General features: G+C 60.1%; 42 protein-coding genes, 1 tRNA gene and 1 pseudogene (1 of these 44 only partly in view). 18 read left to right on the forward strand and 26 right to left on the reverse strand.

Annotated elements, in window-relative coordinates:
* Nucleotides 1-542 carry the 3' end of a formate C-acetyltransferase gene (gene pflB / locus G5315_RS10605; RefSeq protein ID WP_227341071.1) on the forward strand. It extends 1,753 nt beyond the left edge of the window, so 542 of the gene's 2,295 nt are visible here — the last part of the coding sequence; its start codon lies off the left edge, out of view; the stop codon is at nucleotides 540-542.
* Nucleotides 543-611: 69 nt separating this feature from the next.
* Nucleotides 612-1,001, forward strand: coding sequence for a RidA family protein (locus tag G5315_RS10610; RefSeq protein WP_227341070.1), 390 nt, complete (start codon nucleotides 612-614; stop codon nucleotides 999-1,001).
* A gap of 106 nt (nucleotides 1,002-1,107) precedes the next feature.
* On the opposite strand, the gene G5315_RS10615 is transcribed toward G5315_RS10610, so the two are convergent.
* A complete protein-coding gene (locus tag G5315_RS10615) occupies nucleotides 1,108-2,319 on the reverse strand; it encodes an RsmB/NOP family class I SAM-dependent RNA methyltransferase (RefSeq protein WP_064340937.1) in 1,212 nt (403 codons plus the stop codon).
* A 222-nt stretch (nucleotides 2,320-2,541) separates the two neighbouring features.
* Between G5315_RS10615 and G5315_RS10620 the strand changes: the two genes are divergently transcribed.
* The 8 genes from G5315_RS10620 (at nucleotide 2,542) to G5315_RS10655 (ending at nucleotide 11,021) form a co-directional block, all read left to right on the forward strand.
* Entirely contained in the window at nucleotides 2,542-4,548 is a 2,007-nt protein-coding gene (locus tag G5315_RS10620) for a reprolysin-like metallopeptidase (RefSeq protein ID WP_421333001.1), read from the forward strand.
* Complete coding sequence (locus tag G5315_RS10625; RefSeq protein WP_421333002.1) at nucleotides 4,545-4,874, forward strand: hypothetical protein; 330 nt, start codon at nucleotides 4,545-4,547, stop codon at nucleotides 4,872-4,874. The genes G5315_RS10620 and G5315_RS10625 overlap by 4 nt, the downstream gene beginning before the upstream one ends.
* A 252-nt stretch (nucleotides 4,875-5,126) precedes the next feature.
* Nucleotides 5,127-7,091, forward strand: a complete 1,965-nt coding sequence (locus tag G5315_RS10630; protein WP_421333003.1) for a reprolysin-like metallopeptidase — start codon at nucleotides 5,127-5,129, stop codon at nucleotides 7,089-7,091.
* Nucleotides 7,070-7,405 (forward strand): hypothetical protein, encoded by a 336-nt coding sequence (locus G5315_RS10635; protein ID WP_323912681.1) that lies wholly within the window; start codon nucleotides 7,070-7,072, stop codon nucleotides 7,403-7,405. The genes G5315_RS10630 and G5315_RS10635 overlap by 22 nt, the downstream gene beginning before the upstream one ends.
* A gap of 140 nt (nucleotides 7,406-7,545) precedes the next feature.
* Nucleotides 7,546-8,184, forward strand: a complete 639-nt coding sequence (pdxH, locus tag G5315_RS10640) for a pyridoxamine 5'-phosphate oxidase (RefSeq protein WP_421333004.1) — start codon at nucleotides 7,546-7,548, stop codon at nucleotides 8,182-8,184.
* A gap of 36 nt (nucleotides 8,185-8,220) precedes the next feature.
* Entirely contained in the window at nucleotides 8,221-8,835 is a 615-nt protein-coding gene (locus G5315_RS10645; protein WP_323912678.1) for a glutathione S-transferase family protein, read from the forward strand.
* Nucleotides 8,835-10,475 carry a GNAT family N-acetyltransferase gene (locus G5315_RS10650; protein WP_323912677.1) on the forward strand — a complete coding sequence of 547 codons (1,641 nt, stop codon included), beginning with the start codon at nucleotides 8,835-8,837 and terminating at the stop codon, nucleotides 10,473-10,475. Before G5315_RS10645 ends, G5315_RS10650 begins: the two co-directional genes overlap by 1 nt.
* Nucleotides 10,476-10,481: 6 nt before the next feature.
* On the forward strand, nucleotides 10,482-11,021 hold the full coding sequence (locus tag G5315_RS10655) for a GNAT family N-acetyltransferase (protein WP_421252429.1): 540 nt from the start codon (nucleotides 10,482-10,484) through the stop codon (nucleotides 11,019-11,021).
* 96 nt (nucleotides 11,022-11,117) lie between these two features.
* Here the strand turns inward: G5315_RS10655 and G5315_RS10660 are convergent, their stop codons facing one another.
* The 16 genes and pseudogenes from G5315_RS10660 to G5315_RS10735 form a co-directional block, all read right to left on the reverse strand.
* Nucleotides 11,118-11,531, reverse strand: a complete 414-nt coding sequence (locus G5315_RS10660; protein ID WP_421252428.1) for a hypothetical protein — start codon at nucleotides 11,529-11,531, stop codon at nucleotides 11,118-11,120.
* A gap of 183 nt (nucleotides 11,532-11,714) precedes the next feature.
* Complete coding sequence (locus G5315_RS10665) at nucleotides 11,715-12,845, reverse strand: cupin domain-containing protein (RefSeq protein ID WP_042031527.1); 1,131 nt, start codon at nucleotides 12,843-12,845, stop codon at nucleotides 11,715-11,717.
* Between the two features lie 165 nt (nucleotides 12,846-13,010).
* Nucleotides 13,011-14,381, reverse strand: coding sequence for an adenylosuccinate lyase (gene purB / locus G5315_RS10670; protein WP_421333005.1), 1,371 nt, complete (start codon nucleotides 14,379-14,381; stop codon nucleotides 13,011-13,013).
* 122 nt (nucleotides 14,382-14,503) lie between these two features.
* A complete protein-coding gene (gene hflD / locus G5315_RS10675) occupies nucleotides 14,504-15,118 on the reverse strand; it encodes a high frequency lysogenization protein HflD (RefSeq protein WP_041208876.1) in 615 nt (204 codons plus the stop codon).
* A 23-nt stretch (nucleotides 15,119-15,141) separates the two neighbouring features.
* Nucleotides 15,142-16,248 carry a tRNA 2-thiouridine(34) synthase MnmA gene (gene mnmA, locus G5315_RS10680; protein ID WP_421333006.1) on the reverse strand — a complete coding sequence of 369 codons (1,107 nt, stop codon included), beginning with the start codon at nucleotides 16,246-16,248 and terminating at the stop codon, nucleotides 15,142-15,144.
* A 157-nt stretch (nucleotides 16,249-16,405) separates the two neighbouring features.
* Nucleotides 16,406-16,897: an NUDIX hydrolase gene (locus tag G5315_RS10685; RefSeq protein ID WP_421289179.1), complete on the reverse strand. Its 492-nt coding sequence runs from the start codon at nucleotides 16,895-16,897 to the stop codon at nucleotides 16,406-16,408.
* Nucleotides 16,897-17,820: a 23S rRNA pseudouridine(2457) synthase RluE gene (gene rluE, locus G5315_RS10690; protein WP_421333007.1), complete on the reverse strand. Its 924-nt coding sequence runs from the start codon at nucleotides 17,818-17,820 to the stop codon at nucleotides 16,897-16,899. Before rluE ends, G5315_RS10685 begins: the two co-directional genes overlap by 1 nt.
* A 104-nt stretch (nucleotides 17,821-17,924) precedes the next feature.
* Complete coding sequence (locus G5315_RS10695; protein ID WP_421333008.1) at nucleotides 17,925-18,692, reverse strand: PTS sugar transporter subunit IIA; 768 nt, start codon at nucleotides 18,690-18,692, stop codon at nucleotides 17,925-17,927.
* A complete protein-coding gene (locus tag G5315_RS10700) occupies nucleotides 18,692-18,997 on the reverse strand; it encodes a PTS fructose transporter subunit IIB (RefSeq protein WP_005334611.1) in 306 nt (101 codons plus the stop codon). Before G5315_RS10700 ends, G5315_RS10695 begins: the two co-directional genes overlap by 1 nt.
* 219 nt (nucleotides 18,998-19,216) lie before the next feature.
* Nucleotides 19,217-20,623 carry a hexose-6-phosphate:phosphate antiporter gene (gene uhpT, locus G5315_RS10705; protein WP_005353611.1) on the reverse strand — a complete coding sequence of 469 codons (1,407 nt, stop codon included), beginning with the start codon at nucleotides 20,621-20,623 and terminating at the stop codon, nucleotides 19,217-19,219.
* A gap of 567 nt (nucleotides 20,624-21,190) precedes the next feature.
* Complete coding sequence (locus G5315_RS10710; protein ID WP_421333009.1) at nucleotides 21,191-23,101, reverse strand: PTS fructose transporter subunit IIABC; 1,911 nt, start codon at nucleotides 23,099-23,101, stop codon at nucleotides 21,191-21,193.
* Between the two features lie 535 nt (nucleotides 23,102-23,636).
* Nucleotides 23,637-24,413: a phosphotransferase family protein gene (locus tag G5315_RS10715; protein WP_266134038.1), complete on the reverse strand. Its 777-nt coding sequence runs from the start codon at nucleotides 24,411-24,413 to the stop codon at nucleotides 23,637-23,639.
* Between the two features lie 11 nt (nucleotides 24,414-24,424).
* Entirely contained in the window at nucleotides 24,425-24,940 is a 516-nt protein-coding gene (locus G5315_RS10720; RefSeq protein WP_421333010.1) for an AAA family ATPase, read from the reverse strand.
* Between the two features lie 31 nt (nucleotides 24,941-24,971).
* Nucleotides 24,972-25,070 (reverse strand): annotated as a pseudogene (locus G5315_RS10725) (GNAT family N-acetyltransferase); the annotation flags it as partial.
* Nucleotides 25,071-25,135: 65 nt separating this feature from the next.
* Nucleotides 25,136-25,399 carry a hypothetical protein gene (locus G5315_RS10730; protein WP_227341052.1) on the reverse strand — a complete coding sequence of 88 codons (264 nt, stop codon included), beginning with the start codon at nucleotides 25,397-25,399 and terminating at the stop codon, nucleotides 25,136-25,138.
* Between the two features lie 212 nt (nucleotides 25,400-25,611).
* Nucleotides 25,612-26,649 carry a Mal regulon transcriptional regulator MalI gene (locus tag G5315_RS10735; RefSeq protein WP_421333011.1) on the reverse strand — a complete coding sequence of 346 codons (1,038 nt, stop codon included), beginning with the start codon at nucleotides 26,647-26,649 and terminating at the stop codon, nucleotides 25,612-25,614.
* A 281-nt stretch (nucleotides 26,650-26,930) separates the two neighbouring features.
* Here G5315_RS10735 and malX point away from each other — a divergent pair, with 281 nt between their 5' ends.
* Both malX and G5315_RS10745 read left to right on the forward strand, forming a co-directional pair.
* Nucleotides 26,931-28,502 (forward strand): maltose/glucose-specific PTS transporter subunit IIBC, encoded by a 1,572-nt coding sequence (malX, locus tag G5315_RS10740; RefSeq protein ID WP_005353570.1) that lies wholly within the window; start codon nucleotides 26,931-26,933, stop codon nucleotides 28,500-28,502.
* Between the two features lie 87 nt (nucleotides 28,503-28,589).
* On the forward strand, nucleotides 28,590-29,780 hold the full coding sequence (locus G5315_RS10745; protein ID WP_421333012.1) for a MalY/PatB family protein: 1,191 nt from the start codon (nucleotides 28,590-28,592) through the stop codon (nucleotides 29,778-29,780).
* A gap of 82 nt (nucleotides 29,781-29,862) precedes the next feature.
* Here the strand turns inward: G5315_RS10745 and G5315_RS10750 are convergent, their stop codons facing one another.
* Nucleotides 29,863-30,795 (reverse strand): LysR family transcriptional regulator, encoded by a 933-nt coding sequence (locus G5315_RS10750; RefSeq protein WP_227343088.1) that lies wholly within the window; start codon nucleotides 30,793-30,795, stop codon nucleotides 29,863-29,865.
* 520 nt (nucleotides 30,796-31,315) lie between these two features.
* Between G5315_RS10750 and G5315_RS10755 the strand changes: the two genes are divergently transcribed.
* Complete coding sequence (locus G5315_RS10755; protein WP_421333019.1) at nucleotides 31,316-34,417, forward strand: hypothetical protein; 3,102 nt, start codon at nucleotides 31,316-31,318, stop codon at nucleotides 34,415-34,417.
* 96 nt (nucleotides 34,418-34,513) lie between these two features.
* Here the strand turns inward: G5315_RS10755 and ruvC are convergent, their stop codons facing one another.
* From ruvC to G5315_RS10780, 5 genes are all read right to left on the reverse strand, one after another.
* Nucleotides 34,514-35,035 (reverse strand): crossover junction endodeoxyribonuclease RuvC, encoded by a 522-nt coding sequence (gene ruvC, locus G5315_RS10760; protein ID WP_005334512.1) that lies wholly within the window; start codon nucleotides 35,033-35,035, stop codon nucleotides 34,514-34,516.
* A gap of 115 nt (nucleotides 35,036-35,150) precedes the next feature.
* Entirely contained in the window at nucleotides 35,151-36,200 is a 1,050-nt protein-coding gene (locus tag G5315_RS10765; RefSeq protein ID WP_421333013.1) for an efflux RND transporter periplasmic adaptor subunit, read from the reverse strand.
* 15 nt (nucleotides 36,201-36,215) lie between these two features.
* Nucleotides 36,216-39,278 carry an efflux RND transporter permease subunit gene (locus tag G5315_RS10770; RefSeq protein ID WP_421333014.1) on the reverse strand — a complete coding sequence of 1,021 codons (3,063 nt, stop codon included), beginning with the start codon at nucleotides 39,276-39,278 and terminating at the stop codon, nucleotides 36,216-36,218.
* Nucleotides 39,279-39,444: 166 nt separating this feature from the next.
* Nucleotides 39,445-41,784: an acyl-CoA dehydrogenase gene (locus G5315_RS10775; protein WP_421333015.1), complete on the reverse strand. Its 2,340-nt coding sequence runs from the start codon at nucleotides 41,782-41,784 to the stop codon at nucleotides 39,445-39,447.
* A 48-nt stretch (nucleotides 41,785-41,832) separates the two neighbouring features.
* The gene (locus tag G5315_RS10780; protein ID WP_042020647.1) at nucleotides 41,833-42,486 is read right to left on the reverse strand and encodes a TetR/AcrR family transcriptional regulator; all 654 of its coding nucleotides are present in this window, start codon (nucleotides 42,484-42,486) and stop codon (nucleotides 41,833-41,835) included.
* 469 nt (nucleotides 42,487-42,955) lie between these two features.
* Here G5315_RS10780 and G5315_RS10785 point away from each other — a divergent pair, with 469 nt between their 5' ends.
* Both G5315_RS10785 and G5315_RS10790 read left to right on the forward strand, forming a co-directional pair.
* Entirely contained in the window at nucleotides 42,956-43,696 is a 741-nt protein-coding gene (locus tag G5315_RS10785) for a phosphatase (protein WP_421333020.1), read from the forward strand.
* 89 nt (nucleotides 43,697-43,785) lie between these two features.
* Nucleotides 43,786-43,861 (forward strand) — tRNA-Thr (locus G5315_RS10790).
* A 40-nt stretch (nucleotides 43,862-43,901) separates the two neighbouring features.
* Here the strand turns inward: G5315_RS10790 and G5315_RS10795 are convergent.
* Nucleotides 43,902-45,098, reverse strand: coding sequence for an ROK family protein (locus G5315_RS10795; protein WP_421333016.1), 1,197 nt, complete (start codon nucleotides 45,096-45,098; stop codon nucleotides 43,902-43,904).
* A gap of 119 nt (nucleotides 45,099-45,217) precedes the next feature.
* Between G5315_RS10795 and G5315_RS10800 the strand changes: the two genes are divergently transcribed.
* The 3 genes from G5315_RS10800 (at nucleotide 45,218) to G5315_RS10810 (ending at nucleotide 50,883) form a co-directional block, all read left to right on the forward strand.
* Complete coding sequence (locus G5315_RS10800) at nucleotides 45,218-48,496, forward strand: DUF5107 domain-containing protein (protein WP_421333017.1); 3,279 nt, start codon at nucleotides 45,218-45,220, stop codon at nucleotides 48,494-48,496.
* Nucleotides 48,497-48,577: 81 nt separating this feature from the next.
* Complete coding sequence (locus G5315_RS10805) at nucleotides 48,578-50,029, forward strand: sugar porter family MFS transporter (RefSeq protein ID WP_227341020.1); 1,452 nt, start codon at nucleotides 48,578-48,580, stop codon at nucleotides 50,027-50,029.
* Nucleotides 50,026-50,883 (forward strand): aldose 1-epimerase, encoded by an 858-nt coding sequence (locus G5315_RS10810; protein WP_227341019.1) that lies wholly within the window; start codon nucleotides 50,026-50,028, stop codon nucleotides 50,881-50,883. Before G5315_RS10805 ends, G5315_RS10810 begins: the two co-directional genes overlap by 4 nt.
* 95 nt (nucleotides 50,884-50,978) lie before the next feature.
* Here G5315_RS10810 and fdhF read toward each other — a convergent pair whose 3' ends face one another.
* On the reverse strand, nucleotides 50,979-55,145 hold the full coding sequence (gene fdhF, locus G5315_RS10815; protein WP_421333018.1) for a formate dehydrogenase subunit alpha: 4,167 nt from the start codon (nucleotides 55,143-55,145) through the stop codon (nucleotides 50,979-50,981).
* Nucleotides 55,146-55,626: 481 nt separating this feature from the next.
* On the reverse strand, nucleotides 55,627-56,061 hold the full coding sequence (locus G5315_RS10820) for a hypothetical protein (RefSeq protein WP_416034160.1): 435 nt from the start codon (nucleotides 56,059-56,061) through the stop codon (nucleotides 55,627-55,629).
* Nucleotides 56,062-56,520: the final 459 nt, after the last annotated feature.

Genomic DNA, 56,520 nt, shown 5'->3' on the forward strand with positions numbered 1-56,520 from the left:
TGGTCGAGCGCTTCATGAAGAAGATCCAGGCGCTGCCGACCTACCGCAATGCGGTACCGACCCAGTCGATCCTGACCATCACCTCCAACGTGGTCTATGGCCAGAAGACCGGCAACACCCCGGATGGCCGCCGCGCCGGTGCCCCGTTTGCCCCGGGGGCCAACCCGATGCACGGTCGGGATCGCAAGGGGGCGGTTGCTTCGCTCGCCTCGGTGGCCAAGCTGCCGTTCAAATACGCCAAGGACGGGATCTCCTACACCTTCTCCATCGTGCCGGGGGCGCTCGGCAAGGAACCCGCCAATCGCGAGAACAATCTGGTGGGGCTGATGGATGGCTACTTCCATCACGAGCGGGATGTGGAAGGGGGGCAGCACCTCAACGTCAACGTGATGAACCGCGAGATGCTGCTGGATGCCATCGACAATCCGGACAAGTACCCCAGCCTGACCATCCGGGTCTCCGGCTATGCGGTGCGCTTCAACGCCCTGACCCGCGAGCAGCAGCAGGACGTCATCTCCAGAACTTTCACCAACATGATGTAACTCTCATGCCCGGGGTGAGCAGGCTTGCTCCGGGCCTACTTTTTGTTTGTCAGCACGAGGAAGTAACAGATGCGACAGGTTATCACAACCAAAGCGGCGCCGGGCGCCATCGGCCCCTATGTGCAGGCCACCCGGATTGGCAACATCCTCTACACCTCCGGTCAGATCCCGCTGGACCCGGTGAGCGGCGACGTTGCGGAGGGGATCGAAGCGCAGACCCTGCGCTCCCTGCAAAACGTACAGGCGATTGTCGAGGCGGCAGGCGGCGAGGTGCGAAACATCTTCAAGACCACGGTGTTTGTCTCGGATCTGAACGACTTTGCTGCGGTCAACCGGGTCTACAACGACTTCTTCACCGAGCACGATGCCATGTATCCGGCTCGCTCCTGCGTAGAAGTGGCTCGGTTACCGAAGGATGTGAAGATCGAGATAGAGGCGATTGCTGCGCTGGAGTCCTGACGCGGCGATCCTTATCAATAAAAAGAGCGGCAGCTCGAGGGCTGCCGCTCTTTTTTCATCGAACCCGCCGTGCGCGATAAGGGCGCAAGGAGCAGGTCATTCTGGATCAGGCGATCCGTTCGATACGAGCCATGTAGAAGCCGTCGAAGCCGGTCTCGGACGGGCTCACGGTGTGATCGTCACGCAGACGGAAGTTTTCGTTGGCGGCGAGGAACTTGTCCACCTGCTGGCGGTTCTCCTCGGGCAGGATGGAGCAGGTTGCATAGACCAGCAGGCCGCCGACTTTCACCATCTGGCTGTAACGCTGCAGGATCTCTTCTTGCAGCGCGACCAGCACCGGCAGACGCTCGGCGGTATCACGCCACTTGGCATCCGGATTGCGCTTGAGTACGCCAAGACCGGAACAGGGCACGTCAAGCAGTACGCGGTCGGCGCTCTCTTTGAGGCGCTTGACGGTCTTGCTGCTGGTGATGACCCGGGTCTCCACGTTGTGGGCACCGGCGCGACGAGCGCGTTGCTTGAGGTTCTCCAGCTTCCACTCTTCCACATCCATTGCCAGCAGACGGCCTTTGCCCTGCATCATGGCGGCGATGTGCAGGGTCTTGCCACCGGCACCTGCGCAGGCGTCGATAACGCGCATGCCTGGGGCAACTTCCAAAGCGGCAGCAACCAGCTGGGAGCCAGCGTCCTGCTGTTCGAAGCAACCATCGGCAAAGGCCTTGGTACGGAACAGGGCTGCGTCAGAGGTGACCTGCAGGGCAGTCTCCACACCTTCAACCGGAATGGTGGTGACATGCTCTTTGGCCAGAATGGCTTGCAGCTCATCACGGGTGCACTTGAGGGTGTTGACCCGCAGGTAGCGCTTGGGCATCCAGGCCAGGGCTGCACGCTCGGCAGGCCAGGCTTCACCCAGTTGCTCGCTGCCCAGTTTCTCCAGCCAGCTCGGGCAACCATCCATCAATACCGGGTTCTTCTTCGCCTCGGTCAGACGGCGGCGGAATGCTTCTTCATTGAAGCGATCCAGGGTCGGGTGGTTGGGCTGGGCAATTTTGTGGAATGCGTGCCAGCTGTGCAGCAGCGGCCAGACATTCTTTTCGGCCTGACGCACCTGAATACCGGTGAGGAAACAATAGAGGCTGAGACGGCGCAGCAGGTCGCCGGTGACCAGGGCAATCCTTGCCTGTTCTTGCGGTTTGAGTTCGATGCCGGAGAAGTGACGGGCATAGGCGCGGTCGAGGGTAAGACCCTGACCGAGCACATCGTCAACAATGGCAACGACCAGATCCCCGAAACGGGGCAACAGTGGGGATTTGAGCATGAGATTAACCTTGGCCAGATAAAGATGAACCGCACCTTTGTGAAGAGGGGCAGTTCTAAAATTGACAAATCCGCGCAATGATAGGGGTTAGACGGGGTTGGCGCAACACTCCCACTCGGGAATGGTGGAAAGGGTTGCTTCAGCTTTGTATTGATGTGGCCGAATAAAAATAAAGTACAGGCCGCAATTCAGGCGATTGCATTAATACAAGGACTAAAAACAATGCATGTGACGAAATACTCTACGGTGGTCTTGCTGATGGCCAGCATGCTGGGCTCAGCCAGCCTGATGGCCAGCGAATGGGGCACGGTTGCCGCCAGAGCAACAGCAGATGAGGGCTATGAGGTGCGGGCCCATCAGTTCCGGGTCGCCAAGGTGCCGCTTGACTATTTTGCCGGACTGCAAGCCGGGGCGAGTGAGCTGACCCTGCCGCTGCCCGATGGGGGGGAGGTCACCTTTGCTCTGGAGGCTTACGACGTGCTGCCCGCAGACCTTGCAGCTAAGTATCCTCAGATCCGTACCTTCAAGGGTCACAACCCGGCACATCCGGTCGATACCGGGCGCTTCGATCTGGGGCCACAGGGTTTCCACGCCATGTTCAGCCATCAGGGCCAGATGGTGTTTGTCGATCCGCTGCGCAATGCCGAAGGGTATGCCGTCTATTACCAGAAGGATGCCCATAGTCGTCTGGAAGAGGATGCCGACAAGGTAATCGGGCCGGGTGTCAGCAAACTGGTGCGCAAAGTGCAGGTTGATGGCAATGTCCGCAAGCGTTACACCATCGCTATCTCGGCAGCCGGTGAGTACACCCGATATCACGGTGGCTCCACGGTGCTGGCCCTGGCGGCCATCACTACCCTGCTCAACCGGGTGAACGAAGTCTATCAGCGCGACGTGGGGGCCGAGTTCGTGCTGGCCAGTGGTAATGACAGTGTGATCTTTAGCGATCCTGCCAGTGATCCCTTTGATAACACCGATGCGGATGCGGATCGCAACGTCGATGTGCAGGCGCAGGCCTTTGCTGATGGGGATTTGGGGGCATTTGATATCGGCCATGTGCTCAACACCGGTGGCGGAGGCTTGGCGGGGTTGGGTGTGTTATGTGTTGATGCCATGCCGTCTTATTACGCCTACGGGGCCAAGTCGTCAGGTATGACGGGTTCGTCAGACCCCGTAGGGGATGCTTTCTTTATCGACTATGTGGCCCATGAGATTGGCCACCAATTCGGTGCCGATCACACCTTTAACGGTACTACGGGCAGTTGTGGTGGGGGCAACCGGGTTGCCGAGCAGGCGTTCGAGCCGGGCAGTGGCAGCTCCATCATGGCCTATGCCGGCATCTGCGGTGAGGAGAATATCCAGCCGCACAGCGACCCCTATTTTCATAGCAAGTCCATCGAGCGGATGCGTGCGCACATGGCGAAAGTATCGACTTGCGGAACCACACTCCCGTTGAGCAATAATGCCCCGCAGGCTGTCGCTGGTAGCGATTATGTGATCCCGGCCAATACGCCATTTGCCCTGAAGGGGACGGGAGCGGACCTGGACGGTGATCCTCTGCTCTACAATTGGGAGCAAATCGACAACAAGGGCAACGAATCGAGCAGCATTGCCACCATGGTTGACGATGGCTCCCGGCCGCTGTTTCGTTTTGTCTCTCCCACGGCATCGCCGGAGCGGATCCTGCCGAGTTTGCCATCCCTGCTCTCCGGCACGCTTGCCAAAGGAGAGGCCTGGCCGACCACCAACCGGGATCTCAATTTCAGACTGACGGTGCGAGATGGTCAGGGTGGCGTTGCCAGCGATGACATGAAGGTGCAGGTGGTCAATACCGGCACAGCATTTCGCATCACCAGCCCACTTTCCGGGGTCACTCTCACGCCGGGGGGCAGTCAGTCCATTGCATGGGATGTGGCGGGCACCACGGTGGCTCCTATCAGTTGCAGCAAGGTGGACATCTCGGTGACCCAGGATGAGGGCGTAAGCTGGACAATGCTCGCCGCCGGACAACCCAATAACGGCGCAGCAACGGTAACGTTGCCTGCCGATCTCACCAGCAGCGTCAGGCTGAAAGTGGCATGCAGCGACAATATCTTCTTTGCCATCAGTCCCCTCAAATTGCCTCTGGTGCAAGGTGGCTCGACTTCAGGTGGCGGCAGTGGGGGCGGGGCGATCGGATTGTGGACGCTCGCTCTGGCGCTGCTCGGCTGGCAACGGAGGCGCATATGAAGGGAGTCCCTCTGTTGCTGCTTGCCATGCTCGGCGGTTGTCAGGCCGATGCCAGCACCCTGGAACAGGAGCTGAGTGCAAACCTCGCCAGGCAGGATTACCGCCTGATAGTGATAGCTGGGCGGGGAGAGTTCGCCCCTGGTATTGCAGCCGAGCAGCAGGCAGAGGCCAAGGGGCGCTGTGGGGTGCGTTATCTTGATGGGCTGGGTGATGTCATCAGGCCCGGCCAGCACGAAACGCATGCCAAACTGAGTGCCTACGCCAGCGAGTTTAACCGGCGCATGGTGATTCATTGCCCGATAGCATCGGGCGCGGATAAGCAGTAATACGCCAACGAACCAATCCAAATGGGGGGATATTCAGCCTCCTATCTATCCGTGAAGGCGCCAATGGCGCCTTCACTTTTTTCCGTTGTTGAATGGGGTCAGTCTGTATCGCCTGAGATGGGGAGCGTGGGTGTAGCACGATGTCTCAGCGTGACAGAAGTTTTGTGCGAATTTTCTTTTCTGTCTGTCACGCAGATCGTCAATTGACGCTGCACCATACTTGTTGTCACCAAGGTAGGGCAAGGAGGCTCTATGAAGCATGGCATTGCGGTGATTATCACCAGTTTGTCTGTTCAGGTTGCAGCAGAACCACAGTGGACCTTCATGGATGAAAACTTGGAAAGGGGAGGGATCTATGATGTGCGAGCTGAAAAGGTCAGAGTGGTGGTTCCTGACAAGCCTTTTGAACCCGGGCATCTCGCCAGTGTGTTGACTTTGCCACTGCCGGATGGCACTACGGTGCAGTTTGATGTTCATCCCAATGCCTTGCTCCCGGAGCCTTTGGCCCAGCGTTATCCATCTATCAATACTTACAGTGGGAAGGCTATCGATCGGGCGGCGGATACAGGCCGATTTGATGTCACCATACATGGTTTTCACGGTATGTTTACCCATCAGGGGCGTACCTTTTATGTCGATCCGCTTCAGAATGGTTTCTCCTATGCCGTTTATGAACAGCAAGATGCCTGGCGGCGACAGGATGTGGATCAGGTGATTGATCCTCATGGTATCGAGCGTGAGCGAGCTGTGCTGGTCGATGGCAATTTGCGCAAGCGCTATACCATCGCCATCTCGGCAACCGGAGAATATACCCAGTATCATGGTGGTACCAAGGTTGCTGCACTCTCTGCTATTGCAACACTGCTTAATCGGGTCAATGAAGTCTATCGCCGTGATGTGGGGGCCGAGTTTCAGCTTGCAGCCGATACAGACAAGGTGATTTTCACTGATCCGGCGACGGATCCTTTCACCAACTCGACTCAGGATATTGCCATCAATCAGGTCCAACAGGATTTGCTGTTGAATCCATCCTTTGATTTGGGCCATCTGCTGGCGACATCAGGCGGCGGGGTGGCGACCCTGAGATCCCTCTGTAACCCGTTTAGCCGTTCACGGGGCATGACCGGAGGGTCACAGCCTATCGGCGATGCATTCTTTATTGATTATGTGGCTCACGAATTGGGGCACCAGCTGGGGGCCGAGCACTCCTTCAATGGCATGGCCGACAGTTGTGCGACAGGTCGCAAGGCTAGCTCAGCCTGGGAGCCGGGCAGTGGCTCGACGATCATGGCCTATGCCGGGATCTGTGGTGAGGAGAATCTGCAGGTTAACAGCGCACCTTTCTTTCACAGCAAGTCGATCGAGCAGATGCGTACCTTGATGGCCTATTTACCCTCCTGCGGCACCGACCTAGCACTTGCCAATAATGCGCCGGTCGTGGATGCGGGTGTTGATCGCGTGATCCCGGCCAATACCCCTTTCACCCTTGGCGGCAGCGCGCTGGATCTGGATGGAGATGCCTTGAGTTACACCTGGGAGCAGGTGGATCTGGGCAACGCATCCAGCAGTTTGGCCACCATGGTGGATGATGGGTCACGCCCGCTGTTTCGCTTTGTCTCGCCAACTTCGGATCCCCGCCGAACCTTGCCTGCCATGAGCTCTCTGATATCGGGTGTCTTGGCCAAAGGAGAGGCGTGGCCTGCGACCAATCGCAATCTCCAGTTCCGCCTTACCGTACGTGATGGTCAGGGGGCGGTGAGCAGTGATGAAATGGTGGTTCAGGTGATCAATACCGGCGCGGCATTTGCCATCACTGCTCCGCAGATCGGCGCCATGATGGCGGGTAGCACTCAGCTAGTGACATGGAATGTTGCCGGGACCGATCAGCCTCCTATCAATTGTCCCAGCGTGGATTTGGCACTGACACAGAATGGAGGTTCTACTTGGACTACGCTGGCAAGCGGGCTTGCCAATAACGGTTCGGCCAGTGTGGTGTTGCCTGCACCGTTGACCAGCACGGCCAGGCTGAAGCTGGCATGCAGCAATAATATTTTTTTCTCTATCAATGGGATAAGAGGTAATGCGTCTGCCACTACGGAAAGTGCAACTGTCATTACCGACAACAATGCGGGTGGCGGCGGTGGTGGTGGTGCAGTGAATCTTATCGTGATCCTCCTGATGGGAGGGGCAGCCGGATGGCGCAGGTATTACGGTTAGCCGTCAGTTTGCTGTTTCTATATATCTGCGCAGCGCCTGTTGTGGCCGCATCACTGACCGAGGCAATAGATGAAAGTCTTGCTGCTCAGGATTATCGGCTCATCGTGCGTGGCGGGCGCGGCGGCATGGCCCCGGGGGTTGTGGAGTCATTGCAAGCAGAAGCGAGAACCCGGTGCGGAGTCCGTTATCTGAAAGGGTTCGGCGATGTGATTGAGATGGGCAAGGAGGCGGAGTTTGAGCAGCGGATTGACTATGCCACCCGATATAACCGACAGATGCTGGAAAGGTGCATGCCGGAGGCGATTCAGAGGTAATAGTTTGCAGGTAAACACAGCGGGGAGGCAGTTGCCTCCCCGCTGTGTTATGGCTTGTCACTGACAGATGAGCGGAGCACAATGCCTGCGTCACTCTCTTGATGGTCGTGGAACCATTATTTATTTGAAGGAAAATCAAGATGATGGATGTTGCTGATCTGCGCCGTGAGTATACCCGTGGCGGGCTGCACCGGGCCGATCTGCCGGCCGAGCCGCTGGCGCTGTTCGAGAAGTGGTTGGCGCAGGCTTGTGAGGCCAAACTGACCGATCCTACCGCCATGGTGGTAGCGACGGTGGATGCCGATGGTCAGCCCTGGCAGCGCACCGTGCTGCTCAAGCACTACGACGCCCAGGGGATGGTTTTTTACACCAACATGCGCAGCCGCAAGGCGCAGCAGCTGGAAGGCAATCCCCGTATCAGCCTGCTCTTTCCCTGGCATACGCTCGACCGTCAGGTGCATGTGACCGGTCGGGTGGAGAAGATGAGCACTTTCGAGGTGATGAAGTATTTCCACAGCCGTCCCAAGGATAGCCAGATCGCTGCCTGGGTCTCCAAGCAGTCGACCCGCATCTCGGCCCGCGGCGTGCTGGAGGCCAAGTTCCTCGAGCTCAAGCAGAAGTTTGCCAATGGCGAAGTGCCGCTGCCGAGCTTCTGGGGCGGATTCCGGGTAGTGATCGAGACAGTGGAGTTCTGGCAGGGGGGCGAGCACCGACTGCACGACCGCTTCTACTACACCCGCGAAGGGGATGGCTGGCATATCGAGCGTCTGGCTCCCTGATCGCGCTGTTCAAATCTGTTTTCACAAGGAGTGTGTATGCGTCTGTATGGTGATCTGCGTTCCGGCAACTGCTACAAGGTGTGGCTGCTGGCCCGCTGGCTGGAGTTGCCCCTTGAGTGGGTTGAGGTGGATATTCAGGCGGGGGATACCCGTACCCCCGCATTTCTGGCCATGAACCCCAACGGCAAGATCCCGGTGCTGGAGATTGGCCAGGGCGATACGCTGGCGGAATCCAACGCCATCCTCTTCTATCTGGGGCAAGGCAGTACCTTGTGGCCAACCGAGCCGCGCCAGCAGGCCGAGGTGCTCAAATGGATGTTCTTTGAGCAGTACAGCCATGAGCCCTACATCGCGGTGGCCCGCTTTATCGTTCACTATCTCGGCCGACCCGAGTCGCAGGAGGCGCGGCTCGACGGTCTGAAAGCCGGTGGCGAGAAGGCGCTGGCGGTAATGGAGCAGCAGCTGAAACAGAGCCCCTACCTGTGCGGTGATGCGCCGACCATCGCCGATATCGCCCTTTATGCCTACACCCATGTGGCAGAGGAGGGGATCTTCTCTCTGCAGGGGTGGCCCGCTATCCGTAGCTGGATCGCCCGTATCGAAGCCCATCCCCGTCACCTGACGCTGCCAGCGGCCTGTCAGGCCAGCTGATGGAACTGCTGATCGAGGCCAGTCTGTGGCAACCGCAGTGGGCTGCGCTGTTGCTGCACTGGCAGCAGCAAGGTCATCGCTGGCAGCTGCTGCTGGGCAAAGAGGCGGCGGCCGCCCTCGATCAAACCGATGCACCCTGGGCGAGCAGCCCTCCAGACGGGGTGTTCTGCCCGGGAGCCCTGCTGGCTGCCTGGCTCGATGGGGATCTGCTGGTGGATTTTCATGTTGATCCCAGCCGCCAGATCCTGATCAGCGCCTCTACTTCCCTATTGACCCTCGCCAGGGAGCAGGGACTGCTCACCCTTGGCCCTGTGGGGGCCGATCTGCCGCTCACCCCCGAGGCCGATTTGGGCGCCGTGCTAAATCGCCTGCTGGCGCGCCGCGTGACGGTGCCGACCCTGGTTGAGGATCATCCGCTATCAGGCGTCGCGCTGCGACCGCTGCAGGCCGCCGATGATCGCGAGATAGTACGCTACTGCAACGACGAGGCGCTGGCCCGCTACACCCTTAATATTCCTCATCCCTATCCGCCGGAGGGGGCCCGCGACTGGCTGGCGCTCAGCTGGCGCAAGGCGGCGCTTGGTCTTGGCTGGAGCTGGGCCATCACCTTGCCAGAGGAGCAAGGTGCGGCGTTGCTTGGGGTGATCTCCCTGCACTGGAATGGCGAGCTCGCCTGGTGGGTGGGCGTGCCCTGGCAAAATCGCGGTCTGGCTACTCGGGCCGCTGGCTTGGTCAAGGGGTTCGCCTTTGACCAACTGCAACTGCCTGCGCTGACGGCTCGCCATATGCCAGACAATTTAGCCTCCGGCCGGGTGATGGCAAAAGTGGGGATGCACTATCGCGGGCGGCGCCATATCAGTGGTCGCCAGCCGTGTGATGTGAGTTACTGGCGACTGGATCGCGCCCCCTCCTTACCCAATCCCTTGGCCGAGGAGATTGCCTGCTGGCTTGCTGATGAGCGGATCGCCGTGGTGATCCTGTGGGATCCTGTAACGTTGGATCGGCAGAGTGCCAACGGCAAGCTGGCCATCTCGCTCTTTGTGGATGAGAGGGGCGCGGGGGAGGAGTCCTGCTCTATTCGCTGCCCGCCGCATCTTGAGAGGTCTCTGGAGGTGCACTGTTACCCCGTCGAACTGCTGGAGCAGGCCGAACCGGAGCAGTTGTCCCATCTTGGCGGCGTCTTGCTGAAAGACAGGGATGAACAGGGGCTGGCGTGGTTGCTGCAACTGGCCGCACTGCAGCGTCAAGGGCCCGAGCTGCTTAGCCGCGAGGAGCGCGCATCACGGCTCCACTGGTTCAACCAATTGATGGCGCAGGCGCTGGGCGGCAACGGTGACTCGCCGCAGATACGCTATCAGCAGTTACGGCTGCTGGTGGAGCTGCCGGAGCTGGTCGATGAGCTGGATGGCTGTTGGTATCAAACGCCAGAACTGACCTTTGAGCGGTTGGCGCGGGAGGCTCCCGCCCTCTGGTTTGCCTACCGGGAGGCGATGAACAGGGTCACCCCGGCTACGCTAACCGCCTTGCAGCAGCAGTTTGCCGCTCGTTTTCCTGAGTGCACCCTCCCATTTTTGGACAAAGGTACTCAGAATGACCAGCCGTTGTGTGGAATAATGCCCGCTCTGCTGTACGAGGAGTAATACCTGATGTTGAGAACCGAGCGCCCCGGTGACATGCTGCCGGTCTATGAGCTGCTGAGTGCCGCCTTCGGTCGTTCCGATGAGGCCGAACTGGTCAACCGCCTGCGCGAATGTGGCGCTGCCGTGGTGACCATGGTCGAAGAGGAAGAGTACGAGTTCATGGGGCACCTGATGCTAAGCCCGATCACCATTAACGGCATGGAAGGGCCCTGGCTCGGTCTGGCGCCGGTCGCGGTTCATCCCGACTGGCAAGGCCAGGGGATTGGCTCGGATCTTATCCGTGAAGGGCTTGATACGGCGCTCGAGATGGACTGGAAAGGGGTGGTGGTACTCGGGGATCCGGCCTATTACAGCCGTTTCGGTTTCCGCCCGGCCAGCGAGTTTGGCCTGCACTGCATCTATGAGGTACCTGCCGACTGCTTTATGGCGATGGAGCTGCAGGAGCGCGGTTTTTCGGGTGTGCAGGGTGAGGTGCTCTATCACCCCCTGTTTGATGAACTCCCCGACGAGCTGCCGGACGCGCAGGCAGAAGAGTCCTATTTATAGCGAGAAGTCGCAGCGACAAGCCATAGCGAAAAAGCCCTCATCGAGGGCTTTTTCAGTTTATATCAGTCCCTGCCGGGCTTATTCGAGCAAATTGGCTCAGGCAATGATGTCGAGCTGGGTGCCCTTGCGATTATCTTCGCCCACCATGTTACCCATCTGCTGGGCGAGCGGGCTCTGCTGGAATTGCATGTAGTCGCTCAGATTCTGCTGGCGCTGGTAGCGATTGGCCGCCTGATAGAGTTCAGCCGTGCTCGGGCCCGACTTGCTGTCGGTCTCCTGACCGCTGGCCTCCAGGTAGCGCTCCACCACGGCTTTATCTTGCTGGTTAGCCGTATAAGAGACCGCCATGGTTCTGCGAGCCGTTGCTTTCTCTTCGCTCTGTGCCTGCAATTCATCCTTCTTGGTCAGTGCTTCGTTACGGGCCTGACTGACCTGCTCGGGTGTGACAGTGGGAGAGGAGGGATATTTGCCGTAATCGGGCAGCGGCATGGGCCGGGAGGTGATCTGCATGGTGGCGCTTCTCTTGTGAACAGGGACGGACGCATGATACCCATCCATGTTAGCTCAATAAATCACCACTTGTCGGTTCATCAAGAGTGGGTTCAGCTTCGCGCATCGATTGTTAATTGAACCGCCTCTGAGTGACAAAAAAGGCGCCATAAGGCGCCTTTTTATCCTTCGGTTACCGCCGGATCAGTTGAAGAACCAGTAACCGCGGTTGACCAGACGGGTCAGCAGTTGCAGGAAACCGGCCTGATCGGCCAGCTCCACCATATCGGCCTGAGTGATGATGTCCTTGTCACACAAGAGCGAAATGGCGGCCGCGTCTTCGCTCTGCAGAGTCCAGGCTTCGCCATCGATATAGCACTGCTGGCTTTCGCCGCTGAACCAGACGCTGCGCAGGCCCGGCACCTTGATGGCAGGCTCGCCCTGGGTCAGCAGGTCTGCTACCTCCTCGGCGCTGTAGTCCGGCTCGACCGGATTGACGTCCAGATCGTGTTTGGCCTCTGAGATCATGGTGCCGAACCACTCCTTGAACAGGGTCTCGTCATCGAGGGCCTGTTGCATCAGCTCGCGCAGACGGTGCAGCTCGTGGGGCTGGATCTCGCCGTGACGGGCACGGGGCTTGAGGTCGGCATCGCCGTAACGCTCGGTACGCACCTCGTTGTCGATCAGGTGATCGGCAAAGGAGGAGATAAGCGCCTTTGCATCCGGCGCGCGGAAGCCCACCGAGAAGTTCATGGAGGGCTCGATGGCGTAGCCTTCATGGGGGAATCCGGGCGGAATGTAGAGTATGTCGCCCGGCTCCATGATGACGTCGATGATCGCCTCGAACGGCTCGCAGTGCAGCAGGGCGGCGTGGGCGGCAAACTCGTTGAGCGGCTTGGCATCGCCAACCCGCCAGTGACGCTTGCCGATACCCTGGGTGATGAAGACGTCGTAGTTGTCGATGTGGGGGCCGACACCTGCGTGAGGGGTGGAGAAGCTCACCATCACATCGTCAAAACGCCAGCCCGGAATGAACTGGAACGGCACCGCCAGCTCGTTCACCTCGGGGGCCCAGTGGTTGCATGCCTGTACCAGAATGGTCCAGTTCTCTTCGCCCAGATGGTCATAGGATTCGAAGGGACCGTGGGCCGCATCCCACTTGCCGTCGAAACGGGTGACCAGACGGGACTCTACCACCTCTTCCATGGCCAGACCCGCCAGCTCGTCCGGGCTGATGGGATCCTGAAAGTCTTTGAAGCCGCCCTTGATAAGGAGTGGGCGCTTCTGCCAGTAGTGCTCGAGGAAGTGAGCGATATCCAGATTGAGTTCGTACATAGATCTTCTCGTCAAAGGGTTCGACAAAGGTCAGGAGAGGTCTTGCCACAGGCGGCTGCCGGCCTCGGGCAAGCCCTCTTGCAAACCGTGTATAGGGTGCCACATAAAATAACCGGGGCCCTGTTGCAGATCATGCACAGGGCCCCGGTAGTGTCATTTATCCGCTTATTTCAGCAGGTCAACCAGACGCTGGGCGTCACCGATGTAGTTGGCCGGGGTCAGCTTCTTCAGCTCAACCTTGACCGCTTCCGGCAGCGCCAGGGTGTCGATAAAGGTACGCATTCCTTCGGCATCGACACGGCGGCCACGGGTCAGCTCTTTGAGCTTCTCGTAGGGCTTCTCGATACCGTAGCGGCGCATCACGGTCTGGATCGGCTCGGCCAGCACTTCCCAGTTGGCATCCAAGTCGGCGGCCATGGCGGTGTCGTTGGCTTCCAGCTTGGAGATACCCTTGAGGGTGGACTGATAGGCGATAAGGGAATAGCCGATGGCAACGCCCAGATTGCGCAGCACGGTCGAGTCGGTCAGATCCCGCTGCCAGCGGGAGATGGGCAGCTTGCTCGCCAGATGCTGGAACACGGCGTTGGCCAGACCCAGATTGCCTTCGGAGTTCTCGAAGTCGATGGGGTTGACCTTGTGCGGCATGGTGGAGGAGCCGATTTCACCGGCGATGGTGCGCTGCTTGAAGTGACCCAGGGAGATGTAACCCCACACATCGCGGTCGAAGTCGATCAGGATGGTGTTGAAGCGGGCCATGGCATCGAACAGCTCGGCGATATAGTCGTGCGGTTCGATCTGGGTGGTGTAGGGGTTCCAGGTCAGGCCGAGGGAAGTCACAAACTCCTCGGAGAACTGGTGCCAGTCCACTTCCGGATAGGCGCTGATGTGGGCGTTGTAGTTGCCGACAGCACCGTTGATCTTGCCGAGGATCTCCACCGCCATGATCTGCTTGTACTGGCGCTCCAGACGGTAGGCGACGTTGGCCATCTCCTTGCCCATGGTGCTCGGGGTCGCCGGCTGGCCGTGGGTGCGGGAGAGCAGCGGCATGTCACGGTACTCGTGGGCCAGACGCTTGATCTCGCCGATCAGCTTCTCGCAATAAGGCTTGATGACCTCTTCGCGGGCGGTTTTCAGCATCAGACCGTGGGAGTTGTTGTTGATGTCTTCCGAGGTGCAGGCGAAGTGGATGAACTCGCTGACAGCCGCCAGCTCCGGGTTCACTTCGACTTTCTCTTTGAGGAAGTACTCCACCGCTTTCACATCATGGTTGGTGGTGCGCTCGATCTGTTTGATGCGGGCGGCGTCGCTCTCGTTGAAGTTGCTGACGATGCCGTCGAGCAGGGCGTTGGCGGCCGCGCTCAGGGCAGGGACTTCCGGGATCCCGGCGTGGCTGGCCAGTTTCTGCAACCAGCGAACCTCGACTTCAACGCGAAAACGCAGCAGGCCGAATTCGGAGAAGATAGGGCGCAGGGCATCGGCCTTGTCGCCATAACGACCGTCAATCGGGGAAACAGCAGTCAGCGCGGACAGCTCCATGGGGTGAACTCCTGATGATTGGTGTGGGGGATCCGTATTCACTTGCGCGCCGGTCGGGGTGTATCAAGGCTGATGTGCGGCTGTTCACCTTGTCCTCCCTCTGCCTGCGCGCAAGCCAATGATTAGTAACGCTTGGCCAGTTCCACCATCTTCTTGCGAGCGAAGATGATCTGGGTGCGGCTGCCACCGAGCTGGCGCCACAGCACCACGGCGCGGATGCCTGCCAGCAGCAGGGCGCGCACCTTGTGCTGCACCAGCGGCTGCTGCAGGAACAGCGGGGTGCCTGCCACCTGAATGCGCGGCCCGATGGGGCTGATAAGGTCGCTGTAGATGCTCGCCATGTTGGCCAGGATCTGCTCGTCGAGCAGATCGAAGTGCTGTTGCTGGCGACCGATCTGACTGATCCGCTCACCCAGCATGTTGAGAATGTCCTTGCGCTTGGCCAGCTTGCGCTCCAGCGCAATCAGGCTCACCACATAGCGGGTCAGCTCGGCATTCTTCTGGCTGCCGTCGGCACCCAGCTGCTCGACCAGCGCACGGTAGCCGTCGCGAATGGCCAGATGGGTATTGTTGAACACCTCGAGCGGGTGGCTCGGGTTGGTCACCAGAATGCTGGAGAGGCTCTCGCGCAGGGCGGCTTCGTCACAGCTGCCGTCGCGGGCCACCTTCTGGACCAGCGCAGCCGCCTGGCAGATGCCGGCAAAGGCCATGGTTCTGTCTTGGAATTTATCGCTCACGTATGCTGCCTTCTGCTATTGGCTCAAACCGGATGGCTGAAACGCTGTTCGATGATGCCACCGCCCAGACACACTTCCCCGTCGTAGAAAACGGCGGATTGGCCCGGGGTCACCGCAGCCTGCTTCTCGTCGAAGATGACCCGGATGGTCTCGTCGTCGATGGGCTGGATCAGGCAGGGGATATCCTGCTGGCGGTAGCGGGTCTTGACGGTGCAGCGACGCGGCTCGCGAATGGGGGTGCGATCCACCCAGTGCAGCTGGCTGGCAATCAAACCATCGGAGTAGAGGCGGGGATGTTCGCCCTGCGCTACCACCAGTACGTTGCGTTCGACCTCTTTGTCGACCACATACCAGGCCTCTTCGGTGGCATCTTTGCGCCCACCGATACCGAGCCCCTTGCGCTGGCCCAGGGTGTGATACATCACACCCTGATGCTCACCGATCACCTTGCCATCCACGGTCTCGATCTTACCGGGCTGAGCGGGCAGGAACTTGGCCAGGAAGTCCTTGAACTTGCGCTCGCCGATAAAGCAGATACCGGTGGAGTCTTTCTTCTTGGCGGTGATGAGATCCAGCTGCTCGGCGATGCGGCGCACCTCCGGCTTCTCCAGATCGCCAACCGGGAACAGGCTCTGACCCACTTGCTTCTCGCTCAAGGTGTAGAGGAAGTAGCTCTGATCCTTGTTGGTATCGAGACCGCGCAGCAGGCGCGGGCGGCCTGTGCTGTCGTCACGGCGCACATAGTGGCCGGTGGCGATGTAGGTGGCACCCAGCTCTTCGGCGGCAAATTCGAGGAACGCCTTGAACTTGATCTCCTTGTTGCAAAGGATATCCGGGTTCGGCGTGCGGCCAGCCTTGTACTCTTCGAGGAAGTGCTCGAACACGTTGTCCCAGTACTCGGCCGCGAAGTTGATGGTGTGGAGTTTCATCCCCAGCTTGTCGCAGACGGCCTTGGCATCAGCCAAATCCTGGGCGGCAGAGCAGTACTCGTCCGTGTCGTCTTCTTCCCAGTTCTTCATGAACAAGCCTTCAACCTGATAGCCCTGCTGCTGGAGCAGGTAGGCCGAGACGGAAGAATCCACGCCGCCGGACATGCCGACGATCACCTTGATTTGGCTGTTGTCTGTCATTAGTCGAAGTTACCAGTTCGTTTAAACGGGGCGTATTCTACCAGAGTTTTGCGCCCCCGGTCACATATCCATGCCGCAGTTCCCATCAGGAGCCTGATAGCAGGAAATCGTTTTTCTGTTGTTGGCCTTTGTCACCGAAAAAGAGTGTCAAATGGCCTCAGATAAAGGCCTTGAGGGCCGAGAGTGGCAGCCGTGTCCCCGCCAGATAATCCTGAATGCACTGCCACACCAAGGGGCTGCGCAGGGCCGGTTTGCATTCCGCAATTTCTTCCAGCGTAAGCCAGTGGCAAGCCAGCACATCGCCGTCAGGATCCTCTGGATGGTGCTGACCCGGCGCTTTTTCAAGGTCGAAGATGATGGCGGTGCGCACATAGGTGGCCTCGCTGTCGGCCGGTTTGAACAGATAGGTACCAAGCCAGGCGGTCGGCGTGGCGGTCAGACCCGTCTCCTCTTTCAGCTCACGACAAGCCGCTTCAAGCAGGTTTTCCCCCGGCTCCACATGGCCGGCGGGTTGGTTGAAACGGCGCTTGCCCTTGATCTCCTCTTCCACTACCAGAAAGCGCCCCTGCCACTGCACCAGGGCGGCGACCGTCAGGCGCGCCTCCATGCGGGCGTGGCTGGTGGTCGATTGCTCTGCCTGATTGCTCATCATGACTCCTTGTCGTTGCTACTGGGATTGTCCGCTCGGGCCGGTCGACGTGCCGTTCCTCGACCACAGCTGCGGGGTTTGCCGCCGGTCGGGTTTGAAGTTGAACGCTCGGTTGGGTGAGTGCTGCGGGGGCGCTCGTCTCGTCTCGGCTGGCTAGCCCGCCGTGGCGCCTCCCCTGCCGGTTTGGCCGGTTTGGCGGTATGAGCGCCTGAACGGGATGAGGAGGGACGCGGGCGGCGGGTGGAGAGCGGTGCCAACTCGGGAGCGGGCAGGCTGCGGCTCTCGCCGGGTGCCAGTCCATCCAGGGTCCAGTCACCGATGGCGTAGCGAATAAGGCGCAGGGTGGGGTGGCCGATATGGGCTGTCATCCGCCGTACCTGCCGGTTGCGCCCCTCGATGATCTTGATCTCCAGCCAGCTGGTGGGGATCTCCTTGCGCTCGCGAATGGGCGGATTGCGCGGCCATACCGCAGGTTCATCCATGATGCGCGCCCCGGCGGGTAGGGTCATGCCGTCGTTGAGCTCCACGCCGGCGCGCAGAGCGGCCAGTTTCTCCTCGCTCGGAATGCCTTCCACCTGCACCCAGTAGGTCTTGGGGGTCTTCTCCCCCGGCTGGGTGAGGCGCGCCTGCAGCTTGCCATCGTTGGTGAGCAGCAGCAGCCCCTCGCTGTCGCGATCGAGCCGCCCTGCGGCATAGATGCCGGGCTCTTTGATGTAATCCTTGAGGGTCTCCCGGCCCGCCTCGTCGGTGAACTGGCAGAGCACCATGTAGGGCTTGTTCAGCAGGAGCAATTTGCGATCCGCCGGGGCCAGCTCCGGTTTGCGGGGGGATGCATGGCGGGGTGCGGCTGGTTTGGCCGCCGTGCGCGGGGCGTTATCGCGCGGCGCGCGGCTGACAGAGAGACGGGAGCGGGGAGATTTCATCGGATACACACTTCAGACAGACGATGGCAGCGAGTGTACCACAGGGTGCTGAGGGCAGGATGAATGGCTGGCGTTTCAACAAGCAGCGCCCAGAGCCAACTCGCCTAGCTCAGCAGGCTCTCGATCACGATAGCCTGACGGGCGGGGGGCGAGCCCGCCAACAGCAGGGCGTGGCTGACCACATCGTCGATCATCGCCTGCGCCAGTCGGGTGAGGGGGCGCAGGGTCTCCCGTCCGCTACCAACCGGCACCGCCAGCAGAATAATGGTCTGCACCGGCCCGATTTGAGAGCCCCACTCGATGGGCTCCTTGCAGCTAAGCAGGGCCAGCGTTGGCTGGCTGATCCCTTCGCTCAATACATGAGGCATGGCAAGGCCGGGGCGGATGATGGTGGCCGAGACCTGCTCGCGCCGCTCTACCGCGGCGGTCAGTGTGGCGCGGTCGGTGACCAGTTCGACGGGCAGCAGATCGACCAGATGCTCGAGGGCTTCGGCTTTGGTCAGCGGTTCGGGGCTGTGGGCCAGCTGGCGCAGGGCAAAATGGTAGTCGGGCAGGGTGTTGGCCAGTCGCAACTCCGCCAGCGCGGCGGTGCGCGTGCGCACCAGCGGTTGACCCAGTTCCCCGCACCAGCAGGTGAAGGCCATGTGGGCGAGCTCGGCATCGCACCCTTCAATCTGCAACTGGCAGAGATCGCCGGGCTGGGTGGCGAGGGTCAACAGGGAGAGCTGGTTGCTGGCGGCAACGGTCTGGCGCCGGGTGAGGTTGGCGCAGCGGATGGTGGATTTGAACATCCCCGCCAGCCGGTTCAACTGCTTGGCCTGGGTGATGCTCAACCCCTGCTGGCAGTAGAAGGTGATTTCGCGGGTCAGCATCAGGCCGGGATCGGCAGGGCCTTGAGTACGGCGTTGGCATCCAGCAGCACGGTTTCCAGTCTCACCTGATGGATGGTGCAGCCGAGGAAGCGCTCTTTCTGCTCAATCTCGATATCGGAGGCAATCAGCACCAGGTCGGCGCTGGCAATATCGCGGGCGGTCAGCATGTTTTCCATGCCCATGGCGCCCTGTGTCTCGACCTTGATCTTGAGTCCCAGCCCAGTGGCGGCTTTTTGCAGGGCATCGGCAGCCATATAGGTATGGGCAATACCGGTCGGGCAAGCGGTGACGGCAACGATCTTCATCTGCTCTCTGTGATGCTGGCAAGGGGGAGCAACAAGATAGCGCCAGCGGGGGGCTTTTACCAAAAGTCCATATGAAAAGTGGGATCTTGATGGGGATATGCCCGTCCCTTGAACGGCAGTGCAGGCTCATGCCGGGCCAGTCGGGTGTCTGGTTGCTCCAAACAACAAGGGCCACCCCTGTGGGTGGCCCTGAACAATCTGCGTCTGTTGTTATGGCTATCAGGCGGTCTGGGCAGCCAGCTCGGCGGCTTTCAGTTCGCGCTTGATGCGGCGGATCTTGCGCTCTTCGGCGACAGCGACACAACCCATCAGCACCAGACAGGCGGCGGCTGCGATATCCAGCGCCGCGAAGGTGCCGGTCCAGCCGGTCAGACCGAAGATGGGGGTGCCATCGGCGATCATGCCCAGACCCAGTTTGGCGAAGCTGTCACCGATGAGGTAGGCAAAGGTGCCCTTGACGCCATCGGCTACGCTGATGCCCTGCTTGGGGACGAAGCCCACGGCGGCGACGCCGATCAGCAACTGCGGACCAAACACCAGGAAGCCCAGGGTGAACAGGGAACCCAGGAACATAAACTGGGTGGTCGCATGCTGGTAGAGACCCAGGGTCGCGATGATCAGCGCCAGTGCTACGCAAGCCACCAGACCACGACGGCCATTGGCCAGATCGGAGAGGTAACCCCACATCAGGGTGCCGACCAGTGCGCCCACTTCGAAGAAGGTAAAGCCCTGAATAGCCACGTCTTTGGAGAAGCCCAGCTCCTGGTGGGCATAGACGGTAGACCACTGGTCGATACCGATACGCACCACGTAGAGGAAGATGTTGGCAAAGCAGAGCAGCCAGATCACCTTGTTGAGCAGCACGTACTTCACGAAGATCTGCCACTTGGTCAGCTGCTGCTCTTCGGTAGCGATATCCTCTTCGCTTGCCACTTCGTCAAACAGCTCTTCCACCTTGCCAAGGCCATAGGCTTCCGGCGAATCGCTACCAAAGCGCAGGCCGATAAAGCCGACGATCAGCGCGATGATGGAGGGGAAGATAAACATGCCGAGCACGTTGCCATCAAACAGGTAGTTGGCACCGAACAGCGCCACACCGGCTGCACCGGCACCGCCCACGTTGTGGGAGAGGTTCCACATACCCAGATAGGTGCCGCGCTTGTTGCGAGGGGTCCACTTGGTGATGGTGGAGTAGCTGCACGAACCGCCACAGCTCTGGAAGAAACCGCTCAGGGCGTAGAAGAAGATCATGAAGTAGAGGCTGAAACCGGTGCCGCCCATGCTGGCACTGAAGCCCAGCATGCAGAGCGCGGAGAGGATCAGCATCAGCGGCAGGAACTGCTTGGTGTTCTTGCCGTCGGCATAGTAGGAGACGATGGTCTTGCCCACCCCGTAGGTGATGGAGAAGCCAAGGCCGATCATGCCAAGCTCGGTCATGGAAAGACCGTACTCCTGGATCATGTCATTTTGCGCAATGTTGAAGTTCTTGCGGATCAGATACATGGTCAAATAGCCAATAAATACAACCAGATAAGATTGCATAAACGGCTTGAACCAGAGCTTGCGCCGGGCTTCGACCGGCAGGTCGAGGGTGGGGACCCGGACCTGTTGGAGCAATTTCAACATCTTCGTTCATCCTCTGCGAGATAGACGGTATTTCCGCCGCGCCCCTCATTTGTAGATAGGTTGTTCGAGGTCACGCCACGGAAGGGGGAACGGAACGTCGGGGCTGTCAGCCGTTGCTGCGCTCGACGCTCCATCCATATAAACCCGGGCCCGGCACGGGATGACGGGGCACATTGCCCGTCGCGGTGCGGGTCACGACATCAGGTGAGGTGACTCTAATAAGAGGGGCAAAAAATGGCTTGAGAGCCATCCCTAGTGGGGCTAGGAAATTTTCCTAGTTTTTGCGCTTTCGCGGACAAAGCGTGAGAAACATCACACCGCTGACGCCGGATTGCTGCCATTTCAGCCAGTTTGGCGCTTTGTGCGAGTGCTGGGCTGAGGAGGGGAGAGGTAAGAAGGGAGTCAAGTAAAGGAAAGGGAAGAGACGAGGAAGAGTGCTTATCGACCACTATTGCTCGGGGGGCGATTTTGGGAAATACGGCCCACCAGCCATCCCCAAAAAAACAAGAGGCCACCCAGTGGGGTGGCCTCTTTTATGGTTTAGGTGCCTCGATGGTGAGGGGGGACTCAGGCCGCCTTGGCCAGAGTTACCTCATCACTCTTTTTGACCCGCAGTTTTTTCAGGGCAACCGCCACCACGCCGGTGACGATGGCACCGCAGATCATGCAGAGCAGGGCCAGCAGCGGCTTGTTGACCGCACCCAGCAGGGCCACGATGGGGCCACCGTGGGCAACGCTGTTGGTGATGCCAAACAGGAAGGCCATCACTGCGGCGGTCATGCTGCCCAGCACGTTGGCCGGAATCACGGCCAGCGGGTCACGGGCGGCGAACGGAATCGCCCCTTCGGAGATACCCACCAGACCCATGGCACCGGCGGCTTTGCCCGCTTCGATTTCAGAGGCATCGAAGATACCGAGCTTGCGACCGAGTACGGTAGCCAGCGACATGCCAAGGGGCGCGGCCGGGATGGCGCAGGCCATGGCGCCCATAAACTGGGTCTGGCCGGAGGCAATCATGCCGACGGAGAAGAGGAAGGCCACCTTGTTGACCGGGCCACCCATATCAAAGCCCGCCATACCACCCAGCACGATGCCCAGCAGCACCAGACTGCCACCGCTCATGGAGAGCAGCATGGCGTTGAGGCCGGTCATCATGTCGGCAATCGGGGCGCCGATGATGAAGATAAAGACCGCAGCGATAAACAGGGAACCGACAATGGGGGCGATCAGGATCGGCACCAGCGGTTGCACCATCTTGTGGTACTGACGGGTGGCAATCCAGCGCACCAGATAACCGACCAGCAGGCCCGCAATGATGGCACCGATAAAGCCGGTACCGGCGTCAGCGCCGTAGAAACTGCCGTTGTTGGCGATCCAGCCACCGATAAAGCCCGGTGCCAGCGCCGGACGATCACCGATGGCGTAGGCGATATAGCCTGCCAGAATGGGGATCATCAGGGTGAAGGCGGCCACGCCGACGTTGAGGATCTGGTTCCACATGCTCCCTTCCGGGATCTGCATGCCGCTTGGGGTCGGGTTGCCGCCGATGGCCAGTGCCAGCGCAATCAACAGACCACCGGTCACCACGAACGGGATCATGTGCGATACGCCGTTCATCAGGTAGCGGTAGAGATCCGAGCTGCCGCCGCTGGCGCGCTTCTCGTCACCCTTCTTCTCATCCTTGTCCGCTACATAGGCGGGGGCTTTCAGCGCCTGCTCAATCAGACCCTTGCCATCCTTGATGGGAGCTTTCACGCCGGTCTTGATGAGGGGCTTGCCAGCGAAGCGGGCCATGTCCACCTGCTTGTCACAGGCCACCACGATGGCGGTGGCGCGGGCAATCTCGTCTGCGGTCGGGCTGTTCTTGACGCCGATGGAGCCGTTGGTCTCCACCTTCACCTCATAACCCAGCTCCTTGGCGGCGCGCTCCAGCGACTCGGCCGCCAGATAGGTGTGGGCGATACCGGCCGGGCAGCCGGTGACACCGATGATAAAGCCCTTGCTGGTGGCCGGGGCCGCGCTCTGCTCCTCTTTCTTGGTCAGCAGCAGCGCCAGCGCATCGGCCGGGGTTTTTGCCGCCAGCAGTTTGGCGATAAAGCCCTCCTCGATCAGCTTGCCGGAGAGCTCGGCCAGCACTTCGATATGGTGGTTGGCGCCGCCATCGGGGGAGGCGATCATAAAGAAAATGTGGGACGGCTTGCCATCTTCGGCGCCGTACTCGATGCCGTTGCGGCTGATGCCGATGGCGACCGCTGGATTGCACACAGCCGCACTCTTGGCGTGGGGCAGGGCCACGCCCTCTTCAAAGCCGGTGTTACCCAGCTCTTCGCGGGCCCACAGATCCTTGATAAAGGCCTGCTCGTTGCTGACTTTGCCTTGCGACGCCAGCAGGCGGGCCATTTCGGTGAAGACCTCTTCCTTACGCGTCGCTTTCAAATCGAGGTTGATCAGATGTTCATTGATCAAGGTGGTGATCATGGCGCTCTCCCCGCTTCCGGTGACGGAAGCTATGCGTGAGTACGTATCGACGTACTGGATAAAAATGACCTGTTCATTATCGTGGCTCGCTCGCCCCCTCCCTATCGGACAAATGTGCTAATCACTGGATTTTTGTGCGCAGTAAAACGCGATGTGATGAAGATCCCGTTTTCAGGCAGGAATCACCATTTTCAGGTTATTGCTAATTTTGTCTTTAAAAACAAATAAATGGATTGTGACTGGTCTCGTAACCAGGTTTGTAATGCATCATGTCAATAAATTAATCACCAGCGGGGTCTGGATTTATATGTGGTTTTAAGGCGTTATAAGATGTGACCTTTCTCACAAAAAGTCGCAGTTTCGTCGGGCGGATTAGGATTTTTATGCGCCTGATGGCGGAGGCCAATCGCATTGGCTGGGCGAGCGCAGAGGGGCGTTGTTTGGGAAGAAAGTGTGGTGGCAAGAGAGGGATGGCTGAAAAGAGAGAGGTGATAACGCGAACGTCCGAATACGCTGCGCTATTCGAACCTACGGACTACACAATATGCGCCACCGACTCCAGCCAGTTGGGAACTTGTTGCCGATACCACTCCAGATATTGCTGTGCCTGCGGCTTCTCCCTTCTGGTCAGCAGATTGGTGACTTCAATAATCAGCCAGCACTTGGCCATGACGAGATGGCGCAGCAACCGGTCGCCAGAGAGCAGCGAACTGTGGCACAGATAGCGTTCAATGATGGTTTCATATTCAGCCAGCGAACCCATCCGCGGCACCAGCGGGGCCAGATCGATGGCCGGACTGCCATAACCAAATCGCTCCCAGTCAAACAACACCAGCTCACCATTGTTGCGGGTGCCCCAGTTGCCCTCATTGCTGTCTCCCGAAATCAGGCATGACTCCTCGAATAGTTCGTGACCAAGTTGCTGGATATGGCGGATCTTCTCGTTTACCGCTTCCGGCAGGCAGAGTACAGAGAGCGCCTCGTTGGTGTCGACGAGCGACCAGCCGTGAGTTTTCACCGCAAAGTCGGGCTGATAGTTGGCGTTATGCAGGCTGGCCAGCTGAGCAAAGGTCTGTTCGTTGTGGTGCAGCTGCGTGAGCGTGACCGGATGAGGGATCTGCTCAAGGAACAGGGTCTCCCCTTCGACCTTGAGCAGGGTAGGAGTGTTGAGCCCGCTCAAATGAAGTGCGGCGCGTTGGTAGAAATGGCGCTCGACAGGCGATGCGCCGCTTTTTCTGATACAGGGTTTGCCATCCAGCAGCTGGATACTTACCGAAGCGCCCCCCATTTTCGCCAGCTCCTGTTGCGTCATCCTCTACCCCGTTAGCTATGAGTGGTCAGTTGCGTGAGATAGCTATGTACCTCTGTGCGAGTCGTGAAACGGTGCTTGTCGTTTGGGAATCGATCAAACAGCTCGTGATGGAATTGGCGGGAGCTTTTGCCGGCTCGCTGCCCATATTCCGATGCCCACACCAGCAGTTGTTGAAAGCTCTCTTCGGCTGCTACGGCATCCCGTTGCCTGGCACTTTGTGATCCGCGCGATAGCAGTGAATCACGGCATACTGACCAGTCGAGATCCAGAAAAAGCAGGGTATCGGCGGCATCAAGCAGTTGCTCGGCCAGGGCACCATATACCCCTTCGACCACCCATGATGGCTCTTGAGCAAGTGTTTGAATGGCATGATCAATCTCATGCTGGGGCCGTTTTTGGTTAAACCCGCCCGGTTGCCAGACGATGGTGTCCAGATTGACCTCGCGGATAGTTAACCCCTCAGCCAATCGAGCTGCCAACCAGCTCTTGCCCGATCCAGAGTTGCCAATAATCAGAATTCGTTTCATCTATGAGCGCTCTTTTCTGGAACAGATATCTGGAGGCTGGAAAGTAGGGGGCAATGCGCAGCTCTGCGGGATCGGCCTCCAGCAGCAGCGCTAGCGGCAGTTGGTCGGGGTTCGTCTCGACAAACGTCATCTTTATTTCTCTTTTATCCCGCTCTGACGGTCCGTGGTGCGCCGTCCTCTGGGCCTGATGGTCACTCAATATTCCAGAAACTTCTCGCCGCAGCGCTCGCAGATCAGGTGCTTTACATGGGTGGCCTGGTAAGCCAGCGTTTCGCCAAACGCCCAGTTGGTAATGCTGCTGGAAGTAAAGGCTTGCCAGAAGGCTTTGCGCGGATCCTTGGGCATGATGTCCTGGCTGTGATCGCGGGCGACCAGCACCACGAGATGGCGGGTACGCTCGCCGCATTTGTCACAGCGGTGGATTTCAGTTGGCGGATTCTGGTCGTGCGGGTTGCTCATAAAGGGGCTCGTGAAGAGAGTGGACGCCCATCATATTCCTCTCCACTTGGCTCTCAATCTCTCCTTGCCAGCGCAGTGAGCAGACTCACATTTTGCGCCCCCTCTTTGTTATTTGCCCGCGCGCCGCAGCCGTGTGCTTCTGGTCGATGCCCGCTTTTGCGGTTTGCTGGTGAGTGGTGATGATATGGCGGCAGCAGGCTTGCCCAGCCAGTTCAGGCTGATTCTCGCTTCTGCAGATTGGGGGTGATGATATGGCGGTTGGGGGCGAGTTCGGGTTGCTGCATCCGGGTCAGCAGGCGCCTTGCCGCCTGACGGCCGATTTCGCGGGCCGGTGAGCTGACGAAAGTGAGAGCGGGGGAGGTGAGTTCTGCCTCCGCCACATCGTCAAAACCGAGCAGGGCCACCTGCTGGCCGATGTAGTTGTCCTTGCCTACGGTGCGGCCGCTCGCCTCGACGCCATAGACGGCGCCGAGCGCCACCTCGGGGTAGTGGCAGAGCACGGCGGTCACCTTGGGGTGCTGGTGCAGCAGCTGGGCGATGGTGTCGGCGGCGCTGCGCTGGGTGCGCTCGCACTCCAGTACCCACTCCGGTTTGAAGGGCAGGCCATATTGCAGCAGGCTGGCGCAGTAGCCGCCGATCCGCTCGGCGCGGGTGAGGGAGTCGGCCCGCCCGCCGACATAGGCGATATGGCGGTGCCCCTGCTCGATAAGGTAGGTGGTGGCCTGCTTGGCGGCGTGGGTGTTGTCGGGGCCGATAAAGTCCACGTCATCCCGATAGTAGGAGCGGGCGGCGCACACCACCGGCAGCTCGGAGTCGAGCAGGGTCTCCAGGGTTTTGGCTGCCGCGCCGCGTACCGGATTGAAGATGATGCCCGCCACCCCCTGTCGCGACAGGGAGTGGATGCTCTGCTGCAGCCGCTCCGGGCTGTGACCGCACTGGGTCAGAAACAGCAGATAGCCCTGCTGCTCCAGCACCTCGCTCACCCCGGCGGTCACCTCGGTATAGAAGGGGTCGGTGATGTCGCGCAGGATCAGCCCCACCAGATTGGACTGCTGGCTGCGCAGGTTGGCGGCGGCGCTGTTGGGCACATAGTCGAGTTCTTTTATCGCCTGCTGCACCCGCTCGGCGGTGGCCGGCGAGATACGCCCCTTGCCGTTGAGCACCATGGAGACGGTGGTGACCGACACTCCCGCCCGCTGGGCGACATCGGTGATCTTGGTGGCTTTGGCAAAGAGGGATTTGGGCGACATAGGGCGAATGGACGACGGGCAGTTGAGAGCGAGGCCCCAGCATACCTGCTTGGGTTGCCAAGTGAAACGTTACATCACCATCTGGCCGATCCGGCTCACAAATTTGGATCCTCCTGCCAGCCAGCCCCCTGATTCTGTGATCCTATCGGCACTTGTAAATTGATAAAACGTTTTATCATTCGGCAAAACCTGATGCTGACCCGCGCCTCTGCGTCGAAATTGCCACGAGCAGCCACGGGGAAAGCCGCAGATATTGCTGTCTATTCACAAGGAGCCGTTTCATGGCCAAGCCTCAAGCCAAATCCACCATATGGGAGTTCCTGCAGAGCCTCGGCAAGACCTTTATGTTGCCGGTCGCCCTGCTGGCCTTCTCGGGCATCCTGCTCGGTGTCGGCAGCTCGCTCACCAGCGATGCGGTCAAGCAGAGCATGCCCTTCCTCGACAATACCGTGCTGCAACTGCTGTTCCTCTGGATGACCAAGGTGGGGCTGGTGGCCTTTATCTACCTGCCGGTGATGTTCGCAGTGGCCATTCCGCTCGGGCTGGCGCGGGAAGAGAAGGGGGTTGCGGCCTTTGCCGGTTTCGTCGGCTATGCGGCGCTCAACCTCTCCATCAACTTCTACCTCACCGTGGCCAACGTCATCGGTGACGCGGCGGCGGAGAAGGCCTACGGGGTGAAATCGATCCTCGGCATCAGCTCCATCGACACCGGTATTCTGGGGGCCATCATCGTCGGGGTGATCGTCGCCAAGTTGCACGCCCGTTTCTACACCTACAAGATGCCCGATGCGCTCGCTTTCTTCGGCGGTGCCCGCTTCGTGCCCATCATCACCGCGCTGGTGCTGGGTGTAGTCGGTTTGGTCGTGCCGTTCGTCTGGCCCTGGTTTGCTGCCGGTATCAACGGTATCGGGGCGCTCATCTCCCACGCCGGTCCCTTCGGCCCCTTCCTGTTCGGTACCGGTGAGCGTCTGCTGCTGCCGCTCGGCCTGCACCACATTCTGGTGGCGCTGATCCGCTTTACCGAAGCGGGCGGCACCCAGCTGGTGTGCGGTCACGAGGTGAGCGGCGCTCTCAATATCTTCTACGCCGAACTCTCCTGCGCCGACACTTCCGGCTTCTCGGTCTCTGCCACCTCCTTCCTCTCTCAGGGCAAGATGCCTGCCTTCCTCGGCGGCCTGCCGGGTGCGGCGCTCGCCATGTATCACTGCGCCCGTCCGGAAAATCGCGGCAAGATCAAGGCGCTGCTGGTCTCTGGCGTGGTGGCCTGCGTCATCGGCGGTATCACAGAGCCGCTGGAGTTCCTGTTCCTGTTCGTGGCACCGGTACTCTACGTCATTCACGCCATCCTGACCGGTCTGGGCTTTATGACCATGGGGCTGCTCGGCGTCACCATCGGCAACACCGACGGCAACCTGATCGATTTTCTGGTGTTCGGCGTGCTGCAAGGCACCGCCACCAAGTGGTATCTGGTGCCGGTCGCGGCCGCCATCTGGTTTGCCATCTACTACAGCGTGTTCCGCTTCGCCATCGTGCGCTTTAACCTGAAAACCCCGGGCCGCGAGATTGAAACCAGCGAGACTGCCCAGCCCGCAGGCAAGAAGGCCGGCAACAGCGGTTACAACGGTGAAATCATCCTCAACGCCCTGGGCGGTGCCGATAACATTCTGGCGCTCGATAACTGCATCACCCGCCTGCGGATGTCGGTGCAAGACATGAGCCGGGTTGATGACAAGGTATTGAAGGCAAACGGCGCCATCGGGGTGATCAAGCTCGACGAGCACAACCTGCAGGTGGTGATCGGCCCGCAGGTGCATCTGGTGAAAAACCAGCTGCAGAGTCTGATGGGGGCCTGAACCGGCCAATAAGATCCGAACGGGGGGCGCAAGCCCCCCTTGTTTGCCTCTCTCAATATGTCTCCTGTTTATGGAGGGAGAAACTTCATGCACGATATTTATGACTTCGACCATGTGGTCGACCGCCACGGCACCTACTGCACTCAGTGGGACTATGTAGCCGACCGTTTTGGCCATGCCGATCTGCTCCCCTTTACCATCTCCGACATGGATTTCGAGACCGCCCCCTGCATTCGCCAGACCTTGGCAACTCGCCTGGAGCACGGGGTATTTGGCTACAGCCGCTGGAATCACGACGACTTCAAAGGGGCGGTGAGCGACTGGTTTGCCCACCGCCACGGGGCGAGCCTCGACCCCGAGACGCTGGTCTACGGCCCCTCGGTCATCTATGTGATTGCCCAGCTGGTGAGCCTCTGGTCGGCGCCGGGTGAGGGGGTGCTGGTGCATACCCCCGCCTACGACGCCTTCGGCAATATGCTGACTGCCAACGACAGGGTGCTGCTGCCCTGTCCGCTCAAAAAAACAGAGGGGAGCTACCAGATCGACTGGGCCTGCTTCGAGCAGCAAGCCGCTCGTCCCGATTGCCGGATTTTGCTGCTCTGCAGCCCCCACAACCCCACCGGCCGGGTCTGGACGCGGGATGAACTCGGCCGGATGGCCGCCATCTGTCAGCGCCACGGGGTCAAGGTGATCTCGGACGACATCCATATGGATGTGAGCTTTGCCCGCTACCTGCCGTGGAGCGAGGTGGCACCGGACGATCACTGGGCGCTGGTGAGCTCGGGCTCCAAATCCTTCAATATTCCCGCCCTTGGCGGCGCCTACGCCTTTATCGCCAACGCCGCGGCGCGGGCCTCCTATCTGCAGCGGCTCAAGGCGGCCCATGGCCTATCATCGCCGCCCATTCTCGGGGTGCTGGCCCATATCAGTGCCTATCGGGACGGCGCTGCCTGGCTCGATGCCCTGAAAAGCTATCTGCACGGCAACCTCACCCATGTGGCGGCGCGGCTCAACGCAGCCTTCCCCGCCATCGACTATCGGGTGCCCGAGGGAACCTATCTCGCCTGGATTGATCTGCGCGGCCTTGGCATCGACTCCCCCGAACGGATGGATGCGCTGCAAACCTTGCTGGTGGAGAAATACCGGGTCGCCATCATGCGCGGCGACACCTATGGCCCGGAAGGCACAGGCTATATCCGCCTCAATGTCGGCTGCCCGCGCTCGAAGGTTGACCAAGGGCTCGACGCCCTGATCGGCGCGCTGGGGGAGGTGGGGTAAGGATTGATCCTCTGGCTGGATGAGGCGTTGACTCATCCAGCCAGTAACCTTGATAGAGGCGTTCGGCTCGGTTATTGCGGGCTCAGAAGGTGGCGATCAAGGGGCTATTGCAAGTGACCTGAGCCTGAATGTCTTGGCACAACATCTGAATGTGGGGCTCATCGTTCTTCTCGCGAGGGATATAAATACCGATAGTCCCCTTGTTGTACTCTTCGCCCATATTCAGCTGGCTAATACCGAATCGGGAAAAATAACCGGCCATACTCACCGGATAAGGCATGACAGCATTGCTGTTATTGACAATATCAATGCTGGTGAGCAGGGAGTTGCTGCTATAAATGATTTTGTCATTCAATTTCATGGCGGCGCGTTCCTGCTTTTTTCTCGCCAAATCATCGACCAGATGCAGATATTTATCCTCGTCCGGGGTCACCAGCAGGCTCGGATAATCGACCAGATCCTGCTTGCTGCATATTTTCCCTGTGAGGGGATGGCCCGCTCTGACAAATACCCCATCGTGAGAAATAAATAGCGGGATAAATATCAGGCTGTAATTTTTGGCCAGCCCGTGAATTTCATGTCCGAGAAACAAGTCGATATGATTGCCCAACAGCAGATCGAGCAGACGCAGATGGTTGCCGACTTCAATATTGATGGCGCAGGATGGGTTGGCCTGTTGATAGCGGGCGGTGACAGGCTGCAATACCGGTTGCCACCACGCATGTCCGGTGCCCACGTTTAGCGGTCGTGCGGCTCGCTCGCGCAGGGTAGCAAGCTGCCTGAGTGTATCATCGTAGATCCGCTGCATCATGCGAGCCTGCTCCAGCAGCAGCTCTCCGGCAGCGGTGAGCGTCACGCCGCCCGCGTGCCTGACCAGCAAGGTCGTTCCCAGACTCTCCTCAAGTTTTCTCATGTTGTGTGTCAGCGTCGGTTGGCTGAGCCCCATTTGCCTGGCTGCCAGACTGACATTTTTGTGGGTGGCCACTTCAATAAATTGTCTTAGATGCTTGTCCACGAACATGGCGTCCGGTCATGGGCGGGTGGTGCGCCAAGCTAGTGTAATCACCCGGGGCTGTCAATTATTCCCCTTTACTGACTGGCTATTTTTATGTGGCTCCCTTCACGTTGTATTCAAATCGTTTTTACCGCTTGATAGCCGGTTTGGTGCGGTGGATCACGTAATTTCATCTGGTTATAGATGTTATCTATGCCTATTGGGTTGCAGTCTATTTTTCTGGTGAATGTTGACCACGTAGACTGGCAAAAACAGTTTTACTCAATGCTGTTTCAATAACAAAACAAAAAAGTAACGAAGGGAATATATGAAAATTCGTCCATTGGCATTATCCGTGGCGTTATGCTGCGGCGGGGTTCTTTTGTCCGGTTGTAACGACAGCGCATCCAGCGGCAACGATGACGGGGCCAAACCCGAGGTGAAGGCGCCCTGGAATTTTGATCTCTATATGGTCGGTGAGTTTAGCGGCTGGGGTCGTGAGGAGAAGTTCAAACTGACCTTCAAGGATGGTGTCTATCGTCTGGACAACCTGAAAATGAACTCGGGTATGTCCCCGTTCAAAGTGGCCGGGCCCGAGTGGACCAAATATCCCGATTTCTCTGCGGATTCCCGCAAGGAGACCAGCATCTTCCCCGGTCAGGTCTATCCCATGTACTACCAGAACAACGGGCAGAACAACCGTCTGGTGGTGACGGAAAAGGGGTTGCTCGACATTCAGGTCAAGGTGACCAATGCCGATCTGGCTGCACCGGCCATCGAGTTTTCCATGGTGCGTGATGACCCCAATTACAGCGAGAGTCTCTATCTAAAAGGGATTGATGGCAATCTGGAGCCTGTCCTGCAGACGGTCTATCAGGGGGACAAGCAGTATGTGATGGTGGCCAAGCTGACTGTGGGTGAGCACAAGATAAAGATTGCCTCCGCTCAGGAGGGGATCGGCTTTGGGCTCAATGGCGTCATTGCATTGAACAACCCGGTCAAGATGCAGCGCTGCGATGCTCAGTGCCAGCTGGCAACCGTGCGGGTAGAGCAGGAGGGGTATTACAAGTTCCTGCTGGATGCCAGCCAGGATGAGAATGCTCCTCTGTTGCAGGTCAGCGTTGCAGGCGATAGTGATTTGGGCATGATCAATCCCCATGAAGGGCATGAGCTGATCGAGAAGCGCGAGTATGAGACCTATAAGCCCGGAGTGACGGAAACGGCCACCTTCTCGGTCAAGCGGGCCAGTGACGAGTATCGTAGCTATGCGCAGTCGACCACTCAGGAGTTGCGTGATCCGGGTGATAGCTTTACTACCTATCAGGAGCAAGCGGATCTGCCCCGCCTGCGCTCCGGCAACATGGTGTTTGATGCCCTGTTTGCGCTGGCTACCCACGAGATGCGCCAGAACAGCGTGGCTCAGGTCAAGGATGGCAGTTACAACGGGGGTCAGGCGATCCCGTGCGACTGTTTTGAAACCGGCGCCAAGTGGCATTACGTATGGACGCGGGATCTCTCCTACGCCACCGATCTGGGGCTGGGGGCGCTTGATCCCATGCGTGCGCGCAACTCCCTGCGCTTCAAGCTCTCTGATTTCAGAGCCGAGCTGACAAGCGATCTGGACAGCTTGATCCCGCAAGGACGCCAGATCATTCAGGATACCGGTACCGGGGGCAGCTGGCCCATCAGTACCGATCGCATGAGCTGGGCCCTGGGGGCCGAGCGGGTGCTGGCTGCCCTGCCTGATGCCGAGCGCCGCGCGTTCTTGCCCGATGTCTTTGAAGGACTGAGCAACACCATAGAGAGTGATCGTCTGGCCGCCTTCGATAGCGCAGATGGTCTCTATGTCGGCGAGCAATCCTTCCTCGATTGGCGCGACCAGACCTATGCCAAGTGGATCACCGCCGATATCGCCCACATCGGCATGAGCAAATCTCTCTCCACCAACGTGACCCACTATCAGGGGTTGCTGCTGGCCGCGCGGGTGGCGGGCGAGCTGGGGCACGATGAGCTGGCGATCCGCTATAACCAGTGGGCGGGGGATCTGAAGCTGGCGATTAATCGCGCTTTCTGGCTGGCGGACGAGAAGATGTATGCCAGCCTGATCAACACCACTACCGATCAGAGCCCGGCCTACAAGTTCGATCTATTGGGGGAATCCCTCGCCATTCTGGCCGGTGTTGCCGATGAGGCGCAGGCCAAAGAGATCATCAGTCGCTATCCCATGGGCCCTTATGGCGCACCGGTCTACTTCCCGCAGCAACCCGATATGCCGGTTTACCATAACCGCGCCATCTGGCCCTTTGTCTCCGCCTACGGGCTGAAGGCGGCGGCCATGGTGCAGAACGTTGCCGTGGTCGATCACCATATCGACTCCCTGATGCGCGGTGCCGCGCTGAACCTCTCCAACATGGAGAACCTCGAGTGGCTCTCCGGCCAGCCCTCCCTGATGGATCTGGCCCATCCCGATTTGACGGGACCGGTGATCAACTCCCAGCGCCAGCTCTGGTCTGTCGGGGGCTACCTTGGCATGGTGACCGACACCACCTTCGGCTACAAGGTGGAAGAGGGGGGGATCCGGATCAAGCCGTTTGTCACCGCTCACTTGCACAAGCTGATGGGGGCCAAGCCCGAGGCTGCACTCAAGGGATTGAACTATCGTGGCAAGCAGATTGACATAGTGCTGCAACTGCCGGAGCTGGGCGGGGAGGGCAGTTACTATCCGGTGCAGAGCGTGACGCTCAATGGCGTTCCGGTGGGGGAGCAGATCAGTGAAAATATGCTGTCCCCTGGCAACCGGATTGAGGTGACGCTCGGTGCCGCCGTGGCTGATGATCAGGGGATCCGCCTGATCAAGGATGTGGCGCCGCTGGATGTCGAGAACCGGCAGGTGTTTGCACCGACCGAGCCGACCCTGCTCGGGGTTAGCGAGCAGAGTGGCAAGCTGGTTGTTGCCCTGCAGGATAGTGTCAACAAGGGGGCGCTCAGCTACAACATCTATCGGGATGGCAAGCAGGTGGCCTCCGGGCTGGATCGTGCGACCAGCTGGGTCGACGACATGGTGCTACAGCCGGGCCAGGCCTATTGCTACAGTGCCGAGGCGGTCTATCCGGAGTCCGGCAACCGCTCCCATCATGCCAAGCCGGTTTGCTATCAGCCTGCGCTGCAACATATCGCCATCGATGCGGCCAACGTCTCCCATACCGGCAGCGTGAGCGCCGCCGATGGGGCCATTCCCGTCCCTTACCTCAAGGATTGGGGCCGCCCCGACGACAGCCTGCTGGTGCAGGGGGTCAAGCTGGATGGCAAGCACGCTATTCGTTTGCAATACAGCAATGCCCTGCATGCCATCAATCTGGGGGTGACCAACGGGGTGAAACGGATCTCGGTGCTTGGTGGTGGCAAGGTTGTTGCCAGCGGCATGGTGCAGATGCCCCATGTGATGAAAGAGGGCGACCTCAAACCGTTGCGTGACTCGACGCCGTTCGTGGTGGATCTGCCCGCCGGAGAGTATGACATTCGGGTGAGCGATTTTTACAACATGAGTTACCTGAAGGCGAACGACACCTACAACGATGCAGGCGGTCAAAAGGGGGCGGTCAATCTGATCGATCTCGCCAGCATCACCGTCTCGGCTCGCTAGGTAGCCAAACAAAACGGCCAAGCAAAACCGCCCCGGAGATCCGTGGCGGTTTTTTTATTTAGCGATACCGAGAGGAGCCGTGGGGGATACAAGGGCTCAGCGATAGCGGCCACGTACCGAGCTGCTGGCGCGGCCGGCCATCTTGATCAGGCTCTGGCGGGTGTGCAGGTGGCAGAGCGCGACGCCGAGGGCATCTGCTGCATCCGCCTGCGGGGTGGCGGAGAGTTTCAGCAGATGGGTCACCATATGCTGCACCTGCTCCTTGGCGGCACCGCCGGTGCCGACTACCGCCTGCTTGATCTGGGTGGCGGAGTATTCGCTCACCGGCAGGTAGGCATTGACTGCTGCGACGATGGCGCTGCCCCGGGCCTGCCCCAGTTTCAGGGCCGAGTCGGCGTTGCGGGCCATAAAGACCCGCTCGATGGCAAACTCGGTGGGTTTGAACTGGGTGATGATCTCGCATACCCCGTCATAGACCTGCTTGAGGCGCTCCGGCAGCTCGCCGCAATCGGTGCGGATGCAGCCAGAGCCCAAGTATTCGGCCTTGCCGCCCACGACCCGGATAACCCCGTATCCGGTGATCCGCGATCCCGGATCGATGCCCAAAATAATGCTCATGGGTGTTGATTGCTCTAAACGCGAGTGATGGCCGCCAAGATAGCAAACTGTGGCCCGTTTGGCTGTATGTCCCGGGCCAAGCGGGTAAAGATTGGCCAGCCTGCGTCGGGCGTGGTTAGCCCTTGAACAGCGCTATGGTGTCGCCATCCTGCAGGCTGCCGGCACCGCGTACCACCACCCGGTCCCCCTGCTTGAGGGCGCCGCTCACCGCCACCTGCTGGCTGTCGCCAAACAGCACGGTGACCGGCACCCGATTCACCTTGAGCGCCTTGCCGCTCTGCGCCACTTGATAGACCACACTGCCATCGGTGCCGAGCACCAGGGCGTCCCGGGGCAGCAGCATGCTCTGCTGATCCCCCAGTGGCAGGGCAACCCGCACCGGCGAGCCGATGATGAAGGTGCCCGCTTCCGGTTTGAGGCGCAGCTCGATGAGGCGCGACTTGGGATCGGCGCTGGCGGCTCGCTGGTAATAGACGCCGTGACCGCTCAGCTGCTCCCCCTCCACCCGCAGCCGGGTTTGCGGCGCCAGCTGTTGGGCCCAGAGGATGGGGGCCTGCAGGCGGATATCCGGCTGATCCGGGTTGACCAGCTCCAGCGCCTGCTCGCCCGCGTCCACATGCTCGCCGGGCTGGATGAAGTGGTTGTTCACCACCCCGTCGAACGGGGCATAGATGTGGCTGCGGCGCAGCTGTTCTTCAATCTGGTTCACCTGTATGGCGGCCAGCCGCTCGGCCAGCGCGGCCTGCTCCACATCATAACTGGCCTTGTCATACTGGCTCTGGGAGGCGCTCTTTTGCTGGTGCAGTCGGATGATCCGTTGGGATTCGGCGCGGGCGAAGCGCAAGTTGCTCTGCCATTTCGCCTGCTCGGCGCGAGCTTGCTCCAGCGAGAGGCGCAGTGCCGCGCTGTCGAGGCGCAGTAGCTCATCCCCTTTTTTGACCCGGCTGCCAAATTCGGCGATCCACTCCACCCGGCCGCTCACTTCGGCACTGAGCGCTGCCTGCTGACGGCTCGCCACCGTGCCGCTGACCCAGATATTGGCGGCCGCATCCCCTTGGGTCACATCCGCCAGGGTCACCATCTTGCCCTGATCGGCCAATACCGGTAGCGCACTGCCTGCAATCAGCGCAGCGCCAGCCAACATTCGGGTAATCATATGTGTCATCGATGAGCTCCTTGCTCAGGCCCGCTGGCGCAGGGGTTGTGGGATCGCCACCTGCTCCCCGAGACGCAGGAAGGCAGGCAACAGGATCAGGGTAAACAGGGTGCTGCAACTCATGCCGCCGACAATGACGGTGGCGAGCCCGCGGTAAATTTCGCTCCCCTCGCTCGGGCTCAGCATCAGCGGCAGCATGCCGAAGATGCTGGTGAGACTGGTTATGGCGATGGGACGCATCCGGCTTTGCAAGGCATCAGCTACCGCCAGTTGACGGCTCATACCGTCCCGCTCGGCGGTGCGGGTCTGATGCACCAGCAGGATGGCGTTGTTGACCACCAGTCCCAGCAGGATGACAAAGCCGATGATGGTGAGCAGGTCCATCGGCAGCGGCACCAGCAGCCCGCTCAGTTGCAGCGCCAGCACGCCGCCAACCGAGGCAAGGGGCAGGGTGAGCAGCACCAGCAGGGCATCCTTGATGGAGGCAAACACCCCCCACAGCAGCACCAGCAGGATCACCACAGCGAACAGGAAGATGGTCCCCAGATTGTCGAGCGCCTGTTGCAGGCTGTCGGCATTGCCGGCAATGCGTAGCTCGCCACCAGCGGGCAGCAGGGGGCGGATGGCGGCAAAACTGCGGTTTTTCAGGGTGTCGATCACCTGCTCCATGGTCATGCCCGCCGGGGGCGCTATCTGCAGGATGATGCTGCGCCGCCCATCGGCCCGGAAGATACTGGCCGGGCCCATGTCGTGCTCTACCCGCAACAGTTCGCCAAGGGGAACGATGCGCCCGGAGGGAGTGGCCAGCGGCACTGCCTTCAGTTCGTCCGGATTGGCGGAGCTCTGCCCCATCAGCATGATGTCGAGCCGATCCTCGCCATCGAAATACTCGCCGACCCGCAAGCCGTCGCCAAAGGTCTGGATGATGGTGGGCAGGGGCGTGCGATCCCAACCCACTTCGGCGAGACGCCGATCTTGCGGCACCAGTTTGAGCTCGGGGGCGGTGAAGTCGAGACTCGGCTCGGGCCGGATCTGTGCTCCCGGCAGGTCCTTGCTGAGGATCCCCATGCTGGCTCGGGCCGCCTGATAGAGCTCGGGCAGGTTGCCCCCCTGCAGCAGCAGGGAGACGCCGTTCTCGCTGTCAAAGCCGCCAAACAGCGACCCCTGACCGCCGAACACCCGGGTGTCGGGAATACCCACCAGCAGCTGCTTCATCAACAGGCTCTCCAGCTCCTTGATGCGGGTCTCGTCCTTGGGGCGCACGCCAATCTGGGCGCCCCCCGGGTAGCGCAAGATGTAGTAGTTCTTGAGGGCTGGCTCTTTCTCTCCCTTCATGTAGGGGGCGAGGCGGGCGATCAGGGTATCGATCACCTCTTCGCGCTGGGCCTTGAGGTTGACCCCAGGGGTGAAGTTCATCCAGACATCCACCGCGTCCCGTTTCACGTCCGGCAGATAGTCCATCTTGGGCAGCAGCACCCAGGTGGCCAGTGCCGGCAGACTCATCATCAGGGTGATGACCGTCCAGCGCTGGCGTGAGGTCGAGGTCCAGCGGATCACGTGACGGGTAGTGCGCTGCCACAGCGACTCATAGGGGTCTGTCAGCATTTCACGCCCCATCCAGCGCGCCGCCACCGCTGGCAGCACGATGACGGCGACCAGCATGGAGACCGTCACGGCGCAGGCGATGGTCAGCGCCAGATCGGCAAACAGCTGACCCTCCACATCGTTGAGCAGCAGCACCGGCAGGAAGATAGCAACCGTGGTGAGGGTGGAGGCGACCAGCGCCGTCCACACCTGACGGGTGCCTTCGAGCGCCGCCTCCGCCTTGCTCAAATCCCCCCGCTCGTGGCGCCGGTAGATGCTCTCCAGCACCACGATGGCGGCGTCGAGCACCATGCCGACGGCAAAGGCGATGCCCGCCAGCGAGATGATGTTGAGGGTGCGATCCATCACCTTGAGCAGGCAGAAGGTGAGCATGATGCTGATGGGGATGGCGAGGGCAATCATCAGGGTCGCCTTGAGCTGGCGCAGGAAGAGCCAGAGGATGGCGCAAGAGAGCAGCACCCCGAGCCCCAGGTTGGCGGTGACCATGCTGACGGCGCGATTGATGTAGAGGGAGGCATCGAACGACTGCTCCATGTGCAGCCCGACCGGCTCCAGCACCTCGCGGTTGAGCTCGTTCACCCGAGCCTTGATCGCCTCAAGGGATGCCAGGGCATTGGCACCACTCTCCTTGAAGATCTGGGCGGCGATGGCGGTATTGCCGTTCTGGATCCGCAGCACCGGGTTCTCTTCCCTGGCCACCCTTACTTCTGCTACATCCCGCAGATAGATGGGCAAGCCATCGCGCCAGTCCACCACCTTGTCCCCCAGCGTCTCGACATCATAGCGACCGGCGAAGCGCAGCTTGTACTCCCAGCGCCCGATGTCGAGGGTACCGGCCGACACGTCCCAGCCGGTGGTGGCCCGGCTGGCCAGCACCGGGATCTCCACTCCCAGCTCGGCGGCGCGATAGGGGTCGAAACGGATCTGGATCTGGCGCTCGTTGATCCCCTCGATCGAGACTGTCGAGACCCCTTCGATGCGCTCCAGCTCGGGTTTGACCCGCGCCTCGATCAACGCCTGATGATCATCGATCACCCCTTTGGCGCCGGGCAGTTGCTGGATGAAGAAGAAGGTGAGGGTGTCGTTGCTGCTGTAGTTGTTGACGTAGGGGCCGCCGATCTTGTCCGGCAATCCCGAGACCCGGTTCAGTCGCGAAATCACATCGAGTTGGGCCCGCTGCATGTCGGTGCCGAGGGCAAACTCCATGTCGATTTCGGTAAAGCCGGGATAGCTGTTGCTGACAAGGCTCTTGAGCCCTTGCACCCCCTGCATCTCCTGCTCGATGGGGTCGGTGATCTCCGACTCCATCTCCTGGGGAGAGGCTGAACGCCAGCTCACCGATATGTTGAGGTGTGGACGGTCGATGTCGGGGAACAGCTGGATCGGCAGTCCCCGGATGCTGAGCAGGCCCAGCAGGAAAATCAGCACGATCGAGACCGCCACCCAGATGGGGCGTTCGATCGCCGTTTTGGCGAGGTTCATTCACTCTTCCTGAGTTGTTGTTATCGGCCATTCCGCTGGCCTTGCTTCCAAAGCCCCTGCAAAGGGACTCAAGCATTTAACTGGAATTCGCCCAGATTGTAAATGCATGGTTAACAAACAAAAAAACCGGCCACGAGGGCCGGTTTGGGGCAGGTTTGCAAGGGGATCAGGCGGCGTGATCGACCTTGTTTGGCTGCTTGTTTGCTTGCTGGGAGAAGCCTTCCAGCTCGCCCGGGGCGAAGTTGTCTACCTGAATCGCTTCGTAGCGCAGGGCATCGGCGGCCAGCAGTTTGTCCGCTTCGTCCTTGCTCAGGATGGAACCGGCCAGTGCGGCGGCAACCAGCTCCGGCAGCGCCAGTTTGCGGGGCAGTTTGCCCTCTTTCTGGGCCTGCACCAGCTTCTTCTCGTAGGGCTGCACGGCGACCATGGCCTGGAAGGCACGCTCCATCAGACCGACCGGATCCGCCTCGTCTTTGCCCACATAGCAGAGGGCGGTCAGACGGTCGCGGAACTCGCCCGGCTTCATCATGGCCAGACAGATGGCGTGGCAGCGATCGTCGGCCGGCATCTTGTAACCGACGCCGAACGGGAATACCACACGCTTGAGTACGGCACCCACCACCTTGTTCGGGAAGTTCTGGAAGAAGCCCTCGAACGCCTTGCCAATCAGGTAGAGGTTGCGCTCCACCGCGTACTGCACGAACGGCAGGTCGGAGACCATACGGCCCTGATCCTCGTAATGCTTGAGGGTGGCGGAGGCCAGATAGAGGTGGCTTAGCACGTCACCCAGACGGGCGGAGATCATCTCCTTGCGCTTGAGATCGCCACCCAGCATCAGCATGGAGACGTCGGCGCACAGGGCCAGCCCTTTACTCATGCGGGAGAGCTGCTTGTAGTAGCGAGCGGTTTCGCCTGCTACCGGTGCGCTGTTGAACTGACCCAGAGTCAGCCCCTGGAACAGGGAACCGAAGAAGTTGCCGGCGCCGAAGGCGATGTGTTTCATCAGCAGGGCGTCAAACTTCTCGAGACCGCGTTCCACGTCGGTATCGGCCGCCGCTTCCAGCTCGGCAAACACGTACGGGTGGCAGCGGGTAGCCCCTTGCCCGAAGATCATCAGGTTGCGGGTCAGGATGTTGGCCCCTTCCACCGTGATGGCGACCGGAATACCCATGTAGGCGTAGCCGGTGTAGTTTTTCGGGCCCAGCTGGATGGCACGACCGGCGTGGATGTCCATGGAGTCATCCATGATCTGACGCGCCATTTCGGTCATGTGGTACTTGGAAATCGCGGTGACGATGGCCGGTGCCTGACCCAAGTCCAGGGAGCCTGCGGTCATGCGACGGGCCCCTTCCAGCTGATAGGTGAGGCCACCGATGCGTGCCAGCGCCTCTTGCACCCCTTCAAACTTGCCGATGGACATGCCGAACTGCTTGCGTACATAGGAGTAGGCGCCCACGGTGCGGCTCGCCATGTGACCGCAAGCGGTGCCCAGGGCAGGCAGCGAGATGCCGCGACCGGCGGAGAGGCATTCGACCAGCATGCGCCAGCCGCGACCGGCGTAATCCGGGCCGCCGATGATCCAGTCGAGCGGAATGAACACATCCTTGCCGAAAGTCGGGCCGTTCATGAACGCCAGACCCATGGGGTAGTGGCGATCGCCGACGCGCACGCCGGGGTGGCTGGTGGGGATGAGGGCACAGGTGATGCCGAGCTCTTCCTTGTCACCCAGCAGTTTTTCCGGGTCATAGAGTTTGAACGCCAGCCCCAGCACGGTGGCGCGCGGCGCCAGGGTGATGTAACGCTTGTTCCAGTTGAGGCGAATACCCAGCACCTCTTCACCCTTGTGCATCCCTTTGCAGACGATCCCCTTGTCAGGAATGGCACCTGCATCGGAGCCCGCTTCCGGCCCGGTCAGGGCGAAGCAGGGCACCTCTTTGCCATTGGCCAGCCCCGGCAGCCAGAAATCTTTCTGGGCCTGGGTGCCGTAGTGCATCAGCAGCTCGCCTGGGCCTAGGGAGTTCGGCACCATGACGGTGACCGCCACGCTCAGGCTCTTGGTGGCAATGCGGGTGACGATGGTGGAGTTGGCAATCGCCGAGAATTCGCGGCCGCCGTAGGATTTCGGGATGATCAGGGAGAAGAAGCCTTCCTTCTTCAGATAGTCCCACACCGGCTCTGGCAGGTCTTTGGTTTCGTTGACGATCTTGAAGTCATCAACCATGGCGAGCAGGGTTTCGACCTGATTGTCGATAAAGGCCTGCTCCTCTGCGGTCAGCTCGGCCTTGCCGTAGCCGTGCAGTTTTTTCCAGTCGGGGTTGCCGCGAAACAACTCGCCATCCCACCAGACGGAGCCAGCTTCCATGGCCTCCCGCTCGGTAGCTGACAAGGGCGGCAGTATCTTTTTGAAGATGCCGAACACCGGACGGGTTACCACCTTTTTACGGATGGAGGGTACGCCGAGCACAACGGCTATCGCCAGCACCAGCAGGACAAGCAATGTGATCATACCGAAGTTCCTTCTATTTCACTGTTTCCGTTGATTTATTGTTGGTTGTTACACGGCCAGGGAGAGCCTGGTCGACTCCACGGGCGCCCCGACTCCGGACGCCAGATAAGGAATAACGTTGCGCACCAGCCCTTCCACATCGAGCTGCTGGCCAAAGTCGGCCAGGGCGATGTCGCGCAGGGCATCGGCAGAGGCCATGGTGAATACGACGGTGCCCAGGGTGAAGTGCAGGCGCCAGAAGAGATCCGCTGGCGACAGGGCCGGATTGGCCTTGGAGATGGCCTGGGTGATCCGCATCAGAATGGGGCCGTAGTGGGCGGTAATGAAGCGGCGCAGGTGGCCCTGGCTGTCGATATAGCCGCGCCCCAGCAACTGCATGAAGATGGCCGGGCCGTTGGCCCGCACCGCCGAGAGCTTCATCAGCGGCTCGACGAAGCTTTCAAAGAGTTGCAGCAGGGTCAGCTGCTCCTGCTCCATCAGTACCCGCAGGCGGGCATCAAGATCCGGCATGAACAGGCTCAGGTAACGGTCGAGTACTGCCTGGATCAGCTCCTTTTTGGAGCCGAAGTGATAGTTCACGGAAGCCAGATTGACGTCGGCCTCACTGGTGATCAGACGCAAAGAGGTATCGGCGAATCCCCGCTCGGCAAACAGCACTTCAGCGGCGTCGAGAATACGGTTTTTGGTATCGATTTTACTCACTGGACACCTCACTTAAACGAATGTTTAAAAAGTACGTTTCATAACGTGAAGTGTCAAGAGAATGTGAATGAGTGTTAGCGGAATGTTTTTCGATGAAAAAAGCAAAGTGGGCGGAACTTAGTCAAAAAGCAGGACTCTATATCTATGCCACTGCAATTAAACATTAAGTCTCGCCCAACCTGCACCATGCTAGTTGGGCCTTTTTTTGCGCGTTTGTTACCGGTTTGCGGCTTGCAGGCAAAAAAAAACCGCCGCAGGGCGCGACGGTGGGGAAAGTGAGTTCGCGTCATCCTGACGGCAAACTGTCGATGCGAGTTCAGGCATGTATCGACGGGGGCAGTATGCCAGCCAGAGCCCCTCAGACTATGTCAGCTTCGCGGTATTTTGTGACAAAGTGTGGCAAGCACTGGCGTGGCCCAAGCTGCCGCTCTTTGCTATGCTGCCCTTTCAAAATATGAGGGGAGAGAAGATGAAGTACCCGGTCGATACCCACACTCACACCATTGCCAGCACCCATGCCTACAGCACCATCCACGACTATCTGCCGATAGCCAGGGCCAAGGGGATCAAGCTGTTTGCCACCACGGATCACGGGCCCGAGATGGCCGATGCCCCTCATGTCTGGCACTTTGCCAACTTGCCGATATTGCCAAGAGTGGTGGATGGGGTAGGGATCCTGCGGGGTATCGAGGCCAACATCAAAAACCTGGAGGGGGAGATCGATTTTCCCGAGCGTTACGAGTCGCGTCTGGACATGATCATGGCGGGCTTTCATGAGCAGGTATTCCCTCCCTGCGATCAGGCTACCCATACCCAGGCGATGATCAACGCCATCAAGAGCGGTCGGGTCGACATGATCAGCCACCCGGGCAACCCCTCATTTCCCATCGACATTCAGGCTGTGGTCAAGGCGGCTGCGGACTATCGGGTGGCGCTGGAGATCAACAACTCCTCCTTCATTCACTCGCGCCCGGGTAGTGAAGGCAACTGCCGCGCCATCGTTGAAGCAGCGCGAGATCTGGGGGCCTATCTCACTTTCGGCTCCGATTCCCACGTGGCATTTACTCTTGGCGATTTTGACCACTGCCACCGTCTGGTGACCGAAGCGGGCTTCCCGCAAGAGCGGATCCTGGCGCGCTCCCCCCGCGCCCTGCTCGAATTTCTCGAAAGCCGCGGCCGTGCCCATATCCCCGAGTTTGCCGATCTGTAAATCGGGCTCTAACATCATGAGCCAACTCATAAAATCGAGCTGGCTCAATTGACTTGCCGGTTATTTTTTATGAATGTGGAGAGCAACAAGCCGGTATAGCTCAGTTGGTAGAGCAGCGCATTCGTAATGCGAAGGTCAGGAGTTCGATTCCCCTTATCGGCACCAGATCGTGAGGGCAGGTTTCATTTGTGAAACCTGCCCTTTTTTACATGGCTTTTGCCAAGGCTCGCTCCACATAGAGATAGCCAATCCCCATCACCTGCTGGGCGCGGCTGAGCTGGCCGAAACGGATATGGGTGGCGTTGACCGCATCGCTGCAGTCGAACGGGTTGGCGCCGGTCTGACTGACGATGGTTTGCAGCCAGGTTTCACCAAAGTGGCAGCTGCGGCCATAGAGCCAGATGCGGTTGATGTTGAGGATATTGAGGAAGTTGTAGAGACTCAGGCCAATGGCGCGGGCCCCTTCGTCCACCAGGGCGCGGATCATTGCATCCCCCTGATGGTAGAGCGTGAGCAGTTGGGCGGTATCCAGCTCTACACCAGTCTGCGCCGGGTTGTCGGCACTGGCTTGTTGTTTGAGAAAGACCCGGGCCCGTTTCTTGATGGCAAACAGCGAGGCGACTGTCTCCAGGCAGCCATAGCGGCCGCAGGAACAGGCGCTGCCGTCCGGATTGATGATGGTGTGGCCTATCTGGCCGCTTCCAAACAGGGCGCCCCGGTAGGTCTGGCCGTTGATGATAAAGGCCGACCCGATGCCGTAATCGACGTTGATGACGCAAAAATCCCCGTTTCCTTCCCGGCCCTGCCACTTCTGGGCCAACGCCAGCATGATGCAGTCGTTATCCACCATCACCTCGCAACCCAGTAGCTCCTCCAGCAGATACTTGAGCTCGACCGGCGCGTGCCAGGGGGCTTGCGGCATGGTTTGCGACACCCCGGTCGCCGGGTTGACCTGACCGTGTACCGACAGGGCCAGCCGGATCGCCAGTCCCTTGTGGCGGCGCTTGTGCTGGTAGTAGTGCGCTTCAATCAGGTGCAGCAGCTCATCGGGGGTTTGTGGGGCAATCTTCTGGTCGCTGAACTCATCCAGCGGGGTGATCAGGTTATCCACCAGGATGCTCTCCAGATGGGTGGGGCTGATATTGAGGCAAAGAATGGCCCCCTGGCCGCTGGCAATGCGGTAGCTGCCGCCATTGATGCCGCGCTGGGAGAGGTTCTGATCGCTGTGGCTGATGGCGCCATCGGCCACCAACTCGTCAAGGATCTTGCTGACCGCCGGAATGGAGAGCTCGCAGTGGCGCGCCAGGGTGGACTTGCTCGCCTCTTTTAACTGATAGAGCAGGGCAAGCAGCACCTGCTTGTTGTGGTGGCGGACCTTCTGGTTGTTCAACCCTATGCTCATCGCTTCACTAAACTCCGCTTACTGTATTGCGTGATCTTTCAGCAATTAATGCAGGTTTAACCATTCTAATCTGGTCTCATTGAAAACTTTACTAACAAATGTTGAGTGAGGCGAGATTAATGAGAGCTGATGTCAAGGTCTGGGTAGAGACCATCTCACTGCCGACCTACGAGGTAGGCGCCGAAGATACCAACCCCATGTTTCTCGAGAAGCGGGTCTATCAGGGCTCCTCGGGGGCTGTCTATCCCTATGGGGTGATCGACACCCTCACCGGCCAGAAGCAGATGAAGTCCTATCAGGCGGTCTGGCTGGAGAACGACTTTATCAAGGTGATGCTGCTGCCGGAGCTGGGGGGGCGTATCCACCGTGCTTACGACAAGGTGATGAATCGCGACTTCGTCTATTACAACGAGGTGATCAAACCGGCGCTGGTGGGGCTGGTGGGGCCCTGGATCTCCGGCGGCATCGAGTTCAACTGGCCCCAGCACCACAGGCCCACCACCTTTATGCCGGTGGATTTCACCATTACGGAGCGGGAGGGGGGCGCCAAGACCGTCTGGCTCGGCGAGGTGGAGCCGATGCGTGGTCTGCAGGTGATGGCGGGCTTTACCCTCTACCCCGACAAGGCGCTCATCGAGATCACTGGCAAGGTGTTCAACGGCAACGACACGCCGCGCCACTTCCTCTGGTGGTCCAACCCGGCGGTGAAAGGGGGCGATGCCCACCAGAGCGTCTTCCCGCCCGATGTGACCGCCGTCTACGACCACGGCAAGCGCGACGTCAGTGCCTTCCCCATCGCCCGCGGCACCTACTACAAGGTGGACTACTCCGCCGGGGTCGATATCTCCCGTTACCGCAATATTCCGGTACCCACCTCCTATATGGCGGACAAGTCTGACTACGACTTCGTCGGTGCCTACTGCCATGACGAGCAGGGCGGCCTGTTGCACGTGGCGGATCACCACGTTTCACCGGGCAAGAAGCAGTGGAGCTGGGGCAACTGTGACTTCGGTCTGGCCTGGGATCGCAACCTGACCGATGACAACGGCCCCTACATCGAGCTAATGACCGGGGTCTATACCGACAACCAGCCTGACTTTACCTGGCTGGATGCGGGGGAGGAGAAGGTGTTTGTGCAGAACTTCCTGCCCTACAACACCCTCGGCACCCTGCAAAATGCCAACACCCGCGCCGCCATCAAGCTGGAGCGCAGCGATGACGGCCTCGTCTGCGGAGTCTATGCGGTGGCGCCGCTTTGCGGGGCCCAGTTCGAGGTAAGTGACGAGAGTGGCGTGCTGTTCACCCAGATGCTGGATCTGCAACCGGGTCAGGCCTGGCTTGAGCCGTTCGCCATCACCAGCGAGGGACGTTTGCAGGTACGCCTGCTGGATGAGCAGGGCCAGCCGATCCTGAGTTATCTCGAACACCTGCCTGCGGGCGAAGCCCTGCCTGATCCGGCCACGGCACCGGAGCCGGCCGTCAATCTCGACTCAATCGATGAGCTCTATTTCATCGGTCAGCATCTTGAGCAGTATCTGCACGCAAGCCGCTCGCCTTTTGATTACTACCTGCGGGCGCTTGAGCTCGATGGTGGCGACTACCGCTGCAACCTGGCGCTGGCGACGCTGGAGTACAACCGCGCCAACTATGAGCCAGCGCTGGCCTACGTCAATCAGGCGCTGACCCGTGCCCATCGCCTCAACAAGAACCCCCAGTGTGGCAAGGCCAGCTTGCTGCGCGGCCACATTGAGGAGCGTCTGGGTCAGTTCGATGCTGCCTTCGATGACTTTTACAAGGCGACCTGGAGCGGTAACTGCCGCGACAGCGGCTTCCTCGGGCTGGCTCGCATTGCCATGGTACGCCGTGACCCCCTGCAGGCGCTGCCCTTTGTCGAGAAGAGCCTCGCGGTCAACGGTACCCACTATGGCGCCATCGCCCTCAAAGGGTTGGCGCTGCTGGAGTCCGGTCAGCGGGCGGCGGCCCTCACCTATATCGACGAGCAGCGTGTCCGTTATCCACTTCACTATCAGCTGGCCTTCCTGCGCTGGCTGGCAAGCGAGCAGCCGACCGATCTCAAGGCGCTGCGCACCCTGTGCAACGGGCGCGGAGTGAATCTCTGCTTCCTGGCAAGCGATCTGCTGGCATTGGGACGTCCCGAGCTGGCGCAGCAACTGCTCTCAACACTGCCGGTGGAGGAGACCCTGCCGCTGCTGTTCCAGGCTGCATTGTTGCCGGAAGGTGAGGCGCAGGATGCCCTGCTGGCGCGAGCCGAGCAGGCCTTTAGCCGCAAGGTGCGCTTCCCCAATACCCTTGGCGAGGTGGCCATGCTGGCGCAACTGCCACACAGCTGGTTTGCCAGCTACCTGCTGGGCTGCTTCCACTACAGCAAGCGCAGCTACCCGCAAGCCATTGCCCTGTGGCAGCAGGTGTGCGAGCTGGCGCCCGGGTTTGCCCCAGCATGGCGCAACCTTGGCATCTATCACTTCAACAAGAGCGGCGATCCGGTGGCGGCCGAGCAGTGTCTGAGCCGGGCCTTTTCCCTCAAGCCGGATGATGCCCGTTTGCTGTTTGAACTGGATCAACTGCACAAGCGCTGCGCCATGGCGCCAAGCGAGCGGTTGGCGCTGCTGGAGGCGCATCGTGAGGTGGTCCTCAAGCGCGACGACCTGACCGCTGAACTGCTCAGTCTCTATCACATCACCGGCCAGCTGGAGGCGGCGGCAGAGATCTTGCGGCTGCGCGAATTCCACCCCTGGGAGGGGGGCGAGGGTAAGGTGACCGGTCAGTACCTCATCAATCAGCAACGCCGGGCGTTGGCGTTGATGATTCAGGGACGCCACGAGCAGGCTATTCCGTTGCTGCAACAGGCGTTGCACTACCCCCTCAATCTGGGAGAGGGACGTCTGGTTGGGCAGACCGACAACGATATCCATTACCTGTTGGCGCTCTGCCATCTGGCCTGTGATAACCAGAGTCTGGCGGCCCAGTGCCTGCAACTGGCCTGTCTGGGTCAGGGGTCGCTGGGGGCCAGCCGCTACTACAACGATCAGCCGGTGGATTATCTCTTCTATCAGGGTATGGCGCTGGCACGTCTTGGTCGGGTTGCGGAGGCGCAGCGTCTCTTTGAAGGAATGGTCGGCTGGGCCGAGCAGGCGATGGGCGAGTCGATCGAGGCGGACTTCTTCGCCGTCTCACTGCCGGATCTCATCGTGCTGGATGACGACCCGCAGCACAAACATCGCCAGCACTGTCTGCTGGTCAGAGCACTCGGTCTGTTGGGGCTGGGTCAGCGGGATGGTTGTGAACAGACCTTGCGAGAGCTGCTCACCCTTAACCCGGCTCACGACAAGGGACACCTCTTTGCCCTGATCTGCCGCGAGCTGTCACTCCACTCATAACTCTCATAACAAAAACCGGCGCCCCGCCACGGTGAGGGGCGCCACTGCACCCTACAATCGACAAGATAGAAAGGATGAGTCATGGAACGCACGAAAAATCAATTGGATACGAATGGGCTCAATATGAGCTACATCTGGATGATCTGTTTGGTGGCCGCCTGCGGTGGCCTGCTGTTTGGTTATGACTGGGTCGTGATTGGCGGGGCCAAGCCCTTCTATGAGGCCTATTTTGCCATCACGGATCCGGCCCAGTCCGGCTGGGCCATGAGCTCGGCGCTGGTGGGCTGCGTGCTGGGGGCCGCCATCTCCGGCTGGTCAGCCGACCGCTTTGGTCGCAAGAAGCCGCTGATCCTGGCCGCCATCCTCTTCACCATCTCGGCGTGGGGCACGGCTGTGGCGAGCAACTTCGATCTCTTTGTGGTTTATCGCATCATCGGCGGGATCGGCATCGGCCTGGCCTCTGCGCTCTCGCCCATGTACATCGCCGAGATCAGCCCGGCCAACAAGCGCGGCAAGTTCGTGGCCATCAACCAGCTCACCATAGTCATCGGTGTGCTGGCGGCTCAGCTGGTGAATCTGATGATCGCCGATCCGGTGGCAAGCAATGCGACTCAGGCCGATATTCTGGCGACCTGGAATGGTCAGTCCGGCTGGCGCTGGATGTTCGGTGCCGAACTGGTACCTGCGTTGGCGTTTCTGGTGTTGATGTTCTTCGTGCCGGAGTCGCCGCGCTGGTTGGCCAAAGATGGTCAGTATGAGAAAGCCTCCCGCATGCTCGGCAAGATTGGCGGGGATGCCTATGCCAAGCAGACCCTGGCCGATATCCGCCAGACTCTGGTGGGCGAGACCCACAAGGTCTCGCTGGCGGAGCTGGGCAAACCCTCGGTGCGGCCGATCCTCATCATCGGGATTGTACTGGCAGTCTTCCAGCAGTGGTGCGGCATCAACGTGATCTTCAACTATGCGCAGGAGATCTTTGCCTCCGCCGGGTTTGACATCAACAGCACCCTCAAGTCCATCGTCGCCACCGGTCTTATCAACTTGCTGTTTACCCTGATCGCGCTGCCCATGGTGGACAAGATTGGCCGCCGCAAGCTGATGCTGATTGGCTCGGCGGGACTGACCATTATCTACGGCATGATGGCGGCGGCCTACGCCACAGGCGTACTGGGGCTGCCAGTGTTGCTGCTGGTATTGGCGGCCATCGCCATCTATGCCTTGACGCTGGCGCCGGTCACCTGGGTGCTGCTCTCGGAGATCTTCCCGAATCGGGTGCGTGGGCTGGCGATGTCGGCCGGTACGCTGGCGCTCTGGATCGCCTGCTTCGTGCTGACCTACACCTTCCCGCTGCTCAACGCCGGGTTGGGGGCTGCGGGCAGCTTCCTGCTCTATGGCCTTATCTGTTTTGCCGGTCTCATCTTTATTTATCGCAAGGTGCCTGAGACCAAAGGGGTGACGCTGGAGGCACTGGAAGCCCAACTGGCCCAGGGCAAGGTCGAACTGACGCCAACCAAGGCGAGCGCCTCGGCATGACGGTTTACACATTGGGCAACCCGCATCTTCGGATGCGGGTCTCTGCACAAGGGGCCTGCCTGCTGGGTCTGGAGGATGAGCAGGGGCGCCCGCTGTTGCGCGGCACTGACCCGGCGCAGCCCTGGCATCCCGGCCAGAGCGCGCTGTTTCCCATGTTGCCGCTGGCCAACCGGGTCGCAGGCAACCGTTTTGAGTTGTGGGGGGAGGAGCATCGCTTGCCAGAAAGTCCCGTCGATCCCGACTTCTTCCTGCATGGCGATGGCTGGTTGCAGTCATGGCAGTGGGTGGCGGGTTCTACCAGTTCGGTGACGTTGCAGTTGACCAGCCAATGCGGCCCTTTTCACTATCTTGCGGAGATAGACTATCGGCTGCATGGTGCGAGCCTGGTGGCGCGGATCAGCCTGACCCATCTCGGGGAGAGCCCCTGTCTCTACGGCGCGGGTTTTCACCCCTTCTTCTGGCGCGACGAGCAGACCCGCATCCGTTTTCTGGCGAGCGGCGTCTGGCAAGAGGGAGCAGATCATCTGCCGATCGACTGGTCGAGCAGGCTGGCGCCCCATCACGATTTTCGCCAGTGGCAGCGCCCGCAAGGGTGGCTCAACCACTGTTACGGCGGCTGGCGTGGTCAGGCCGAGCTTGACCATCCTGCCCGCCAGCAGCGGCTGCTGGTTTCAAGCGAGTGTGCCTTCCTGATGCTCTACCAGACCGATGAGGGGAGTGGCTTCGTTTGTCTGGAGCCCCAGAGTCATGCCGCCAATGCCCACCACCTGGCCGGTCACCCCGGTTTGCGGCTACTCGCCAGAGGTGACCGCATGAGTATCGGGATGACCCTGACAGTGGCGTCCGGGGGCTGATAATGATCTGGCTTGTGGTATTGGTGAACGCAAAGAGCCACCCGTCGGGTGGCTCTTTTTATTGCGGATTATCCTGCCTGTTACCTGATCTCCGGTCAGGCTATCTCCATCTCTGGCTGTGGTGTCGAGGTGTGTTGGCTGGTCAGCTTGTCGATGCGCACCGCAGCTACCTTGAACTCGGGGATCTTGGCGTGGGGGTCGGTGGCATTGATGGTGAGCCGGTTGGCCGGGGCTTCGGCAAAGTGGAACGGGATAAAGACCACGCCCGGTTGCATCCGCTTGGTGACGAAGGCGGGCAGTTCGATATGGCCGCGGCGGCTGGTGACCTTCACCCGCTCGCTGTTGCTGATCCCCAACCGCTGCGCATCCACCACGCTCATCATCACCCGTGGCCCAGCCAGCTTGTCGAGCCCCTTGGTCTTGCGGGTCATGGTGCCGGTGTGGAACTGCTCCAGCAGGCGGCCGGTGGTGAGCACGATGGGATAGGTCTCATCGGGCAGTTCGGCGGCATAGCGGAACGGGGTCGCGACCATCTCCCCCTTGCCACGGGTGAACTGCTTGCCGTGGAGCAGGCGAGTGCCTTCGGGCGCCGCGTCGTTGCAGGGCCACTGTAGCCCTTGTGCTCCCACCTTGTCCCACTGGATGCCGGCGTATTGCGGGGTGACTTGGCAGATCTCGGCGGTGATCTCCTGCGGGTGTTGATAGCGCCAGTCGCCGCCCATTGCATTGGCAATCTGCTGGATGATCCACCAATCCTCCCGTGCTTCCCCCGGCGCCTTGAGGGCGGGGGAGATGCGCTGTACCCGCCGCTCGGTATTGGTGAAGTGGCCGCTCTTCTCGGCAAAGGAGCAGGAGGGGAGCACCACATCGGCTAGCTGGGCAGTTTCGGAGAGGAAGATATCCTGCACCACCAGAAACTCCAGCTGCTTGAGCCCCTCGATGACGTGATGCTGATCCGGATCGCTCAGCACCGGGTTTTCACCCATCACATAGAGCCCCTTGATGCTGCCCGCGCAGGCGGCATCGATGGTCTCGGTGAGGGTAAGGCCGGGCGTGCGCGGCAAGTCTGGCTGCTGCCAGGCTGCCACGAAGCGGGCATGCACCTCGGGGCTGGCCACCTTCTGATAGCCGGGCAGGCAGTTGGGCAGCGCCCCCATGTCACAGGCGCCCTGCACGTTGGATTGGCCCCGCAGCGGGTTGATGCCACCCCCTTCGATGCCGATGTTGCCGCACAGCAGTTGCAGGTTGGCGATGGCCCGCACGTTGTCGTGGCCGGTAGTGTGCTGGGTGATCCCCATCGAGTAGTAGATGGCGGTGCGTTCGGCGGTGCCGATAAGGCGCGCGAGCTCGATCACCTGCTCGGCCGGTACGCCGGTGACGAGGGCGACCTTGTCCGGTGCATAGGCGGGGGAGAGCACCTCCGCTTGCAGCGCTTCGAACCCTTCTACTCGTGCGGCGATATAGGCCTTGTCGTGCCAGTCGTGCTGGATGATCTGCTGCATCAGGCCGTTGAGCAGCATCACGTCGGTGCCGGGTCGGTGAGCCAGATAGAGGCTGGCATGGTCCGCCATCTCGATCCGCTTGGGATCGGCCACCACTAGCCGCGCCTTGCCCGTGGTGACTGCCCGCTTGATATGGGAGCCGATGATGGGGTGGGCCGCCGAGGTGTCGGAGCCGATGATGAAGATGAGATCCGAGTGATCAATGCTCGGGATGTCGTTGGTCATGGCGCCGCTGCCGAGTGACGCCTCCAGCCCGGTGACGGTGGAGGCGTGGCAGAGCCGCGCGCAGTGATCCACGTTGTTGGTGCCCAGCTCCCGGCGCATGAACTTCTGGAACAGGTAGTTCTCTTCGTTGGTGGTTTTGGCCGACGAAAAACCCGCCAGTGCATCGCTGCCATAGCGTTTTCGCAGGGCTGTGAAGCGCTCGGCCACCAGAGCGATGGCCTCCTGCCAGCTGGCGGGCACCAGCTTGCCATCCTTGCGGACAAGCGGTGTGGTGAGGCGCTCCTCGCTCTGGATAAAGTCAAAGCCGAAGCGTCCCTTGACGCAGAGCAGCCCCTGGTTGACCGGCGAGTTGCGATTTCCCTCCACATAGCGGATGCGGTTGCGCGCCTCATCGACATAGAGGGTGACGCCGCAGCCGACCCCACAGTAGGTGCAGATGGTATTGACCGGCGTGAGCAGTTCGGTGCGCCCCTGTGATTTGTCGCGGGCATCCACCAGGGCGCCGGTGGGGCAGACCTGTACGCAGGCGCCGCACAGCACGCAGTGGGAGTCGCCCATCGAGAGTCCCGTGTCGAACTGCGGCCGGTTCGAGAGGGTACCATCGCTGTTCTTGGCAAAGCGCAGCACACCCTGTACCGCCTGCTCACCACAGGTCTGCACGCACTGGCCGCAGCCGATGCAGCGGTTGGCATCAAAGACGATAAATTCGCTGCTGTTATCCACTGCAAACTTCTGGCATTGACTGGTATCGAGAGCGCTCTGATCGACCTTGTATTCGGTGGCGTAGTCGCGCAGTGCACACTTGGTGTTGGCCTGACAGCCACACTCGAGGCAGCGGCTGGCCTCGCTGCGGGCATGCTGGTCACTGAGGCCGCGCTCCACCTCGGCAAAGCTGCCCTCGCGATCCTTCTCTGCCAGATGGGGCATGATGGTGCGGGCGACTTTTTTCAGGTGAGCAAACTGGGCGAGATCGACCTGCTTGAGTGTGGGAGCCTTGCAGGCGTTGAAGGGCCGCACCGGGTCGATCATGTCACCGTGGAGGAACTGATCGATGGCCAGCGCCGCCTTGCGGCCATCGGCGACCGCCTCGATGGCGGTGGCGGGCCCGCGGCGCAGATCGCCGATGGCGAACAGGTTGCCGTGGCCGCTGTGCATGGTCTCGGGGTGGGACTCCAGCGTCTGCCAGCGAGTGAAGGGGAGGGTGAGGGGCTCCCCTTCCATAAAGCTCAGATCCGGCTGCTGCGACACTGCCGCAATCACGGTATCGAACTCTTCGATGAGGAATTCGCCGGTGGGCTCGGGGCGGCGGCGACCGGAGGCGTCCGGCTCGCCGAGGGCCATCTTCTCGAGACGCACCTGACAGACGCGACCACCCTCATCGGCCAGATTCTCCACCGGATTGGTGAGCATCATGAAGCGCACCCCTTCGTGCTCCGCCTCGTCGATCTCGTAGGCTTCGGCGGGCATCTCGGCGCGGGTGCGGCGATAGATAAGGGTGGTTTCTGCTCCCAGCCTGACAGCCGTACGGGCGCAGTCGATGGCCGTGTTGCCGCCGCCGATCACCGCCACCTTCTTGCCGGTGGTGAGCCGCTTGGCCAGCATCCGATCTTTGAGGTAATCGACCCCGAGATAGCAACCGGCCAGGGTGCTGCCCGGGTAATCCATCGGCACCGCCTTGGATGCGCCGACGGCCAGACAGACCGCATCGTAGTCGCGGCACAGTGCCGAGAGGGTGATCTGGTTGCCCAGTCGCTGTTGGGTGTGGATCCGCATGCCACTTTGGCACATCAGGCCGATCTCCTGATCGAGGATCGCCTTGGGCAGCCGGTATTCGGGGATACCGTAGCGCAGCCAGCCACCCGCTTCGGGCATCGCCTCGAACAGATCGACCTCGAACCCTTCGTAACCCAGATAATAACCGCAGGTGAGACCGCCCGGGCCGCTGCCGATAATGGCCACCCGCTTGCCCTTGGCGGGCTTCTTGGCTGGTTGATAGGGGGCAATCTCGGCCAGATCGAGATCGGCGGCGTGGCGCTTGAGATGGCGAATGGCCAGTGGCTCATCCACCAACGCGCGGCGGCACTCCGCCTCACAAAAAGCGGGGCAAACCCGGCCGATGGAGAGAGGCATCGGCAGGGTCTGCTTGATGACTGCCATTGCCGCCTGGTGATCCCCCATGGCGATGTGGTGCAGATAGGATTGAATGTCCACCCCGGCCGGACAGGCGCGCTGGCAGGGGGCTTCGCAATCGGCGTAGTGATCCGAAAGGATGCGGCCGAGCGCCTGCTGGCGGTGGGCGCGCAGGGTATCGCTTTGGCTGGTGATCACCATCCCTGCCTCGGGGCGCGTCTCGCAGGCGCGGCGGATGCCGAGACCGGCAATCTCGACCACGCAGAGGTCGCAGGGGGTCTTGGGGCCGCTGGTGTTGTCACCGCACAGGGAGGGGATGTCGATCTGGTGCTGTTTGGCTATCTGGAGCAGGGTTCTGGTCGGGTCAACCGTCAACTGAGCCCCATCGAGGGTGATGGTGATCATGGCGTCATAAACTCGCTTTCAAGGCGCAGAAAATGCTGCATCTGGCGGAGCCAGCAGGGGAAGCGACAGGGAGGATCGCTTGGTATCTTCTCACCATACCAAAGACAGTATGCAACTTTATTTGATTTAACTCAGGTTCTTTGCCTAAAAAGAAAACGATTTCAATGGTGGTGATATCCGTGGAGGACGCTCTGGACTTTGACTACCTATGTTGAGTTAAAACATCGCATTTCCTGCACTTTTATGGCCATTAAAGCAACCGTAAGCTGTATGTGATATGGAGATTACTCATGATGGCACGATGAGGGATATCCTAAAATATGCAACTTTTGTTTCGGTTTGTGGCGCAGGGCAAGCGACATTGGAAATAGCCGAACTGGCTGCACCTTGCGATCGGAAAAATGAATACAGATATGGCTCTGGATGGGCCATCTGATGAAAATTGCCGCTGGTCACCGTTTTGCTGTACTGAGACCTGATGTTACAACTCCAACTCAATGATTGGGATCTCCCAGCGCTCGATGCATATCTGGGGTTGATACTCTTCTTTCTCCTGTTCTTTACGTCGTTCCACCAGAGCAATCACTCGGGCTTCACGGATGCTATTCATGTCGAATTTCCAGGTCTCTTCGCCGAGCAGGGAGAGGCGAGCTATTTCGTGATTCTGGTGATACACATGAAGCTTGTTGTTTTTATCGGGAGCGATACGCACGGCATCGCCAACCTTTATCTGACTGAGCAGGCGGTGGATAGGATGAGTCTCGCTATTGCGTCCGGCATAGCCCAACACCAGTTGCGACATACCCATCATGGCGAAGCGGCGTAGTCTGTCCGGTCGGGTTGCGTTAGGTCTCTGCACGTAGCAGTGGGAGGCGATCAGTGGAATATGGGGGTTACGTTGATCGTGGCGAGCCATGAGAACCAGCCTTTCGATAGCACGAGTCATCCCCAAACAGGGCCACGACATCAGTCGAGTTCATTAATAGCCATCTCCATCTGGCGTTGACCTCTCATGGCGATAATAAGTGCCAAGAGATCAGTGAGTTGGACAAATATTACCCGAAATGTTGAGCGGTGGCATCATTCAGAGCCCTCTGGCCGAGCTTCTTTTGGCTGGCATCCCGTTTTTGTAAATGCCTCTGCCCCCTTAATCGTTCATGTCTGTAAAGTGTCGTCCTTGTCATAGTCAACCCACTGATCTTGTGAGACTATTTCCCTTTATTTTCCGATTGGAACGCATTGTGTCCCTCGACTACTACCAGCGCCACGCCACCGAATTGGCGGCCCGTTACCAACAAGTATCTTCGCGCACTGTTCATTGCGACTGGCTCACTCTGCTGGAGCCTTGGCTCGTGGCGGCGCCGCGCCGGTTGCT

The sequence above is a fragment of the Aeromonas sp. 603607 genome (assembly GCF_049171595.1).
Classification (GTDB): Bacteria; Pseudomonadota; Gammaproteobacteria; order Enterobacterales; family Aeromonadaceae; genus Aeromonas; species Aeromonas veronii.

Excerpts from the sequence above, each read along its gene's own strand:
- G5315_RS10610 (WP_227341070.1), top strand. The coding sequence starts at position 612 with ATGCGACAGGTTATCACAACCAAAGCGGCGCCGGGCGCCATCGGCCCC.
- G5315_RS10615 (WP_064340937.1), bottom strand. The coding sequence starts at position 2,319 with ATGCTCAAATCCCCACTGTTGCCCCGTTTCGGGGATCTGGTCGTTGCC.
- G5315_RS10620 (WP_421333001.1), top strand. The coding sequence starts at position 2,542 with ATGCATGTGACGAAATACTCTACGGTGGTCTTGCTGATGGCCAGCATG.
- G5315_RS10625 (WP_421333002.1), top strand. The coding sequence starts at position 4,545 with ATGAAGGGAGTCCCTCTGTTGCTGCTTGCCATGCTCGGCGGTTGTCAG.
- G5315_RS10630 (WP_421333003.1), top strand. The coding sequence starts at position 5,127 with ATGAAGCATGGCATTGCGGTGATTATCACCAGTTTGTCTGTTCAGGTT.
- G5315_RS10635 (WP_323912681.1), top strand. The coding sequence starts at position 7,070 with ATGGCGCAGGTATTACGGTTAGCCGTCAGTTTGCTGTTTCTATATATC.
- pdxH (WP_421333004.1), top strand. The coding sequence starts at position 7,546 with ATGATGGATGTTGCTGATCTGCGCCGTGAGTATACCCGTGGCGGGCTG.
- G5315_RS10645 (WP_323912678.1), top strand. The coding sequence starts at position 8,221 with ATGCGTCTGTATGGTGATCTGCGTTCCGGCAACTGCTACAAGGTGTGG.
- G5315_RS10650 (WP_323912677.1), top strand. The coding sequence starts at position 8,835 with ATGGAACTGCTGATCGAGGCCAGTCTGTGGCAACCGCAGTGGGCTGCG.
- G5315_RS10655 (WP_421252429.1), top strand. The coding sequence starts at position 10,482 with ATGTTGAGAACCGAGCGCCCCGGTGACATGCTGCCGGTCTATGAGCTG.
- G5315_RS10660 (WP_421252428.1), bottom strand. The coding sequence starts at position 11,531 with ATGCAGATCACCTCCCGGCCCATGCCGCTGCCCGATTACGGCAAATAT.
- G5315_RS10665 (WP_042031527.1), bottom strand. The coding sequence starts at position 12,845 with ATGTACGAACTCAATCTGGATATCGCTCACTTCCTCGAGCACTACTGG.
- purB (WP_421333005.1), bottom strand. The coding sequence starts at position 14,381 with ATGGAGCTGTCCGCGCTGACTGCTGTTTCCCCGATTGACGGTCGTTAT.
- mnmA (WP_421333006.1), bottom strand. The coding sequence starts at position 16,248 with ATGACAGACAACAGCCAAATCAAGGTGATCGTCGGCATGTCCGGCGGC.
- G5315_RS10685 (WP_421289179.1), bottom strand. The coding sequence starts at position 16,897 with ATGAGCAATCAGGCAGAGCAATCGACCACCAGCCACGCCCGCATGGAG.
- rluE (WP_421333007.1), bottom strand. The coding sequence starts at position 17,820 with ATGAAATCTCCCCGCTCCCGTCTCTCTGTCAGCCGCGCGCCGCGCGAT.
- G5315_RS10695 (WP_421333008.1), bottom strand. The coding sequence starts at position 18,692 with ATGCTGACCCGCGAAATCACCTTCTACTGCCAGCAGGGGTTGAGCATC.
- G5315_RS10700 (WP_005334611.1), bottom strand. The coding sequence starts at position 18,997 with ATGAAGATCGTTGCCGTCACCGCTTGCCCGACCGGTATTGCCCATACC.
- uhpT (WP_005353611.1), bottom strand. The coding sequence starts at position 20,623 with ATGTTGAAATTGCTCCAACAGGTCCGGGTCCCCACCCTCGACCTGCCG.
- G5315_RS10710 (WP_421333009.1), bottom strand. The coding sequence starts at position 23,101 with ATGATCACCACCTTGATCAATGAACATCTGATCAACCTCGATTTGAAA.
- G5315_RS10715 (WP_266134038.1), bottom strand. The coding sequence starts at position 24,413 with ATGACGCAACAGGAGCTGGCGAAAATGGGGGGCGCTTCGGTAAGTATC.
- G5315_RS10720 (WP_421333010.1), bottom strand. The coding sequence starts at position 24,940 with ATGAAACGAATTCTGATTATTGGCAACTCTGGATCGGGCAAGAGCTGG.
- G5315_RS10730 (WP_227341052.1), bottom strand. The coding sequence starts at position 25,399 with ATGAGCAACCCGCACGACCAGAATCCGCCAACTGAAATCCACCGCTGT.
- G5315_RS10735 (WP_421333011.1), bottom strand. The coding sequence starts at position 26,649 with ATGTCGCCCAAATCCCTCTTTGCCAAAGCCACCAAGATCACCGATGTC.
- malX (WP_005353570.1), top strand. The coding sequence starts at position 26,931 with ATGGCCAAGCCTCAAGCCAAATCCACCATATGGGAGTTCCTGCAGAGC.
- G5315_RS10745 (WP_421333012.1), top strand. The coding sequence starts at position 28,590 with ATGCACGATATTTATGACTTCGACCATGTGGTCGACCGCCACGGCACC.
- ruvC (WP_005334512.1), bottom strand. The coding sequence starts at position 35,035 with ATGAGCATTATTTTGGGCATCGATCCGGGATCGCGGATCACCGGATAC.
- G5315_RS10765 (WP_421333013.1), bottom strand. The coding sequence starts at position 36,200 with ATGACACATATGATTACCCGAATGTTGGCTGGCGCTGCGCTGATTGCA.
- G5315_RS10770 (WP_421333014.1), bottom strand. The coding sequence starts at position 39,278 with ATGAACCTCGCCAAAACGGCGATCGAACGCCCCATCTGGGTGGCGGTC.
- G5315_RS10775 (WP_421333015.1), bottom strand. The coding sequence starts at position 41,784 with ATGATCACATTGCTTGTCCTGCTGGTGCTGGCGATAGCCGTTGTGCTC.
- G5315_RS10785 (WP_421333020.1), top strand. The coding sequence starts at position 42,956 with ATGAAGTACCCGGTCGATACCCACACTCACACCATTGCCAGCACCCAT.
- G5315_RS10795 (WP_421333016.1), bottom strand. The coding sequence starts at position 45,098 with ATGAGCATAGGGTTGAACAACCAGAAGGTCCGCCACCACAACAAGCAG.
- G5315_RS10800 (WP_421333017.1), top strand. The coding sequence starts at position 45,218 with ATGAGAGCTGATGTCAAGGTCTGGGTAGAGACCATCTCACTGCCGACC.
- G5315_RS10805 (WP_227341020.1), top strand. The coding sequence starts at position 48,578 with ATGGAACGCACGAAAAATCAATTGGATACGAATGGGCTCAATATGAGC.
- G5315_RS10810 (WP_227341019.1), top strand. The coding sequence starts at position 50,026 with ATGACGGTTTACACATTGGGCAACCCGCATCTTCGGATGCGGGTCTCT.
- fdhF (WP_421333018.1), bottom strand. The coding sequence starts at position 55,145 with ATGATCACCATCACCCTCGATGGGGCTCAGTTGACGGTTGACCCGACC.
- G5315_RS10820 (WP_416034160.1), bottom strand. The coding sequence starts at position 56,061 with ATGGCTCGCCACGATCAACGTAACCCCCATATTCCACTGATCGCCTCC.